Source organism: Umezawaea tangerina, assembly GCF_003002815.1.
In the GTDB taxonomy this organism is placed as follows: domain Bacteria; phylum Actinomycetota; class Actinomycetes; order Mycobacteriales; family Pseudonocardiaceae; genus Umezawaea; species Umezawaea tangerina.
In genome coordinates, this window is record NZ_PVTF01000015.1 from 228,396 (window position 1) to 273,046 (window position 44,651).

Genomic DNA, 44,651 nt, shown 5'->3' on the forward strand with positions numbered 1-44,651 from the left:
GGCGAGCTCCCGCGCACCCTGCACGTCGCCGAGCCGACCCCCGAGGTCGACTGGTCGGCGGGTGCCGTCGACCTGCTGACCGAGGCCCGGCCGTGGCCGGACCTGGACCGGCCGCGCCGGTCGGCCGTCTCGTCGTTCGGCATCAGCGGCACCAACGCGCACGTGCTGCTGGAACAGGCGCCCGCACCCGTGCCCGCCGCCGTTCCCGGTCCGCACACCGGTCCGGTGCCGGTCGTGCTGTCCGGCCGGGGCGCGGCCGCCCTGCGGGACCAGGCCGTGCGGCTGCGCGACCTCGTCGCCGCGACGACCCCGGACCTGGCCGACCTGGCGTGGTCGCTGGTCACGACCCGGTCGTCCTTCGAGGACCGGGCGGCCGTGGTCGCCGCCGACGTCGACGGCCTGTTCGCCGGGCTGGACGCGCTGGTCGCCGGGCGGCCCGCGGCGAACCTGGTGCGGGGCAGGGCGAAGGACCACTCCGGCGTCGTGTTCGTCTTCCCCGGCCAGGGTTCGCAGTGGGCGGGCATGGCCGTCGAGCTGGCCGCCGCGTCGCCGGTGTTCGCCGAGCGCCTCGCCGAGTGCGCGGCGGCCCTGTCGTCCTTCGTGGACTGGTCGCTGCCCGACGTGCTGCGCGGCGCGGAGGGCGCCCCGTCGCTAGACCGGGTCGACGTGGTGCAGCCCGCGCTGTTCGCGGTCATGGTGTCCCTGGCCGCGCTCTGGCGGGCCCACGGCGTCGAGCCCGCGGCCGTCGTCGGCCACTCGCAGGGCGAGATCGCGGCGGCCTGCGTCGCCGGGGCGCTGTCGCTGTCCGACGCCGCCCGCGTGGTCGCGCTGCGCAGCAGGATCATCGGTCGGCGGATGGCCGGTGCGGGCGGCATGGGCTCCGTACCGCTGCCCGTCGACGAGGTCCGCGAGCTGATCGGACCGTGGGCCGGACGGCTGGACGTCGCCGCGGTGAACGGGCCGCGCTCCACGGTCGTCTCGGGTGACGCCGACGCCGTGGCGGAGTTCCTGGCCGCCTGCGTCGACCAGGACGTCCGGGCGCGGCGCGTGCAGGTGGACTACGCCTCGCACTCCCCGCACGTGGACGGGATCCGCGACGAGCTCTTGGCCGCGCTGGCCGACATCACACCGCGACCCGCGCGGGTGCCGTTCCACTCCACGGTGACCGGCGAGCCGGTCGACGGCTCGGAGCTGGACGCGGCCTACTGGTTCCGCAACCTGCGCGAGCCCGTCCGGCTGGAGCCCGTGGTGACCGGGCTGGCCGAGCAGGGCTTCGGCGTCCTCGTCGAGTGCAGCCCGCACCCCGTGCTCGCGGTCGGCGTCCAGGAGACGGTCGACGCGGCCGGGTCCGGCGCGGGTGTGGTCGGCTCGCTGCGCCGCGACGACGGCGGGCCGGACCGGTTCCTGCTGTCGCTGGGCCAGGCCCACGCCCACGGCGCCCCGCTGGACCTGACCGGCCCGCTGGGCGTGCGGCGGCGGGTCGCGCTGCCCACCTACCGGTTCCAGCGCGAGCGCTACTGGCTGGAGTCCGCCGAGACGCCCGCCGACGCCACCGGACTCGGTCTCACCCGCGCCGGGCACCCGCTGCTCGGCGCGAGCATCGACCTGCCCGACGGCCGCGGCCACGTCGCGACCGCCCTGCTGTCCACCCGGACCCACCCCTGGCTGCTCGACCACGCGCTGGCGGGAGCCGTCCTGCTGCCCGGTGCCGCGCTGGTCGAGCTCGCGCGGCACGTCGGCGCCCAGGTCGGCTGCCCGGTGGTGGCCGAGCTCGCCCTGGAGGCACCCCTGGTGCTCGGCGACGAGGCCGTGCGGCTCCAGGTCACCGCGGGCGAGGACGACGGGTCCGGCCGGCGGCGGGTGGACGTGCACTCGCACGCCGACGGCGACTGGGTCCGGCACGCGACCGGTGTGCTGACCGGGTCGGGCGCCGAGGTCACGCCGTTCGCGTGGCCACCGGCCGGGGCGGAGCCGGTCGACGTGACCGGTCGCTACGACGAGCTGCGCGCACTGGGCTACGAGTACGGCCCGGCGTTCCAGGGCCTGCGGTCGCTGCTGCGGTCCGGTGACGACCTGTTCGCCGAGGTGTCGGTGCCGGTCGGGCCGGGTCACGACGTGCACCCGGCGCTGCTGGACGCGTGCCTGCACGCGCTGGTGCCCACCGACGCCGACACCGTGCGGGTGCCGTTCGAGTGGCGCGACCTCCAGGTGCACCAGGCCGGGGCGTCCCGGCTGCGGGTCCGGTTGTCGCCGGTGGCGGGTGACGCGGAGGCGGTGTCGCTCACCGCGGTCGACGAGTCCGGCGCGCCGGTCGTGTCGGTCGGGTCGATCGCCGTCCGGCCGATGCCCGCCGAGGTGCTGCTCACCCTGCGCGCCGACGACCGCGCGCTGTTCGCGGTGGACTGGGCACCCGTGCCCGCGCAGGCCACCGCGGCCGCGCCGAGGACCCGCCTGGTCGGCCCGGACCCGTTCGGCCTGGGGCCCGCCGACGCCGAGGACCCGGACTGGCTGGTGCTGCCGGTCCACGGCGGTGCCCAGGGCCCGGCCGCGGTGCGGGACCGGACCGCGGCGGTGCTCCGCGCCGTGCGGGAGCTGTTGGCGGGCCCGCCCGAGACCCGGCTCGCCATCGTCACCAGGGGCGCGGTCGCCGCGGTCGACGGCGACACCGTGCCCGACGTCGCCGCGGCGGCCGCGTGGGGCCTGGCGCGCTCCGCGCAGTCGGAGCACCCCGACCGCGTCCTGCTCGTCGACCTCGACGGCACCACCGGCTCGCTGGCGGCGGCACTCGCCTCCGACGAACCGCAGCTGGCCGTCCGCGCCGGACGGCTGCACGCGCCCCGGCTGGTCCGCCGCGCACCGGCCGCCACCGCGGTGGCGGGCCTGGACCCGGAGGCCGCGGTGCTGGTCACCGGCGCGTCCGGCGCGCTCGGGACCCTGGTCGCCCGCAGGCTGGTGACCGACCACGGAGCGCGGAACCTGGTGCTGGCGAACAGGAGCGGCGGTGGCGCGGAGCTCGCCGCCGAGCTGACCGCGTTGGGCGCACGGGTGCGCGTCGCCGCGTGCGACGTGGCCGACCGCGCCCAGGTGGCCGCGCTGGTGGAGTCCGCGGGGCCGCTCACGGCCGTCGTCCACCTGGCCGGGGCGCTGGACGACGCGACCATCGCGTCGCTGACCCCGGACCGGCTGGACACCGCGCTGGCCCCGAAGGCCGACGGAGCCTGGCACCTGCACGAGCTGACCGCCGGGCACGACCTGGCCGCGTTCGTGCTGTTCTCCTCGGCGGCCGGCGTGCTCGGCACGCCCGGTCAGGGCGGGTACGCGGCGGCCAACGCGTTCCTCGACGGGCTCGCCGCGCACCGCCGGGCGGCCGGCCTGCCCGGCACGTCGCTGGCGTGGGGCCTGTGGGCGCGCACGTCCGGCCTGACCGCCGGGCTCGGCGCGGTCGAGCTGTCCCGCCTGGCCAGGGGCGGCGCGCGGGCGATGACCGACGAGGAGGGCCTGGACCTGTTCGACCGGGCGTTGCGGGAGGACCCGGTGACCGCGGTCGCCGCGGCGCTCGACCTGCCCGCGCTGCGGTCGGCCGCCGCCGCCGGGGTCCTGGCCCCGCTGTTCCGGTCGCTGGTCCGGGTGCCCGCACGGGCCGTGGACCCGGCGTTCGCGGACCTGCCGGGGCGGCTGGCCGGGCTGCCCGCGGACGAGCGGGGCGAACTGGTGCTCGACCTCGTGCGCGGCACGGTCGCCGCGGTGCTCGGCCACCGGTCGGCCGACGCGGTCGAGCCCGACCAGGCGTTCAAGGACCTCGGGTTCGACTCGCTCACGGGCGTGGAGCTGCGCAACCGGCTCAACGCGGCCACCGGGCTGCGGCTGTCCGCGACGCTCGTCTTCGACCACCCGACGCCCGCCGCCATCGCGGTGAGGATCACCGAGGCGCTCACCCCCGCGGAGCCCGACCCGGCGGCGGCGATCCTCGCCGAGCTCGACCGGCTCGACGGCGCGCTGGCCGCGCTGTCCGAAGAGGACGGTGGGCGGGAGCTCATCGCCAAGCGGCTCGGCGGGATCCTCGCCGCGCTCGACACCGGGCCCGAGGACCCGGACGACTTCGTGGACCGCCTCGACGCGGCGTCCGCGAGCGACGTCCTCGCATTCATCGACCAGGAGTTCGGCCGGAGGCCCGCATGACGGACGAGGACAGGCTTGTCGACTACCTGAAGCGGGTCACCGCGGAGCTGCACCGCACCCGCAGGAAGCTGCACGACCTCGAGGACGCCGAACCCGAGCCGATCGCGGTCGTCGGGCTCGGCTGCCGCTTCCCCGGCGGCGTGCGGACACCGGAGGACCTGTGGCGGCTGGTCGCCGACGGCGGTGACGCGATCGGCGCGTTCCCCACCGACCGGGGCTGGGACCTCGCGGGCCTGTACGACCCGGACCCCGACCAGCCGGGCACCTGCTACGCCACCGAGGGCGGGTTCCTCTACGACGTCGACCGGTTCGACCCGGCGTTCTTCGGACTCGGCCCGCGCGAGGCGACCGCGATGGACCCGCAGCAGCGGCAGCTGCTGGAGGTCGCGTGGGAGACCTTCGAGCACGCGGGCGTCGACCCGCACTCGCTGCGCGGCAGCAGGACCGGGGTGTTCGCGGGCGTGATGTACGGCGACTACGCGACCCGGCTCGGCTCGGCACCGCCGGAGTACGAGGCGTTCCTCGGCAGCGGCAGCGCGACGAGCGTGGTGTCCGGCCGGGTCGCCTACACGTTCGGGCTGGAGGGCCCGGCGCTGACCGTCGACACCGCGTGCTCCTCGTCGCTGGTCACCCTGCACCTGGCGGCCCGGTCGCTGCGCGACGGCGAGTCCGACCTCGCGCTCGCGGGCGGCGTCACCGTGCTCGCCTCGCCCTCGGTGTTCACCGACTTCAGCAGGCAGCGCGGCCTCGCGCCGAACGGGCGGTGCAAGCCGTTCTCCGCCGCCGCCGACGGCACCGGGTTCGGCGAGGGCGTCGGACTCGTGCTGCTGCAACGGCTCTCCGACGCCCGGCGCGACGGACGCCGGGTGCTCGGGCTGCTGCGCGGCAGCGCGGTGAACCAGGACGGCGCGAGCAACGGCCTCACCGCCCCCAACGGGCCGTCGCAGGAACGGGTCATCCGCGCAGCCCTGGCCGACGCCCGGCTGTCCGCCTCGGACGTCCAGCTCGTCGAGGCGCACGGCACCGGAACGTCGCTCGGCGACCCGATCGAGGCGCAGGCGCTGCTGGCGACCTACGGCCAGGACCGGTCCGAGCCGCTGCGGCTGGGCTCGGTCAAGTCGAACATCGGCCACACGCAGGCCGCGGCGGGGATCGCGGGCGTGATCAAGGTAGTGCTGGCCATGGACCACGGCGTCATGCCGCCGACCCTGCACGCCGAGATCCCCTCGCCGCACGTCGACTGGACCGCGGGCCGGGTCGAGCTGCTCACCAAGGCCCGCCCGTGGGTGGCCGCGGGACCGCGCCGGGCAGCCGTGTCCTCGTTCGGCATCAGCGGCACCAACGCGCACGTGGTCCTGGAGGAGGCACCCGTCGCGGACTCCCCCGCGGTCGGCACGCGGGCCGTGGTGCCCTGGGTCGTGTCCGGCCGCACCGAGAACGCCGTGCGCGCCAACGCCGAGCGGTGGTGCAGGCACCTGGCGGACCGGCCGGACGTCGACCCCGCCGACGTCGCCGCGACGGCGGCCGCGCGCACCAGGTTCGAGCACCGGGCGGTCGTCGTCGCGGGCGACCGGGACGGCCTGCTGCGCGGTCTGCGCGCGGTGGCGGCCGGCGACGCCGCGCCGGACGTCGTCCGCGGCCGGGCCGGGCGGGGGCGGACCGCGTTCCTGTTCACCGGCCAGGGCAGCCAGCGGCTGGGCATGGGCCGCGAGCTGCACGAAGCGGAACCGGTGTTCGCCGCGGCGCTCGACGCCGTCATGGCCGAACTGGACCCGCGGCTGCCGCGGCCGCTGCTGGACGTCCTGTTCGCGGCGCCGCGGTCGCCGGACGCGGCGCTGCTGGACCAGACCCTCTACACGCAGGCGTCGCTGTTCGCGGTCGAGGTCGCGCTCTACCGGCTGGTCGAGCACCGGGGGCTGCGGCCGGACCACCTGATCGGCCACTCCGTCGGCGAGCTGGCCGCGGCCCACGTCGCGGGCGTCCTGTCGCTGCCCGACGCGTGCGCGCTCGTCGCGGGACGCGCCCGGCTCATGCAGTCGGTGCCCGCGGGCGGCGCGATGGTCGCGGTCGCGGCGGGCGCGGACGAGGTGCTCGCGTCGCTGCCCGCCTCCGGCCGGGTGTCGGTCGCCGCCGTCAACGGCCCGGCCGCCACCGTGATCTCCGGCGACGCCGACGGGACGGCCGAGGTCGCCGCGCACTGGCGCCGCCTCGGCGTGAAGACCAAGCGGCTGCGGGTCAGCCACGCGTTCCACTCGCACCACATGGACCCCGTGCTGGCCGAGTTCCGCGACATCGCCGCCGGGCTGTCCTACGGGGAGCCGTCGGTGCCGGTCATGTCCAACCTCACCGGGGGGCAGGCCACCGCCGAGCAGCTGCGGTCGCCGGACTACTGGGTGGACCACGTGCGGCAGGCCGTCCGGTTCGCCGACGGCGTGCGGCGGCTGGCCGACCTCGGCGTCGACCGGTTCGTGGAGATCGGCCCCGGCACCGTGCTGTCCGGCATGGTGCGCGACTGCCTCGGCGACGGGCCGCTGCTCGCGCCCGCGCTGCCCGGCGGGCGCGGCGAGGTCGCGTCGGTGACCCACGCGGTCGCCGCCGCGCACACCCGCGGCGCGGACGTCGACTGGTCCGCGCTGCTCGGCGGGCACGACCGGCGGACCGACCTGCCGCCGTACGCGTTCGCGCGCGGCCGGTTCTGGCTGCACGACACCGGGGAGCGCGCCGGACCCGCCGCCCGGCTGTGGTCCGCGGTCGACAGCGCCGACCCGACCGCGCTCGCCGCCGTGCTCGGCGCGGGCGACGACCTGCTCGAACCGCTGCGCGCGGTGCTGCCCGCGCTGACCGCGTGGCGGCAGGCCAACGCGGTCGCGCCGGTCGCGGCGGAGCAGCCGGTCGACGACGTGGCGGGCCCGGACCCGGCCGAGCTGCGCGCCCGGCTGCTCGGACTGGACGACGCCGAGGCCGAGGCGCTGCTGCTGGACCTGGTGCGGACGCGGACCGCGCTGGTGCTGGGCCTGGCCGCGGTCGACGCCGTGGACGTCGACACCGGGTTCCTCAACATCGGCATGACCTCGTTCACGGCGCTGGAGCTGCGCAACGGGGTGGTCGCGCTGACCGGCGTCGAGCTGTCCGCGGTGGTGCTCATGGACAACCCGACCCCGCGCGGCCTGGTGGCGCTGCTGCGGGCCGAGCTCGTCGGCCGAGCCGACGCCACGCCGGTGCTTTAGAGCCGGCCAAGGTTCGTTTTAGCCGCCCCGCCCACGATGTGACCGACATCCGCCCTGCGGACGCGCCACGCGCCCTCGGCGAACGACGAAGGAGCCAGAGATGGCCGAGCACGGCACGTTCGAACCCCCAGACACCGTCGAGGAGCTGGCCTCCCGCTGGAGCGTCTACCAGCCGTGGTTGCAGCACGACCCCGTGACGCCGTGGAACCGGATGCGCGACGCGTCGCCGCCGATCGTGCGGTCCGACGAGCTGGGCGGCTACTGGATCCTCACCCGCTACGAGGACATCGAGTGGGCCGCGAAGAACCCCGACGTGTTCTCCAGCGCGCAGATCGGCATCCCGCACCGGGACATCTTCGAGACCAAGCAGATCCCGATCCAGCTCGACGGCGACGAGCACCGGATGTGGCGCCAGACGCTCTCGGTGCTGTTCAACCCGGCCGTGGTCAACCACTTCGACCCGCTGATCCGGCAGGCGACCTCCGAGGCGATCGACAAGGTCGTCGAGAAGGGGCGCTGCGAGTTCATCGAGGAGATCGCGGTCACGCTGCCCGCCGAGACGTTCCTGATCACCTTCGGGATCGGGCGGGAGTACCTGCAGCCGCTGCTGGACCACAAGACGTGGCTGCGCAAGGAGGGCATCCCCAACGCGCGCACCGACGCCGACATCCACGCGGCCAACAAACCGCTCTGGAACTTCTTCCGCGACGCGGTCGACCGGCGCGAGGCCGAGGGGACCGAGGGCAGGCTGGACGTGTTCAGCAGGCTGCTCACCACGAAGTTCGACGACCGGCCGCTGACCAGGGACGAGATGGTCAACGCCGCGTTCGTGTCGATGCTCGCCGCGCTCGACACCACCACCGCCGCGCTCGGCCTGGCGTTCCTGCACCTCGCCGAGCACCCCGAGGTGCAGCGGCGGGTGGTGGCCTCGCCGGACAACGTGCCCGCGATCGTGGAGGAGCTGATCCGCCACGAGCCGGTGTCCTCGACGGGTCGGGTCGTGACCCGCGACGTCGAGCGGCACGGCGTGACGATGCGCGCGGGCGACCGCGTGCTGCTGTCGTGGGGCATGTCCGGGCGCGACCCCGACGTGTTCGACCGGCCCGACGAGGTCGACTTCGACCGCGGCTCGACCCGCCACCTCGGTTTCGGCATCGGCCCGCACCGCTGCCTCGGCATGCACGTCGCGCGCAAGGTCATGCGGACCGCCATCGAGGAGTGGCACGCGCGCGTCCCCGGCTACCGGCTCGTCGAGGGCAGCACGCCGGTGCACCACTACTCCCCCGCCCGCGGCATCGCCTCACTGGAACTGGAGTGGGAATCATGACCACCCGACCGGACACCGACACCCTGCGGATCAAGGTCGACGGGGGCGTGTGCATGGGCCACGCCATGTGCAACGCCCTCGCGCCCGAGGTGTACGAGGTCGACGACGCCGGGTTCAACCGGATGGGCGAGTTCGAGCTCGACCCGGCCGGGCGCGGCGCCGCCGAACGGGGCGCCTCCGCGTGCCCGGAGCGCGCGATCTCCTTCCCCCGCAGCGGTCCCACCGCGGGCTGACCACACCGCACCCACCAGGACGGCCTCTCCCATGACCGACGACCGATTCCCGTTCCCCGACGGCCCGCTGTCGACCCAGCCGCCCGAGTACGCCCGCCGCCGCGAGACGTGCCCGATGTCCGACGTGACCACGCCGACCGGCGACCCGGCCGTCCTGGTGCTGAAGTACCACGACGTCGAGGCGGTCATGCGGGACCGGAGGTTCAGCCGCGACCTGTCCGCACCGGGCACACCGCGGCTGTTCCCGAGCAACCTGCTGTCCGACGACCCCGACTTCCTGATGAACATGCACGGCGAGGACCACCGGCGGCTGCGCCGGATCGTCGCGTCGGCGTTCACCCCGCGCCGCGCCGAGCAGTGGCGGCCCGAGGTCAGGCGGATCGCCGACGACCTGCTCGACCGCGTCGAGGCCGAGGGTCCGCCCGCGGACCTGATGGCCGCGCTGTCCTACCAGCTGCCGGTGCGGGTGATCTGCCGCCAGCTGGGCGTGCCGGACGAGGAGGGCGACAAGTTCCAGGGCTGGGTGGCCGCGTTCCTGTCGGTGTCCGGCATGTCGATGGCCGAGCGCGAGGTGGCGGCGGGCGAGTTCACCGGCTACGTCGAGGAGCTGGTCCGCAGGCACCGGACGGCCCCCGGTGACGACCTGGTGGACCAGATCGTCAACGCCCGCGACGAGGAGGACCGGCTCACCGAGGCCGAGCTCGTCTCGTTGGTGCGCGGCCTGATCGTCGGCGGCAACGAGACGGTGGCGAACTCGCTGAGCCGGTGCGTGCTGACGCTGCTGAGCCACCGAGGGCTGTGGGACGACCTGGTGCGCGACCGCTCGGACCTGCCCGCCGCGGTCGAGGAGCTGCTGCGGGTCAACCCTCCCGGCCGGATCGGGCTGCTGCGGGTGGCCACCGAGGACGTCGAGCTGCCGTCCGGGACGGTCAGGGCGGGCCAGGCGGTCATCTCGCCGCTGATCGCCGCGGGCCACGACCCCGAGGTGTTCCCCGAGCCCGACCGGATCGTGCTCGGCCGGGAGCCGCAGACGCTCCAGTTCGGCGCGGGGCCCCACTTCTGCCTCGGGGTGCACTTGGCGCGGGTGGAGCTGCAGGAGGCGCTCAGCGCGCTGATGGACCGGTTCCCCGGTCTGGAGCTGACCGCGCCGCCCGAGGACCTGCCGTGGAACCGCGGCGGCTACGGCATCACGCTGAGCAGCCTCCCGGTCCGCTGGTGATCCACTCTTGCTAAACCGGAGATAGTCTCCGTATAGTTCGTGGGGTCGCACCCAGCACACCGGAGGAACCCGCGGATGAACGGCGAACGGCTCGACCTCGGCCGAGTCGGGGTGTGGACCAACCACCTCGACACCTTCCCGATCGCCGTCGCCCTGCAGGCCGCCGTCGAACTGGAGGACCTCGGCTGCCCCGCTCTGTGGCTGACCGAGACCACCGGCCGGGAAGCGCTCACCCAGGCCTCGATCGTGCTCGGCGCCACCCGGCGGATGACGGTCGCGACCGGTGTCGCGACCATCTACGGCCGCGACCCGGTCACCATGGCCCAGGCGCAGCGCACGCTCGCCGAGGCCCACCCCGGCCGGTTCCTGCTCGGCCTCGGCGTGAGCCACCCGTGGTTCGTCGAAGAGGTGCGCGGACAGGTGTTCGGCAAGCGCGTCCCGTCCATGCGGTCCTACCTGGACCGCATGGACACCGCGTCGTTCGGGCCGCCCGACGGCGGCAAGGAGGCGCCCAGGGTGATCGGCGCGGTCGGGCCCAGGATGCTCGCCCTCGCGGCCGAGCGGACCGACGGCGCGTTCCCCTTCTGCGTCCCGGTCGAGCACACCCGCCGCACCAGGGAGCTGATGGGACCGGACGCGTTCCTGGCCGTGGAGCAGGCCGTCGTGCTGACGTCCGACCGCGAACGGGCCCGTGCGCTCGCCCGGTCCTACATCGCCGCCAGCCTCCCCAACCGCGGACCTGTCCTGGCCGACCTCGGTTACCGGCTCGAGCTCGACGGCCCCGCGGGCGACCGCCTGGTGGAGGCGCTGGTGGTGTGGGGTGGGCTCGCCGAGATCGAGGCGCGCGCGCAGGAGCACCTGGCCGCGGGCGCCGACCACGTCTGCCTGTACGTGATCGGAGCGCCGTCGGACCGACCGCCGCTGCCCGAGTGGCGCGCGCTCGCCCCCTTGTTCGGCTGACCCGAAAGGCATCACCCCGTGACCGTCGAGGACAACAAGCGGATCGTGCTGGACCTGCTGGCCAACTGGCTGGACCCCGAGCACTTCGCCGCGGTGGCGCACGACGACCTGGTGTTCGTCGTCGAGGCGGACCCGCGGCACACGCCGTTCGCGGGCGCCAAGACCAAGGAGCACATGGTCGAGACGCGCAGGCGGGCGGCGGGCAGGTTCCCCGAGGGCGTCGCGATGACCGTGCTGGGCCTGGTCGCCGAGGGCGACCAGGTCGCGGTGCGGGTGCTCGCGGAGGCCAAGGTCGCCGAGGGCGAGTACCGCAACCGCGCGCACTTCGCGTTCGAGCTGCGCGACGGCCTGATCACGAAGGTCCACGAGTACACCGACACCGCCTACCTCGCGGCCGAGCTCGCCGCCACGACCAGGCACATCTCGTCCCGCTGACCCGCTGTCCACCCCTCCGGTCGCCGTACCCCAGGCGGCGACCACGGAACGCGGCCGCCGGCCCGCTCGGGACCCGAGCGGCCGCGTTCCCCTTGTCCGGTACCGAGCCCACGACGAAGGGCCGCCTCCTCGGAGGCGGCCCTTCGTCGTGGTCGGGGTCAGCCGACGGGGTCGCCGAACCACGTCAGCAGCGCCCAGCGCAGCCCGTCGAGATCCTCACCGCCCGCGTCGGCGAACGCGACGTGCCCGTCGGGCCGCACGAGGACGACCGCCGCGCCGATCCCGGCCGCCTCCTCGTCGCGCACGACGCCGACGCGGTCCTTCCACGCCGCCGCCGTGTCGGCGACCGCGGCGCCCGGCGTGTTGTCGACCAGCGCGGCCCGACCCTCGGTCAGCACCCGCACGACCGGCGGCAGGTTCGGGATCCGCTCGCCGAGCAGCGGGTGCGCCTGCTCGCCGGGGTGCGGCAGGTCGTAGCGGGTCAGCGTCGCCGCCTGGAGCACGTGCCGGTTGGCCTCCGGCAGCTCCAGGATCTCGCCGAACAGCAGGCGCAGCGGTTCGACGCGGTCGAGCGGGTGCATCAGCGCGAGCTGGGCCAGCGCGTGCGCGCGGACGCGTTCGCCCACCGCGCGGCGTTCGATCTCGTAGCTGTCGAGCAGTCCCGGCGCAGCGCGGCCCTGCACCTCCGCGGCGAGCTTCCAGCCCAGGTTCAGCGCGTCCTGGAGGCCGGTGTTGAGGCCCTGGGTGCCCGAGATGAACAGCACGTGCGCCGCGTCGCCCGCGAGCAGCACCCGCCCCGAGCGGTACCGGTCGGCGACCGCGGTCGGGTGGCCGAAGCGGGACAGCCAGCGCACCTCGCGCAGGGTCGGCCGCTTGCCGGTCAACCGCTCGATGCTGTCGCGCAGCTCGTCCGCGGTGACCGGCTCGTCGGCGGCGGGCCCCTTGGCGCCGAACTCGATGGTCATCAGCCGCAGGGTGCCCGGCTGGAGCGGCAGGGCACCGAAGATCCCTTGTGGACGGAGGCCCGCGTCGAACGTCTCGTGGTCGTCGTCGGCGATCACGACGTCGCCGAGCAGCCCCGAGTACCCGCTGCCGTCGTCCGGCAGCGCGATCCCGGCCAACGAGCGCACCCGGCTGTCCGGACCGTCCGCGCCGACCAGGTAGGAGCCGCGCAGCGCGTACTCCGCCCCGTCCGCCGCCACGGTCACCGACACGCCGTCGGCGTCCTGCTCGAGGCCGACCAGCTCGTGGCCGCGGCGCAGGTCCACGCCGAGCTCCGCCGCGCGGTCGCGCAGCACCCGCAGCAGCTTCCACTGCGGCATGGCGAACGTCCAGTCCTGCTCGCCGACGTCGGCGAGGTCGAGCCAGAAGAACGAGAACGGCGTGCGGGGCCAGGGGAAGATGCCCTGCGCGCGCACCCGTTCGGCCAGTCCCCTGGTCTCCAGTGCCTCCAACGTCCGGCCGTGCACGGCCATGCCCTGCGAGTGCTCCGGGTCCTCGGTCGTGCGTTCCAGCACGACCACGCCCACGCCCGCGAGCCTCAGCTCGCAGGCCAGTAGCAGCCCGGTGGGCCCACCGCCCGCGACGACGACTGGATCGCTCATCGGTTCCAACTCCTGCCTGATCGACTCTTCCTTGCGGCACAAGGCTTCTGACGGTGGGTTCGGCCGAGTCGCCGCATGGCGTGGCGGTCCGCCCGGCCACCGCCGGACGGACCGCCACGATCACCTGGTCCCCGCCTACGCGGCGGCGGGCTTCTTCGTCCGGATGACGAAGAGCGCGATGAGCAGCGCGAGGCCGCTGAAGATCGCGCTGACCTGGAGCGCGCGGGACACGCCCTCGGTGAACGTCTCGTGGTCGGACGGGTCCCCGCTGAACGCGGAGTTGAACACGGTCACCAGGATCGCCAGGCCGAGCGACGCGCCGACCTGCTGCATGGCCTGGAGCAGACCGGACGCCGCGCCCGCGTTCTTGGGCTCGACGCCCGCGAGGATGGTCATGTTGAGCGGCATGAAGGACAGGCCGACACCGGCGCCGAACAGGATCGTCGGGCCGAGGATCGAGACCAGGTAGCCGCTCGTCGGGGTGATCAGCGACATCCACGCGATCGCGGCGGTGACCAGCACCATGCCGGTGATCATCACGGGTCGCGCGCCGAACTTCGGCATCAGCTTCGGCGCCCGCTTGGCGGAGAAGAACAGCACCACCGCGAGCGGGATGAACGCGATGCCCGCCTTGAGGGGGTTGAGGCCCTGGACGTCCTGGAGGTACTGCAGCAGGAAGAAGAACATGCTCGCGGTCGTGGCGGGCAGCAGGAACATGTTCACGTAGGCGGCGGCGCGGTTGCGCACCGAGAACAGCGACAGCGGCATGATCGGCTGGCTGGCCCTGGCCTCGTTGACCAGGAACACCGCCAGCAGGACCACGGCGACCACGAACGACACGATCGTCGTGGTGGCGCCCCAGCCCGCGGTCGCGGCCTTGATGAAGCCGTAGACCAGCGCGACCATGCCGGCCGTCGAGGTCAGCGCGCCCAGCACGTCGAAGCGGCCGGGGTGGCGCGGCGGCTCGGCGACGAACATCGGTGCCAGCACGACGATCGCGATGCCGATCGGCACGTTGATGAACATCACCAGCCGCCACGACCCGGCGGCCGTGAGGACACCGGAGAGGATCAGGCCCGCGGTCATGCCCAGGCCAGCGACCGTGGAGAAGATGCCCAGCGCCTTGTTGCGGTCGTCGCCCTCGGCGAAGTTCGTCGCGATCAGGGCCAGCGTGCTGGGCGCCGCGAACGCCGCGCCGACGCCCTGCAGCGCACGGGCGGCGAGCAGCAGGCCGGGTGTGGTCGCGAAGCCGCCGAGCAGCGACGCAGCGGTGAACACCGCGACCCCGACGACGAACACCCGGCGCCTGCCGAGCACGTCGCCGGTGCGGCCGCCGAGCAGCAGCAGCCCGCCGAACGCGAGGGTGTAGGCGGTGAGCACCCACGACAGGTTGGCGGCGTCGAAGCCCAGGTCGGCCTGGATGTTGGGCAGCGCCACGTTGACGATGGTCGCGTCCAGCACGACCAGCAGTTGGCAGGCGATGATCACGGCGAGGGCGATGCCCGGCCGCTTGCGCGTTTCGGGCGGCGCACCCGCCCCGGTCGAGGTCTGCGAAGCCGGCATCGACATGCCTTCCCACTCCTTGTCCGACGTCCGGGATCACCCCAGGACGAGCGATGGCAAACGGAGACTATCTCCGATTCAGGATGATACGGAGAAAGCCTCCGCTTGACAAGGGAGCCTCCCACCTGCGGATATCAGCTCGGATCGGGTTCGCCGAACCAGGTTTTCAGGGCCAGCTTCAACCCTTCCACGTCCGCGCCCGAGCGGTCGGCGAAGACCACGTGGCCGTCCGGCCGGACGAGCACGGCGACGGCGTCCAGCTCCTCCACCGGGCCGGTCCGCACCACGTCCACCCGCTCGCCCCAGCCCGCCGCGCACTCCGACGGCGCGCCGTCGTCGGTCGCGTCGAACAGCACGGCATGTCCCGACGCCAGGTGCGCCACCCCGGCCGTCCCGTCGGCCGCGGTGAACGCGGGCAGCCGCCGACCCAGCAGCGGGTGGGCGTGCCCGTCGTCGTCGCGACCGGGGTAGGACACCGGGTAGCTGATGCCGATGCCGGTGACCATGTCCGTGACGTACTTGCTGACCGGTGGCAGCCGCAGCAGCTCGGCCACCATGTCGCGCAGCGGCCCCACCCGGTCCAGCGGGTGCATCAGCGCGTCTTGGGCGCGAGTGTTCATGCACACCCGCTCGCCGACCGGTCGGCGTTCGCTCTCGTAGGTGTCCAGCAGCCCTTCGGGCGCCCACCCCCGCAGCTCCGCGGCGAGCTTCCAGCCGAGGTTCACCGCGTCCTGGATGCCCGTGTTGAGGCCCTGCCCGCTCACCGGCAGGTGGACGTGCGCCGAGTCGCCCGCCAGGAGGATCCGCCCCGACCGGTACCGGTCGGCCAGCCTGGTGGCGTTGCCGAAGCGGGACAGCCAGCGCACCTCGGCGTGGTCGAGCAGGTCGAGGTGGGACCCCGACACGCGTTCCACGACCGCCTTGAACTCCTCCAGCGTCGGCTCCACCGCGCGGCTCGTCGGCTCCACGCCGAACTCGATCGCCGTGACCCGGAACAGGCCCGGCCGCAACGGGATCACCGCGTGCATGCCCTCCTGGCGCAGGGTCGGCGGCACCCGCGTCACCACCGACGGGTCGGTGATCACGTCCGCGGTCAGACCGTCCACCGTGGACGCCGTGCCGGGGAACCCGATGCCCGCCAGCTTGCGGACCAGGCTCGCGCCGCCGTCGCAGCCCACGAGGTACTGGCCGCGCACGGTGTACTCGCCTTCCGACGACCTCACCACCACCGTCACGCCGTCCGCGTCCTGCTCCGCCGCCACCACCTCGTGCCCGCGCCGGATGTCCGCGCCCATGCCCGCGGCGCGTTCCTCCAGCAGCCGTTCGACGTGGCGCTGCGGCACCAGGAGCGGGATCAGCGACGGGTCGATCAGGTGCTGCAGCTGCAACAGCCCGAAGTTGTAGGACTGGACCCGCGGGTAGTCCGCGAACCAGTCGAGCCCGCGCTGGCCGAACACCTCGACCGACCGCGCGTGCAACGTCAACGACCTCGAGTACTCGCTGGCTTCCGGCGCCCGTTCCAGGACGATCGACGGCACACCCGCCAGGCTCAGCTCACTGGCCAGCATCAGACCGGTCGGCCCTCCGCCCGCGATGACGACTTTCCGGCTCAAGACGGCCCTCCCGACACGTGCGCGCTAGGTGTGGACCGAATCCTGCGCGGACGCCCCAAAGGACGGCTAAAACCGGAGATGGCTCGGTCTGCGAGGTAGATTCGTCGGCGACGGGCAGGGCACGACAGGAGGCCGCTGGACATGACGACGGGCACCGCCAACGGCGACCCCACCGAACGCCCGCTGCGCGCCGACGCCCGGCGCAACCGCGCCAAGCTGCTCGGCGTCGCCGCCGAGGTCTTCGCCGCCCACGGCACCGACGCCTCGCTCGACGAGATCGCGAAACGCGCCGAAGTCGGCCCCGGCACCCTCTACCGCCACTTCCCCACCCGCCAGGACCTCCTGGTCGCCCTCCTCCGAGACCGCGTCGACGCCCTGGCCACCCGCGCCACCGACCTCCTCGACTCCCCCACCCCCGACACCGCCCTCAGCACCTGGCTGGAAGCGGTCGCCCAACACGCCACCACCTACCGCGGCCTCGCAGGCGTCCTCATGGCAACCGAACACGACTCCCAATCCGACGCCCTGGCCGCCTGCCACCGCGACATGCGCACCGCAGGCGCCGCCCTCGTGGAACGCGCCAAGAAAGCCAACGCCCTACGCCAGGACGTCGCACTCTCCGAAGTCTTCCAACTCGTCAACGCCGTCGCCTGGGCCAGCGAACAAAGCGGCAACACCCCAACCCACAGCAACCGCCTGCTCACCCTCGTCCTAGAAGGCCTACGCCCCCGCTAAACCAACAAGAACCAGCACCCCCACCCCCACCTACAGCGACCACCCACCCCTCCCCGATGGGCGCAGCCCGCCAGCGCGCATCCGGCGCGGAGCGCCTGGGGCCTCGTCGGCGCCAGCCGATGCCTTGTCCGACGCGCAGCGAGGATGCAGTGTCGAGCGCAGCTCGATGCTGGCGAAGCCAGACTTCCCCTCTGCCCCCGATCCACAGCGCCCTCCTGCCCGATCTTGCTTGTCAAGACAGCTTCACCGTCTTGACAAGCAAGATCGGGCATTGAGACAATCGCGCGCCGGGGGCTGGGCTTCGCGCGGTGGGAGGGCCGGAACCGGCTTCACTAGGGGCAGGAGGACAGGGACCGGACCTCACCAGAGGCAAGAGCGCCGGACCCCAACTTCCCCAAAGGCAAACCCACCCCCACCCCCTCAGTTCACCGCCGCCATGAACCGCGCCAACTCCGCCCGAGACCTCAAGTGCAACTTCCGATAGATCTTCGTCAGGTGCACGTCCACCGTCCGCGGACTCAAGCTCAACCTCTTCGCGATCTCCCGCGTAGTAGCCCCCTCCCCCGCGATCCGAGCCACTTCCTGCTCCCGGTTTGTCAACGTCCCCAAAGCCCCACAAGGCGACTCCCGCGGCCGAGGCACCTCCCTCACCCCCTCGTCCTCCTCCCCCCGAGCCACCCCGAACCCCCGAGACACCCCAAGACCCCGAGACACCCCGAACTGCGCCGCCAACGCCCTCCCCCGCCCCACCAACATCCCCGCCAACCGGAACGACCCCGCCTCCACCGCCGCCGTGGCCGCCAGCAGGATCGCCCGCACCTGCGACGGCACCAGCCCCGCGGGTGCGAACGTCTCCGCGGCCTTCAGGTAGCAGGCCACCGCCGCGTGCCCTTCCCCCGATGCCCGCAACAGGTGTCCCCAGGCCAGTTCGCCCGCTCCTCGTTGCACCGGCCCCGGAAACGCCTCGGCCGCCAGGGCGGCCCTTTCCACCCAGGGACGGACGTCCTCGCCGCGGCCGATCGCCACCGTGGCCAACGCCTCGAAGCACGGCGCCCGCAGGAACACCGGCAGCACGGGCAGTTCCGGCCCTCCTCCCGCCTCGACCACCAACCGGCGGAACCTCTCCCCGTCGCCTTCGGCGCCTGCCGCGAACCCCAACGCCACCGACGCCGCCCAGCTCCACCCGTGCCTCGGTGACAGCTCCGCCGCCGCCCGCTCGGCCAGCCACAGCGCGTGCTGGTCGGGCGCCGCGCACAGCGCCTCGGCGGCGAGCGCCAACCCCAGCACCTCACCGGCTTCCATCCGACGCGCGTGGTCGACGGCCTCGGCCGCCAGCACCCGCGCCTCGTCCGTCCGCCCGGTCTGCCGCCGCACCCCGCTCAACCCCACCAGCAACAGCGGGAGCGCGTGCACGCGCCCGGTGCGGCGGGCGAGGGCCATCCCGCGTCTGAGGTGCCGTTCGGCGGGGTGCATCCAGCACAGCAGCGCCTCGGCCCACCCCAGGATCGCCAGGTACTCCGGGTCGCCGTCGAGCGCGTCGTCGGCCAGCCCGTCCACCAGCCGGGCGCAGGCGACCACGGTCTCCGACGCGGCGTCGACCTCACCGCCGTAGATCTGCCCCATCGCCCGCACGGCCAGCGCACCGGCCTCACCGGCGGTGTCGTGCGACCGCCGGGCCGTGTCCAGCGCGAGCGCGACCAGCTCCGGGTTCGGCGCGAGGTTCTCCACCATGGCGGAGAACGCCTGCGCGACCACCAGTCGAACGGGCAGGTCGCCGCCGGACGCGGCGTCGACCGGCTGGCCGAGGAACGCGTCCCGCAGCGCGGCCGCCGCCACCAGCCGCAGCCGCTCCGGACCCGACCTCAGCACGGGGTCCTCGACCAGGGCGTCGAGCACCTCGCGGCTCTGCTGGTGCCTGCCCGCCGCGGCCAGCGCCCGTGCGCGCAGGTCGGTCACCGCGACCAGCTCCGCGGGCTGCCCGCCCGCGGCCACCAGTGCCCGCGCCGCGATGCCGAGCCAGCGCGCCACCGCCGCGGGGTTGGTGCGCACCAACCGCTCCGCGGTCTCGCGCACCGCCTGGACGGTCTCCTCGTCGGGCACGGCCAGCGCGAGCTCGACGTGCCGGTCGACCGCGAGGCCGTCCTCGCCCTGGTCGACGTGGTACTGGAACGCCTTCAGGTGGCCCTTGCGGCGCGCGCACGGCTCGATGCCCTCGTACCGGATGTCGGCGACCACCCGGTGCCGGAACTCGAAGGCGTAGCTGGGCGACCGGGCGACCGTGCGGATCAGGTTGCGCCGGTGCAGGTCGCCGACGGCGTGGCACACGACGTCGGCGGGCAGCCCGGTGGCGTAGGCGATCCCGTTGAGGCCGAAGCGGCCGAACACCGCCCCGACGTCCGCGACGACGGCCTCCGCCGGGCTCAGCAGCGCCATCTCGGCGGTGAGCGTCGCCGACACCTCGTCCGACGGGCCACCGTCGGCCAGCACCCGCAGGTAGAGCGGGTTGCCCTCGGCCTCCTCGGTCAGCCGCGCGACCGCCGGGTCGCCGACGGCCATGCCGAGCAGGCGCGCGGCGTCGACCGGGCCGATCGGGCCGAGGTCGATCCGTTCGACGACGCCGTCCACGCAGCCGTCCGCCAGCGCGGCGGCCAGCTTCGCCGGTGCCTGCCTGCCCCGGTGCGCCAGGACGAGCAGCAGCGGAGCCCGCACGGGCTTGCGGACCAGGAACTCGATCAGCTCGACCGACTCCGGGTCGGCCCAGTGCACGTCGTCGAGCAGCAGCACCAGCCCTTGGGAGGCGCGTTCCTCCAGCAGCGCGCGGACCTGTCTGCCCACAGCGCGGATCCCACCCGCGGCACCCGCCGACGTCCCGTCCCCGGACGTCGCGGTCAGCTGGCCGAGGTCCAGCAGGTCGGCGACGCTGCCGAGGGGAACACCCTGGTCACGTCCGTCGCACCGCCACGACACCACCCCCGCGCCCGACCGCCTCGCCTGCTCCGCGAACCACGACAGGAGCCGGGACTTGCCACTTCCTGGGTCCCCGACGAGGTGGACGACCCGCGGAGCCCCCTTCCCCACCACGTCCAGCACGGAGAGCAGCCTGGCCATTTCGGGTTGCCGTATTGCCACAAATTGTCCGCGCATCAACTTCCCCAGATTATGATGCCGACGTAACCGAGACGTGAATTCATGCGTCAGCGCGCGCGATCGCCACGCCGCGATCGGCGCGGACGAGCACGCCCTATACGCCGGTTTAACCGATAACACCCCAGAAAGCCGACTCTACCGCGACTAATGGGATGCCACCACCACGCGAGGCCCACGGCAGCACGCCCGAAGCGTTGTCCGCGATGCACACGCGCGCGGCGGGCGAGCGGTTGTCGGGAATGCTCGAAAACAGGGTGCGCGGCCGACCGGTCGGTGCTACCGAACCCGACATCCCGGGCTCATCGCCCGGAAAGGGCTGGCAGGGCGGGCTCTCCACGACCCCGGCACCCAGGTCGGACCTGCCGGCCCGCCCCCACCGGCGGAATGCCCGAAGTCTCGTGACATAGATCACAGACAACGCCGGACATGTCCGGTAGATCCGATTTGGTCGCGGAATACGCGGACCGGAGAAGCCTCCGACAACCACCTACGTAGTTTCTCTAATGGCTGCTGATGCGCGGTTCGGTCAGAGTCGGGGTCGTTCCACGCGTCCATGACCCGTGCCACCACAGCCGAACCTTCTGGGGGATCGTTTGCGCTACCGACTTCTAGGACGCATCACGATAGAGGAAAACGACCGGGAAACGGTGATCAGCGCGCCGAAGATCGAGCTGCTCCTGGCCACGCTGCTAATCCGGGCGGGCCACGTGGTCGGCTTCAACCAGCTCATCGCCGAGCTCTGGGGCGAGAACCCGCCGCGTCGCGCCGACGCCGCCCTGCACGTGTACGTCTCGCAGCTGCGGAAGCTGCTGCGCGGCGACCACGACCGCCCGAGCCCGCTGGTCACGCGTGCTCCGGGCTACCTGCTGCACGTCGACGAGGAACGCGACATCACCAGGTTCCAGCGCCGCCTCGCCACCGGCCGAGCCCTGCACCGGCACGGCCGCCACGCCGAGGCCGACGCCGAGCTGACCGCCGCGCTGGACCTCTGGCACGGTCCCGCGCTGGGCGACGTCCAGGGCAACGGTCCCGTCATCCGCGGCTTCGCGGCGTCCGCGGAGGAGGCGCGGCTCGAGTGCCTGGAGCTCCGGATCGACACGAGACTCGCGATGGGCGGGCACCGCATGGTCGTCGGCGACCTGTACGGGCTCATCTCCGAGTACCCGCTGCGCGAGACCTTCTACCGGCAGCTCATGCTCGCCCTCTACCAGACCGACCTCCAGGCGGACGCGCTCCGCGTCTTCCGCACGGCCCGGACCGTGCTGGACGAGGAGCTCGGCGTCTCGCCCTGCCGCAGCCTGCGCGACCTGCACCAGGCGATCCTGCGCGGCGACCGCAACCCACCCGTGCTCACCGCGCGGGCGTCCTGACCACCACCGCCCCCGACCACTGCCGTGCCCGGCACCACGCCCCGACCGCCACCGCCGGGCACGGCAGTACCCGGCCAGGTGTGAACCGGGTGCCACGGGTGTAACCGCACCCATGCCCACCACACCCGCCGAGCCAGAGGGCGAGCCCGACACCACGGGGCCCGCCGCACCCGACCGCGAGCTCTCCACCGACAAGTCCACCGACGAGCCCGCGGTCCTCACCCCGGCCACCGAGGACCCGGAGTAGCGCGACAGGGCCCGGACGCTCTTGGGGCGTCCGGGCCCTGTGCCATGTCCCGCCGCGCGGTCGGAACCCGCGGGCAGGTTCAGTCGAGGACCGCGGTGGCCTCGACCTCGACCATGAGGTCCGGTTCGGCCAGTGCCGCGACGCCGATCCCGGTGAGCGGCGCGGCGGGCGTGACACCCAGCTTCGCCGCGGCGCGGGACACGCCCTCCACGAACAGCGGCATCTTGTCCGGCGTCCAGTCGACGAGGTAGACGGTCAGCTTCGCCACGTCGGCGAAGGTGGCGCCGACCTCGGCCAGCGCGGTGCCGAGGTTGAGGTAGCACTGCTCGACCTGGGCCGCGAAGTCGCCTTCGCCGACCTTGCCGCCGTCGGCGTCGCGGGCGACCTGGCCCGCGATGAACACCAGCCGCGACCCGGTGGCGACCGACACCTGGCGGTAGAGGTCGACCTCGGGCAGTCCCGCGGGGTTCACCAGGGTGATGGTCATGCCGAGCTCCTTCGTGGTCTGGAACCCCGAACCGGGGGGATGTCCAAAACATAGCATTGCAATGCCATGTAGTCTGACCCCATGGCCAGGGCGAAGGATCCGGCGGTCCGCACGTTGCTCGTCGAACGGGCCGCGCACATGCTCCGCACCCGCGAGCCGGTCACCCTGCGCTCACTGGTGGCCGGGACGTCCGTGTCGACGATGGCCGTCTACACCCACTTCGGCGGCATGGACGGCCTGTGGCAGGCCCTGCGCCAGGAGGGCTTTACCCGGCTCGCCGCCGGGTTCGCCGGGGTGACCGCGACCGGGGACCCCGTGCGGGACCTCACCGCGCTGGTCGTCGCCTACCTGGCCAACGCCCTGGACCACCCCGACCTGTACCGGGTCATGTTCGACGCGGACTTCGACCTGGAGGACCTCAAGGCGGCGGACGCGACCCTGGAGCACCTGGTCCAGGCCGCCCTGCGCGGCCGGACCGCGGGCCGCTTCCGCGCCGACGTCGTCCCGCTCGACCTGGCGACGCAGAGCTGGTCCATCGGCCACGGGCTGGCGTCGTTGGTCGCCACCGGACCCCTGCCGCGCCAGGCGCTCGACCACGGCCTCCCCCTGCTCACCGGGCTGTTCGTGGGCGCAGGCGACCAGCCCGCACGGTGCCGAACCTCCGTGGAACAAGGCTGGAAGCTGCCACCGCCGAGGCGGCGCGACCAGTAGGACCACCGAACGCCTGCGCCCCAAGCGCTCCACAGTCGACCCGTCTCCCACGGACGTCCACAATGGACTGTCCACAAGGGATGCTCCATCGCCGTTGACCTTGAGGGATCGGTCGGACCCCACTAGGGTCGGGTGAACCTGTACCGAAGGGGGCACCCACAGTGACCTTCTGGGACTTCGTGGCCGACCGGTGGAATCGGCTGGTGGGTGAAGCGCTCCTGCACGTCAGCGCGGTGGTGCAGTGCACCGTCCTGGCCGCCGCGATCGGCGTCGGCATCGGGATCGCGGTGCACCGCAGCCCGCTGGGCTCGGCCGTCGCCACGGCGCTGACCAGCGCGATCCTCACCATCCCCTCGTTCGCCCTGCTCGGCCTGCTGATCCCGGTCCTCGGCCTCGGCGCCCCGCCGACCGTGGTGGCGCTGGTGCTCTACGGCCTGCTCCCGATCGTGCGCAACACGATCGTCGGGCTCAACGGCGTGGACACCTCGGTGCGCGACGCCGCCCGCGGCATCGGGATGAGCCGCGCGGGCGTGCTGACCAGGGTCGAGCTCCGGCTGGCGTGGCCCGCGATCCTCGCGGGCGTGCGGATCTCCACCCAGATGCTGATGGGGATCGCCGCGATCGCCGCCTACGCCAGGGGACCGGGGCTCGGCGTCGAGATCTTCGCCGGGCTCACCAGGGCGGGCAGTGCCAACGCCACCAACCAGGCCATCGCCGGAACCCTCGGCATCGTCATCCTCGCGCTGCTCCTCGACGGGATCTTCGCGCTGGTCGGCCGCTACACCGTCTCCAGGGGGATCCGTGGCGAGTGAGATCGAACTCATCGACGTGACCAAGCGGTACCCCGGTACCGGGCAGCCCGCGGTGGACTCGGTCAGCATGACCATCCCAGCGGGCGAGATCGTGGTGTTCGTCGGCCCGTCGGGCTGCGGCAAGACCACCACCATGAGGATGATCAACCGGCTGATCGAGCCCACGTCGGGCCGGATCACCATCGACGGCGAGGACACGCTGTCGCTGGACCCGGACCGGTTGCGCCGCGGGATCGGCTACGCGATCCAGCAGGCGGGCCTGTTCCCGCACCTCACCGTCGGGCAGAACGTCGGGATGGTGCCGGGGCTGCTCGGCTGGGACAAGACCAGGTCGTCCGACCGCGTGGACGAGATGCTCGACCTCGTGGGCCTGGACCCCGGCGACTTCCGCGACCGCTACCCGCGCCAGCTCTCCGGCGGTCAGCAGCAGCGCGTCGGCGTGGCCAGGGCGTTGGCGGCCGACCCGCCGGTGCTGCTCATGGACGAGCCGTTCGGCGCGGTCGACCCGATCACCCGCGGCAACCTCCAGGACGAGCTGATGCGGCTGCAGGCCGAGCTGCGCAAGACGATCGTGTTCGTCACGCACGACTTCGGCGAGGCGGTCAAGCTCGGCGACCGGATCGCCGTGCTGGGCCCGCAGTCGCGGATCCTCCAGTACGACACACCGGAGCAGATCCTCGCCAACCCCGCCGACGACACCGTCGCCGGGTTCATCGGGGCAGGCGCGTCGCTCAAGCAGCTGACCCTGCTGCGGGTGCGCGAGGTGGAGCTGAGCAAGGCGGTCACCGCCTCGGTCACCGACGACCCGGCCGACATCCGCGCCAAGCTCACCGAGGCGGGGCGCGGGTTCGCGCTGCTGCTCGACGACCGCGGCAGGCCGGTCAGCTGGGTGCACGCCCGCACGCCCGGCAGGCCGACCCCGGTCGGCGACTCGGTGACGCTGCAGTCGACGTTGCAGGACGCCCTGGAGGCGATCCTCACCGAGGGCGGCGCCGCCGTGGTCACCGGGTCGCGCGGCGAGTACGTCGGCCTGGTCGAGATCGACACCGTGATGAGCACCGTGCGCAGGCTGCGCGAGGAGGCGGGCGCGTGACGGCCGCGGTCGCGCGGCAGCAGCAGCGGTCCGACCGGCTGCGGCTGCTGGTGCAGCCGATCGCCGTGGTGGTGCTGGTCTGCGGTGTGCTGGTGTGGGCGTTCGCCCAGGACCTCGACTCCATCGAGAAGCAGAGCCTCACCGCCTCCTCGCTGCTGTCGGCGACGTGGGACCACCTGGTGATCAGCTTCGTGGTGACCGCGCTCGTGCTCGTCGTGGCGGTCCCCCTCGGGGTGGTGCTGACCCGCCCGTGGGCGCGGCGCGTAGCCCCGGTGTTCCTCGGCATCGCCACGATCGGCCAGGCCTCCCCCGCCATCGGCGTGCTCGTGCTGTTCTTCCTCGCCACCGGCCTGGAAGGACTGTGGGCGGCGGTCCTGCCGATCGCCTTCTACACACTGCTCCCGGTGCTGCGCAACACGATGGTGGGCCTGCAGGGCGTCGACCCGGCGCTGATCGACGCGGGACGCGGCATCGGCATGTCGACCGGGGCGGTGCTGCGCCGGATCGAGCTACCGCTGGCCGTCCCGCTGATCCTGGCCGGGCTGCGCACCGCGCTGGTGCTCGCGGTCGGCGTGGCCACGCTCGCGGTGTTCGTGAACGGCGGCGGCCTCGGCCTGCTGATCGACACCGGCTACAAGCTCGCCCGCTTCCCAGTGCTCATCACCGGTGCCGTGCTGGCCGTCGGCCTCGCGCTGCTGGTGGACTGGCTGGGCGCGGTCGCCGAGACCTACCTGGGACCGAAGGGGCTGCGATGAGCGGGACCGCGCGACGACTGGCCGTGCTGGCCGCCGTGACCGGGCTGCTCGCGTCCGGATGTGGCCTGGAGACCACGTTCGCGCTGCCGTTCGACGTGGCACCGGGCTCGATCACCCCCGAGCCGGAGCTGGACGGCGTCGGCGTCGCGGTGGGGTCCAAGGACTTCACCGAGAACCAGGTGCTCGGCTACATCGCCGAGGTCGCGCTCACCGCGGCCGGTGCGGAGATCCGGGACATGACGAACATCCAGGGCTCCAACAGCTCCCGGCAGGCCCTGCTCACCGGCGACATCGACCTGTCGTGGGACTACACCGGCACGGGCTGGATCAGCTACCTCGGCAACACCGACCCCGTCCCCGACGAGAAGGCCCAGTACGAGGCCGTCCGCGACGCCGACCTGGCCGCGAACAAGCTGCGGTGGCTGGACTACTCGGCCGTGAACAACACCTACGCGTTCGCCGTGACCAAGGAGTTCGCGCAGGCCAACAACCTCAAGACGACCTCGGACATGGCGGCGCTGGTGCGCGACTCCCCCGACAAGGGCGTCTTCTGCCTGGAGACGGAGTTCATCAGCCGCAACGACGGGTTCCCCGGCGTGGCCGCGGCCTACGGGTTCGACGCGAAAGCCGTGCAGGTCAAGACCTTCGGGTCCGGCACGATCTACACGGCGACGTCGACCGGGTCGTGCAACTTCGGCGAGGTGTTCACCACCGACGGGCGGATCCTCGCCCTGGACCTGGTGGTCCTGGAGGACGACAAGAAGTTCTTCCCGCAGTACAACGCCACGATCGTGATGCGGGACGAGTTCGCCGCGGCGCACCCGCGGATCGCGAAGATCATGGCGCCGGTGGTGGCGAAGCTGGACAACGAGACGATCCGGAAGCTGAACGCCGAGGTGGACGTGGACGGGCGGGATCCGGCGGTGGTGGCGCGGGACTGGATGGTGCGGGAGGGGTTCGTGGCGTTGCCGTCTTAGCTCTGCCGCGGTTCCCGGTTCGGTTCCTGGTTCTTGGTTTGTGGTTCTTGGTTTGTGGTTCTGGCCATCCGGATGGGGGGCATCGGCCGGTTGGCTGATGTTGGGTGGGGGCGGGGGCGGGAGGCTGCTGGGCATGTCCACGACTTCTGTTGGTTCCAGGTCGGTTCGTGCCGGGTCGGTTGTGGCTTCGCTTGCCAGGGCGGCGGGTGGGGCGCTGGTCGCCGGGTTGTTCGTCGGTGCGCTCACGAACGTGCTGCAAGGTGTGTTGCCCGATGAGTTGCAGGCGTTGTCGAACTCGGGGTCGGTGTGGGTCGCGGTGGCGTTCGCCGTGGGGGCGGTGGTGATCGTGCCGCGGGTGGCGGTGGTGGCCGGGGGTGCCGCGGAGGTGGGGGCGGTGGTCGGGTACTACGCCTACGCGGAGTTCGTGCGGGACGGGATGGGGGAACTCACCTACCCCCTGTTCTGGTTGGTGATGGGGATGGTGGCCGGGCCGGTGTTCGGGGTGGCCGGGGCGTGGTGGCGCAGCGGGGTGGGGTGGCGGAGGGTGGCCGGGCCCGCGATGTTGGGCGGGGTGTTCGGGATGGACGCGCTCTGGTACCAGTTCGTGTTGGGGTACCACGGGAACGCGATCGGGTACGGGGTGGTGGCGGTGCTGATCCCGGTGGTGTTGGGGGCGACGTTGAGGTTGCGGTTGGTGGGGGTTGGGGTGGCTGCGGTGTTGGCGGGGGTGGCGTTGGGTGGGTTGTGGGTGGTGTCGGAGGTGCCGGTGTGGTTGGGGTCTGGGCGGTGAGGGGTTGGACCCGGTGCCCTGTTGGGTCGTTTTGTGCTGGGCGGAGTTCCTTGGTGCCCACCTGTGGGAAGCCCGGCCCCCGGCGCGCGATTGTCTCAATGCCCGATCTTCGTTGTCAAGACGATAAAGCCATCTTGACAACGAAGATCGGGCAGGAGGGCGCTGTGGATCGGGGGCAGAGGGGAAGTCTGGCTTCGCCAACATCAGGCTGCGCCTGACTCAAGCATCGAGCTTCGCTCGACAAGGCATCCTCGGCTGCGCCGTTGGACCAAGCATCCGCGCTTCGCGGCGGACAGGGCATCCTTGCTGCGCGGCGGACAAGGCCCCAGGCGCTCCGCGCCGGATGCGTGCTGGCGGGCTTCGCCCGGCGGGGGGATCCTCGGCTGCGCCGTCGGACAGGGCATCCTCGCTGCGCGTCGGACAAGGCGGGCGGGCGCTCCGCGCCGGGTGCGAGGTGGCGGCTGCGCCGGTCTGGGCGGGGGTGCTGTTGTGTTGGCTGGTGACTGTATGACGCAGCCCGGCTTCGCTGGTGCGGAGCCGGGCTGCTTTGGGGTTTGGCTGTTCGTTAGTCGTTGCCTGCTTCCAGGGCGGCGTGGTCGAGGAGTTCGTCGTCTGCGACCTCGCCGCGGGAGGCGATGGCTTCGGCGCCGCCGTCTGGCATGGTGCCGATGAGTTCAGTGGAGGTGACCTGGGCTGCGCTGATGAGGGCGGACTGCCTGCTGCCGACCATGCCGAAGCCGGCGTACAGCTCGAGCTTGGCGCGGGAGTCGGCGATGTCGAGGTTGCGCATGGTGAGCTGGCCGATGCGGTCGACGGGGCCGAAGGCGGAGTCCTCGGTGCGTTCCATGGAGAGCTTGTCGGGGTGGTAGCTGAACGAGGGGCCGGTGGTGTCGAGGATGGAGTAGTCCTCGCCGCGGCGGAGGCGGAGGGTGACCTCGCCGGTGACGGCGGTGCCGACCCAGCGCTGGAGGGCCTCGCGCATCATGAGGGCCTGGGGGTCGAGCCAGCGGCCCTCGTACATGAGCCTGCCGAGCTTGCGGCCGTCGTTGTGGTAGGCGGCGAGGGTGTCCTCGTTGTGGATGGCGTTGACGAGGCGTTCGTAGGCGGCGTGCAGCAGGGCCATGCCGGGAGCCTCGTAGACGCCGCGGCTCTTGGCCTCGATGATGCGGTTCTCGATCTGGTCGGACATGCCGAGACCGTGGCGACCGCCGATGGCGTTGGCCTCCAGCACCAGGTCGACCGGGGAGCCGAACTCCTTGCCGTTGATGGCGACGGGGCGGCCCTGGTCGAAGCCGATCGAGACGTCCTCGGCGGCGATCTCGACAGCCGGGTCCCAGAAGCGGACGCCCATGATGGGGTCGACGAGCTCGATGCCGGTGTCGAGGTTCTCCAGCGCCTTGGCCTCGTGGGTGGCGCCCCAGATGTTGGCGTCGGTGGAGTACGCCTTCTCGGTGCTGGAGCGGTAGGGCAGGTCGCGGGTCTGCAACCACTCGGACATCTCGGTGCGGCCGCCGAGCTCACCGACGAAAGCGGCGTCCAGCCACGGCTTGTAGATCCGCAGGGACGGGTTGGCGAGCAGGCCGTAGCGGTAGAACCGCTCGATGTCGTTGCCCTTGTAGGTGGAGCCGTCGCCCCAGATCTGCACGTCGTCGTCCAACATGGCCCGCACCAGCATGGTGCCGGTCACCGCGCGGCCCAGCGGCGTGGTGTTGAAGTACGTGCGACCACCGGTCCTGATGTGGAACGCGCCGCAGGCCAGCGCCGCGAGCCCTTCCTCCACCAGAGCCGCGCGGCAGTCGACGAGCCGGGCGATCTCCGCGCCGTACAGCTCGGCGCGGTCCGGGACCGACGCGATGTCGGGCTCGTCGTACTGACCGATGTCGGCCGTGTACGTGCACGGCACCGCGCCCTTCTCACGCATCCACGCGACCGCCACCGAGGTGTCGAGGCCACCGGAGAAGGCAATGCCGACGCGCTCGCCGGCGGGGAGGGAAGTGAGGACTTTGGACACGACGTAGATTATGCACGACTCTGCATGATCATACAAACCCGAGTTCCGAACGGGTGATCCCGACCATCGATCAGGCCCGCGACCAGCACGAACGCCCGCCGGTCGCACTTCGGCGCGACCGGCGGGCAGCTCCGCTCAGACGGCGGGTTCCGGACAGGTGACCGAGCGGACCCAGTCGCGGTAGGCCGACACGTCGACGTAGCTGGACACCCGCACGCCGGTCTCGGTGTCCCGACCACCGCCGCTGGTCACGCCTGCCACGCGCCAGCCGTGCGGGGTCCTGGTCAGCGCGGGGCTGCCGGAGTCACCGGCCAGCGAGCCGCGGTCGGGGTCCTGGAAGCACAGGTACTGCTTCTCGCCGCGGTCGCACGCCGCCGACGGGTCGACCGGGAGCGTGACCTCCCGCAGGCGGACCGGCAGGTCGAGGCACTCGGCGGTGTCGCAGGTGTACCCCCACCCGAGCGCGCGCATCGGCGAGCCCGCGGCGGGCGACTCCGTCGCGAGGTCCGCGGGCCGGGCCGAGACCGGGTGGTCCAGCTCCATCAGCACCAGGTCGACGCCGCCGCACGTGTGGGCGACCGGGTCGCACCCGGTTCCGGGGTACGGGCGCCTGCCCACCACGGTGGCGACCTCTCCCCCACCGGTCCGGTCGAGACTCCCGACGCGCACCCGCAGGTCGGGGCCCGCCAGCGTGCAGTGGAACGCGGTCAGCACCCAGCGCGGGGCGACCAGGGTGCCACCGCAGGTGTGCCCGCCGTCGGGCAGCTGCACGGACGCGATCCACGACAACGGCGTCCCGACCTCGCCGCCGCCGATGATCGCCCCGGCCTGACCGGGCAGCAGGACCGAGCCCACCAGCGCGAGCACCGCGGCGAACACCCCGCGACGACGGGCGGGGCGTTCGTTGTTGTTGTCTGCCACCAGTTCTCCTCTGTTCACACCGGACGTGGTCGGGAGCGGACGCTAGTGATCGCGCCGTTCGGGCCGCGTTCGACGGGAGACCGGGCTTCATATGCGGTTCGAACAGGCCGCTTGCTACGTTCGCCGACCATGCGGGTGCTGGTGGTGGAGGACGAGGAGTACCTGGCGCGGGTGATCCAGATAGGACTGCGGCGGCACGAGATGGCGGCGGACGTCGTGCACGACGGCGCCACCGCGCTGGAAAGCCTGGCGGTCAACGACTACGACGTGGTGGTGCTCGACCGCGACCTGCCGGGGGTGCACGGCGACGAGGTGTGCCGGAGGCTCGTCGCGCTCAGGCCGGACTGCCGCGTCGTGATGCTCACCGCGGCGGGACGGTTGGCGGACAAGGTCGAAGGGCTCGGCATGGGTGCCGACGACTACCTCGCCAAGCCGTTCGACTTCCCCGAGCTGGTCGCCAGGCTGCGCGCCGTGCACCGCCGCAACCGCCAGGCCCACGCCCCGGTGCTGGTCTTCGCCGACATCGCGTTCGACACCCACCGCCGCCGGGTCACCCGAGCGGGGCGGGAGATCCCGTTGGCACCGAAGGAGATGGCGGTCCTGGAGCTCCTGATGCGCGCCGAGGGCGGTGTCCTGTCCAGCGAGCAGCTGCTGGAGAAGGCCTGGGACGACAACGCCGACCCGTTCACCAACGCCGTCCGCCTCGTCATCCACACCCTGCGCAGGAAGCTGGGCGAGCCGCGGGTCGTGCACACCGCGATCAGCGCCGGGTACTGCCTGCGGGCCCCGTGACCGGGTTCGGGATCCGCACCCGCCTGCTCCTGGGTTTCGTGGTCGCGCTCGTCGTCGCGGGTGGACTGGTGGTCGCCGTCGTCTACGTCGGCATCCGCTTCGTGCCGACCTACGAGCTCGTACCGGCGCACCCGATCGGCGACGAAATCCCGTCGGCGGGCGCCTCCCCGGAGGGGCGGGCGACCACGATGACCACGATCGCCCTGCGCAGCAAGCAGGACGTCTGGAGCATGGTGCTCGCCACCTCCGCCGTCGGGATGCTGCTGGTGGTGGTCGTCGGGCTGGTGGCCGGACGGCTCGTGGTGCGGCGCCTGCTCGCCCCGCTGGGGGCGATCAGCCGGGTCGCGGCGGCGACGGCGACCGGCGACCTGGAGCAGCGCGTCAACGCGGGCGGACCGCCCGACGAGCTGAGGGACCTCGCCGACACGTTCGACTCGATGCTCGACGAGCTCCAGGAGCTGTTCGCCGCGCACCGGCGGTTCGCCGCCAACGCCTCCCACGAGCTGCTCACCCCGTTGGCCACCACCAGGAGCATCCTCCAGGTGGCGATGAGCGGCGGGTCGGCCGAGGAGCTGGCCGAGCTGGCCCCGATGCTGCTGGCGACGAACGAGCGCAACATCACCATCGTGACCGCGCTGCTCCAGCTCGCGGGCGCCGAGCACGAACGGCCCGACGCCGAGCTGGTGGACCTCGGCGACCTCGTCCGCCTGGTCGCGGCCGACCACACCGCCACCGCGCAGGAGCGCGACGTGCGCCTGCACGTCGACCGGGACCAGGAGTGCACGGTCACCGGCAGCACCCCGCTGCTGCGCCAGCTGGTCCACAACCTGCTCGACAACGCGCTCACCTACAACGTGCCCGGCGGGCAGGTCGACCTCTCCGTCCGCCACGACCGGGACTCCGTGGTCCTGGAGGTCCGCAACACCGGGCCGCTGGTCACACCGGGCACCACCGACCGGCTGTTCGAGCCGTTCTACCGGGCCGAGCGGTCGCGGATCCGCAGCGGCAGCTCCGGCCACGGGCTGGGGCTCGCCATCGTCCGTTCGATCGTCCACGCCCACCAGGGCGGCGCGACGGCCGTCGGCAACGCGGGCGGTGGGCTGACCGTGCGGGTCGAGCTCCCCCGGTCCGTCCACGACGGGCTCACAGCGCGAACAGCAGGGCGGCGCTGAGCAGGACGACGACGGCCGTGGCGAAGTGGATGCCGAAGGCCACCGCCTTGGTGCCTCCGTTGCGCAGGACGATCACGGTGTCCCCCAGCGGCGCGAGGGCGACGACGAGCATGAACCAGGCGGCGGCGTGGGCGCCCACGAACGCGATCAGGGCCAGGCCGAGGACCCCGTAGGTGAGGTCGCGCACCCCCTTCACGGACAGGTAGGCGGCGTCGCCGTCCGGCTTGGCCGGGACGCCGTAGGCCGCGGCCGCCGCCCGCGGCACGAGGAGGAACCGGACGCCGATGAAGATGATGAACGCGTTGAGGACGACGGCGAGCCCGTAGGCGGTCCAGGTGAGCATGGTCTTCTCCGATATCTAGCGACGCTAGGAACAAGAACGACGCTAGCAGAGCGACGCCCCGTTCGCTAGCAGTGCTAGCATCACGGTCATGACGATCCAGGCGCGCCGGGAGCGCGAACGTGCCGAACGGGAGCAGCTGATCGTCGCCGCCGCGCGGCAGCTGGCCGAGTCGGAGGGCTGGGACGCGGTGACCACGCGGCGGCTGGCGCGGGAGATCGAGTACAGCCAGCCGGTGCTCTACAGCCACTTCAAGGGCAAGGACGCCATCATGGCGGCGGTCGCGGTCGAGGGCTTCACCGACCTGGCCGCCCGGTTGCACGAGGCCCGCACGTCGGCGCCCGACGCTCACCGGGCCCTCGCGGACGTGGCGGCCGCGTACGCGGAGTTCGCCGAGCGGCACCCCGCCATCTACGACGCCATGTTCACCCTCGCCGTCGACCTCCCGTTCGCCAGCCCCGACACGCCCGCGGCGCTCCAGGACGGGTTCGGCGAGCTGCGCGAGGTCATGCGGCCGCTGGTGGACGCGGGCGACCTGGAGACGCTCACCGAGACGTTCTGGAGCGGACTGCACGGGCTCATCACGCTCATGCGCGGCGGCAGGCTCCGCCCTCAGGACCACGAGCGGCGGCTGGCGCTGCTGATCGACCGCTATTCGCCGTGACCCGGTCCGCCCACGGCGGGCCGGGCCGCGCGGGTGCCCCCGGACGGCCGGTCCACCACTGCTGTCGTCACGACCCGGCGGTCGCGACCCTCGGGCGCTCCTGCCGCACCGGTGCCACCGCGCGCAGGGGCGCCGGGCGCGCGGGCCGCTTCTTCTTGGCGAGGAGGTCGTTGGGGAGGGAGAGCCTGATGACCTTGCGCCACGCGGAGGCGACCTGCTTGGGCAGCGAGCCGGTGGTGTAGGTCAGGCCGTAGCGCTCGAACAGGTTCCGCACGTGCGGCGCGATCTCCTGGTACCGGTTGCTCGGCAGGTCCGGGAACAGGTGGTGCTCGACCTGGAACGACAGGTTGCCGGTCATGATGTGCAGCAGCGGGCCGCCGCTGATGTTGGCGGAGCCCAGCATCTGGCGCAGGTACCACTCGCCGCGGGTCTCGCCCTCGATCGAGGTGCGCTCGAAGGTCTCGACGCCCTCCGGGAAGTGCCCGCACATGATCACCGAGTGCGTCCACAGGTTGCGGATCAGGTTCGCGGTGAGGTTCGCGGCCAGCGTGGTCGGCGCGGACGGGCCGGACAGCAGCGGGTGCACCACGTAGTCCTTGGCGGCCTGGCGGCGGACCTTGCGCAGGGTCGCGGCGAGGCGGGCCTTGAAGGCGGGGTCGCGCCTGCGCTTCTCGCTGCTGAGGTTCTTGCCCAGCTCCAGGTCGTAGGCGGCGATGCCGTACTGGAAGAAGATGGCGTTGACCAGGTTCCACAGCGGCTGCCCGAGGTGGGCGGGGTGCCACTTCTGCCCCTCGTCCACGCGCATGATCCCGTAGCCGAGGTCGTTGTCCTTGCCCAGGACGTTGGTGTAGGTGTGGTGCAGCTCGTTGTGCGAGTGCTTCCACTGCTCGGCGGGCGAGGCGTGGTCCCACTCCCAGGTCGTGGAGTGGATCTTCGGGTCGCGCATCCAGTCCCACTGGCCGTGCATGACGTTGTGGCCGATCTCCATGTTCTCCAGGATCTTGGCGATCGACAGCGCCGCGGTGCCCACGAACCAGGCGGGCGGGAACTTGGAGGCGAGCAGCACGGCGCGGCCGCCCATCTCGAGCACCCGCTGGGTCTTGATCACCTTGCGGATGTAGGCGGCGTCGTCCGCGCCGCGGCTCGCGATCACCTTCTCCCGCAGCGCGTCCAGCTCCCGGCCGAGGTTCTCGACGTCCTCGGGGGTCAGGTGGGCGATCGGGTTGCGGTCCTGCTTCTGGATCGTGGTCATGGCGTCCTCGAATGTTCGGGTGGGGTCAGATGCCGAGGTGGCAGGGACCCGCGGCGGCGGAGATGCACGTCTGGACGGGGATGTCGTCGCCCTCCGCGGCGGTGGTCACCACGCCGTTGCGGAGGTCCCGCACCGATCCCCCGCGCAGCGGGACGACGCAGCCGAAGCAGATGCCCATGCGGCAGCCCGACGGCATCAGCACGCCGCCTGCCTCGCCCGCGTCGAGCAGCGCGGTGGCGCCGTCGGCCTCGACGGTGACGCCGGAGTCGCCGAACGAGACCGTCCCGCCCTCGCCGACGGCGACCACGGCGGGCCGGAAGCGCTCGGTGTGCAGCAGGTCCCCGTGACCGGCCGCGTCGTAGGTGGACTGGAGTGCGTCGAGCAGCTCGTTCGGCCCGCACGCCCAGGTGTGCCTGGATGCCAGGTCCGGCACCAGCTCGGCCAGCCGCTCGGGAGTCAGCCGCCCGTCGACCTCGGTGTGCCGCTCGACCAGCCGCAGCCCGCCGCGGGCGGCGAGGCCGCGCAGCTCGGGGCCGAAGATGACGGCGTCCGGGCGCGGGGCGGAGTGGACCAGCACGACGTCGGCGAGCGAGCCCGCGGCGTCGCGGAGCATCCCCATGACGGGGGTGATCCCGCTGCCCGCGGTGACGAAGAGGGCCTTGGCGGGCCGGACGAGGGGCAGGGTGAAGTCGCCCGCCGCCTGGTCGAGGTGCACGACGGTGCCCGCCCGGACCCGGTGGACGAGGTGGCCCGACACCACGCCGCCCGGCTGGGCCTTGACCGTGATGGTGATGACGCCGTCGGGGCGCGGCGGTGAGGTCAGCGAGTAGGAGCGCCACTGCCGGACGCCGTCGACGTCCACGCCCAGGCGCACGTACTGGCCCGCGGTGTGGCCCTTCCAGCCGCGTCCCGGCCGGATGGCGATGGTCGCGGCGTCACGGGTCTCGGGCCGCACGGCCACGACGCGCCCGCGCGGGTTCGCCCCGCCGCGCAGCGGGTCGATGACCTCCCAGAAGTCGCCGGGCACCAGCGGCGTGGTCGCCAGCTCGACGAACCGGCGCGCGCGGTCGCGCAGCAGCGCGAACTGAGCCGGGGTCCGTGTTGTCGCCATGACTCCAGCGTGTCAACATCAGGAGGTAAATTCCTGTGCCTTCGACGTGAATCGAGACCAGTTCTTTGTCCTCAGCGAACAATTCGGCCGACCTGGGAGGTTTTCGCCTGCCCAGGTCGGTGGCGGCGGCGATGCGGTCCGGGCTGGCGCCGGTCGCCGAGCACACGGTCGCCGCCGTCGTCCACGAGGTGCCCGCCTACGCCGAGGTGTTCACCGGCGGGACCGGCCGGACGATCGAGCGCGCAGTCGAGCTGGCGCTGGCGGGCTTCCTGGAGCTGACCGCGGGCACGGGCGGCGCGGACGCGGGCACTCCCCTGGGCCCCGCTCTGGACGGGGCCTACGCGCTCGGCCGCGGCGAGGCGCGCAGCGGCAGGTCGATGGACGCGCTGCTGGCCGCCTACCGGGTCGGGGCGCGGATCGCGTGGCGGGAGCTGAGCGGCATCGCGGCGGCCGGCCACCTCCCGTCCGGGGAGATGGCGCGGTTCGCCGAGTTCCTGTTCGCCTACATCGACCAGCTGTCGGCGCTCAGCGTCGCCGGTCACGCCGACGAGCTCGCCACCACCGGCCGGGTCCGCGAGCACTACCTCGAACGCCTGGCGCACAGCCTGCTGACCGGCGCGAACCCCGACGACCTCGCGGCCGCGGCGGAACGGGCGAGCTGGGAGCCGCCCCGGTCGCTGACCGCGGTGATCGTCCCCGAGGCCAGGGCGCGAGGCGTGCTGGTCCGGCTCGACCCGCGCACCCTGCAGGCCGTCGAGGACGTCCCCGAGGGCCGGATGACGGTCCTGCTGGTCCCCGACGCCGAGGGCCGCTCCCGCCCGTCGCTGGTCGGCGCGCTCCTCGGCGCGGACGCGGTCGTCGGGCCCGCCCGCCCGTGGACCGGCGCGCGGTCGTCCTACCTGCGGACCCAGCGGGCCGTGCGGCTGGGCCTGCGGCCGACCGGCCGCGCTCCCCTGGACACCGAGCAGCGGCTGGCCGACCTGGTGCTGCGCTCCGACGTCGAGGCGCTCGACGACCTGCGCGCCCAGGTCCTGGCACCGCTGGACGCCCTGCGCCCCGGACCGAGGGCCAAGCTGGTGGAGACGCTGCGGTCGTGGCTGCTGCACCACGGGCGGCGCGAGGAGATCGCCGCGGACCTGTTCGTGCACCCCCAGACCGTGCGCTACCGGATGAGCCAGCTCAGGGAGGTGTACGGGTCGCGCCTGGAGGACCCGACGACCGTGCTGGAGCTGACGATCGCGCTGGGATCGGCCGACCCCGGCTGACCGCGCCCTGGCCATACGCCTCGGCGCCGAGCGCGCGCAAGACGCGTTCCGGAAGTGCACTCGGTCGTGTCCGACAACGACTCGAATGCCGTTATACCGCGAGCGGGAACGGCACGAATTCCGATAAAGAACTGCACGTCGACGCACGGGGCTCACTCGCGCAGCCGATCGACCGCCACCGCGAATTGCGTTCTAATTCTGGGGTAAATCCCCGGAGAAAAGGAACGACCATGATTCGAAGAATTGTCGCGGTGGCCGCCGCACTGGCGCTGGCCGTCGTCGTCGCCCCCTCGGCCACGGCGCAGCCGACGCCCACCATCCCCCCGGCCAGCTGCGCGGGCATCCACGCCCTGCTGCCCATCGCGGGCGACGGCAACTACACGCTCAACACCGGCACCCACATCGTCCCGGTGTACTGCCACGACATGGCGGGCACGCCGCGCGAGTACATCACCCTCGGCGCCGCCAACTTCTCCCAGTACACCGCGGGCGGCGCCGCGCCGGGGACGAACGTGCGCACCACGTTCACCCGCGTCCGGCTGAACCCGGCCACCCTGAAGGTCGACATCAACGACCTCACCTTCGCCACCTCGACCGGATCGCTCAGCCAGGGCGCCACGGTGGTCACCTCCATGCCCTACGGGGTGGCCTTCTCCTGCGACGCCTCGCCGAGCGGCGTCGGCCGCATCGACCTCACGGGCACGGCGTTCACGCTGGCCGACACCTTCCAGGTCGGCGGGTTCAACGCGTCGGGCAACGCCACCGTCAGCCCCGACAACCGCTCCGCGGACCTGACCGGCGGCGGCTACTGCGGGTGGATCAGCCCGGCGCCCTACATCTACAACCCGAGCAACCCCAGCGGCCCCGACTTCCACCTCGAGCTCGGGTGCGGCCCCTACAACCTGATCGACGTCCTGCTGGGCCGGGCCTGCGTGGTCCTTCCCTGACTCCGCCGGACCGACACGAGCCGCCGCCCCCGCGACGGCTCGTTCCGCTGCCGCGAATCAACGCGGAAAACGGGACCCCGACAATTGTCGACTCCCATTAACCAGGATCTTGGCCGACATTCTCCGACGACGGGCCGAATTCACCGTCCGGGGCCGCCAGCAATGGCGCGGACATCAGGTCGACGTAATACCCGAGCAGCTCGTGGTCGGCGGCCGAGATCGCCGGGGTGCCGATCTTGCCGCGCAGGAACCCGATGCCGGTGATGAGCGCGGCGAGCAGCTCGGCCCGCAGCTCGGCGTCGGGCCCCTCCAGGCGCGGGGCCAGCCGGTCGCCGAAGCTGTTCCGGATGCGCTCCCGGATGTGGGCGCGGACGGTGTGGTCGTTCGCCGCGGTGACCAGGGCGGAGAGGCTGCCCGTCCCCGGCTGGGTCTCCGGGCGCAGCAGCGCGCGGTGCAGCAGGGTGTGCGGCAGGTCCGCCAGCGGAGTCGTGTCGATCTCGCTCTCCGAGCCCTCCGCCCCCTCCTTCACGACCTCGGCGAACAGCTTCTCCTTCGACCCGAAGTACCGGTACACGAGCGCCTGGTTCACCCCGGCGGCCGCTGCCACGTCACGGGTGCTGGTTCCCTCGACACCGTGCTTGGCCATCAGCTCACGGGCCGCCGACAGCAGGGCGGCACGGGTGGCCGCCGCGTCCCGGCGACGCGGGGCGGTGGGCGCGGGCGGGGTGTCCAACACGGGCCTCCCGGCGTCTTCGTCGACCGACGACCGGAGTCTAGAGCAGGGACTTCCCCTTGTGGGAGCGATCACCGGAGCAGATGTAGTCGATCGTTGACCTAGCCGGGCGGCGCTCACCACCGGCCAAGTCGCCAGTTGATCGCACACGGAGGTCGTGGTGTCCGGAACGCTCACGTCGCAACCCGGTCGGCCTCGGCACGTGGCCTGCGCTGTCCAGGACCTCCCGGCGGGTATGACGAAGGCCACCGACCAAGTTGGTCGGTAAACCGACCAACTTGGTCCATACCGCCGTATGGTGGAACGCATGACCCGCCCGTTCCGGCAGCAGATCGACGAGAGCATCCTCGACCACGCCGCCGCGCTCTTCGCCCGCCAAGGCGTCGCGAAGACCTCCGTCCAGGAGGTCGCCGACGCCGTCGGCCTCTCGAAGACCGGTCTCCTGCACCACTTCCCCAGCAAGGACGCGCTGCGCGAGGCCGTGGTCGCCCAGGCGGGCGGGCTCGGCCAGCTGGCCCTCGACCAGGTCGGGGACCTGCCCCTCGGGCGTGACCGCGACCGGCGCGCGATCGAGGTGCTGGTCGACGTGGCGGTGGCGCACCCCGGCCTCGTCGCCCTGCTGCTGGCACCGGTCACGCACGGCGGTGCCGGCGTCGTCGACCCGACCGACGACGGCATCGGAGGAGCCGCCTTCAAGGCGTTCGGCGTCGACCCCGAGGCCGACGCCCCCGAGCGGATCGTCCGGGTGGCGGGCGCGCTGTGCGCGCTGGCCCTCCTGAGCATCGCCGCGCACCGCGCGGACCAGACCACCGCGTGGCGACCTCTCGTCGTCGCCACCTGCTACGACGCGCTCGGCCACAGCCGTCCCGGCGCCCCCCTTCCCGACTCCGCCCACCTGGAGGGCTGATCCCCCATGGCTCGTTTCCTGTCCCGAATCGGGGCCTTCTCGCACCGGCACCGGCTGAGCGTGATCGCCGTCTGGCTGGTCGTCCTGATCGGCGGCGGCGCCGGAGCCGTCACGCTGGCGGGCGAGACGTCCAGCAGCTTCTCCATCCCCGGTCAGGAGTCGACCACCGCGCTCCAGCGGATCAGCGAGAAGTTCGGCTCCAGCGGCGCCTCCGCCAAGGTCGTCGTGCACGCGCCCGCCGGTCAGCAGCTGACCACGCCCCAGAACGCCAAGGCGCTCGGCGACCTGGTCACCCAGCTCGGCGGGCTGTCCGGTGTGGTGAAGGCCGGCAACCCGCTGGACCCGGCGGCGCCGTCGGTCAACGCCGCCCAGGACACCGCCTACAGCACGGTGACCTACTCGGCCAAGGTCGGCGACGTGACCGCCGAGCAGCAGAAGGCGCTGCTCGACGCCGTGGACGCCGCCCGGAGCACCGGTCTCACGATCGAGGCCACCGGCGAGGCGACGCAGGCGCCGTTCCACATCGGGGGCATCGCCGAGGGGCTGGGTGTCGTGGTCGCCCTGATGATCCTGGTGATCACCTACGGCTCGCTGATCGCGGCCGGGATGAACCTGCTGACCGCGCTCGTCGGCGTCGGCATCGGCGTCCTGGGCGTCACCATCGCCACCGGCTTCGCCGACCTGTCGTCGACCACGCCGATCCTCGCGGGCATGCTCGGCCTGGCCGTCGGCATCGACTACACCCTGTTCATCGTCACCCGGTACCGGCACGAGCTGCGGCGCGGCGCCGACGTGGGCACGGCCGTCGCGACGGCCGTGGGCACCGCGGGCTCGGCGGTGGTCACCGCCGGGCTGACCGTGGTCATCGCGCTGACCGGCCTGGTCGTGGTGGGCATCCCGTTCCTGACCCAGATGGGTGTGGCCGCGGCCGCCACCATCGTCGTCGCCGTCCTGGTCGCGATCACCCTGGTCCCGGCCGTGCTCGGCTACCTCGGCGACAAGGTGCTGCCCCGCAGGCAGCGCGGCGCCGCCCCTGTCGCGCATGACGCGGTCGACACCGGCAAGCGCGGGTTCCTGGCGGGCTGGAGCACGGCGGTCACCCGCAGGCGGGTCCTGGCCCTGGGTCTCGCGGTCGTCGCGCTCGGCGTGATCGCCATCCCGTTCGCCTCGATGCGCACGACCCTGGTGCAGCGGCCCGCCTCGGACAGCACCCAGGCGCGCGCCGACCAGATGCTCACCGACGGCTTCGGCGCCGGGTTCAACGGCCCGATCGTCATGCTGTTCGACGGCACCGGCGCGGTCGAGGCCGCCACGAAGGCGGGCCCGGCCATCTCGGCCCTGGACGACGTCGCCGTCGTCACGCCGCCGACGCCCAACTCCGACGGCACCGCGGCCCTGGTCACGGTCATCCCCAAGTCCGGTCCCACCAGCGAGGCCACCGAACGGCTCGTGGCCGACCTGCGCGCCCTGCCCGCCGACCCCGGCGGTCCGAAGGCCGCGGTCACCGGTGCCACGGCGGTCAGCGTGGACGTCGCCAAGAGCCTCGACGACGCGCTGCCGATCTACCTCGCGCTGGTCGTCGGCCTGGCGCTCGTGCTGCTGGTGCTGGTGTTCCGGTCGCTGCTGGTGCCGCTGGTCGGCGTGCTGGGCTTCCTGCTCACCATCGGCGCCTCCCTCGGCGCCACGGTCGCGGTGTTCCAGTGGGGCTGGCTTGGCGACCTGGTCGCCCTCGACAGCACCGGCCCGCTGATCAGCCTCACCCCGATCCTGGTGATCGGCATCCTGTTCGGCCTCGCGATGGACTACCAGATCTTCCTGGTGTCGCGGATGCACGAGGCGCACAGCCACGGCGCCGCGCCCCTGGAGGCGATCCGCACCGGCTTCCGCCAGGCGGCACCCGTCGTCGTCGCGGCCGCGCTGATCATGTTCTCGGTCTTCGCGGGCTTCGTGCCCGCCGGCGACGCGACGCTGAAGTCGATCGCGTTCGCCCTGGCCGCGGGCATCCTGTTCGACGCCTTCGTCGTCCGCATGGTCCTGGTGCCCGCGGCGCTCGCCCTGCTCGGCGACCGCGCCTGGTGGCTCCCCGGTTGGCTGACCTGGCTGCCCGAGCTCGACGTCGAGGGCTCCGCCCTCACCAAGACCGCCGAGACCGCCGCGGTCGAGGAACGGCAGGAGGTCGCCGCCGCCGAGCGGTGACGACCACCCGACGTCAACGGCCCGTCCCCGGTTGCCGGGGACGGGCCGTTGACGTCGGAGCACATCCGATAGCGCCGCGCACCAACGACTCTCACTTCGTCCCGAGTGGAGGGTGGACGCGATCCGCGCTGCTAGCGTGATCGACATGTGGTTCCCACGGCGATTCGTCAACGGCTTCAACGGACGCGTGGTCGCACTGCGGTCCTCACCGCGGTTCGGGAGGGCGGTCAGCAGGTACCTCACCGTCGTCACCTACACCGGGCGCCGGTCGGGGCGGGTGTTCAGCACTCCGGTGGGCTACCGCCGGGTCGGCGACGTCGTCACGATCGGCGTGCAGTTCCCCGACGCCAAGAAGTGGTGGCGCAACTTCCTCGGCGAGGGCGGGCCCATCTCGTTGGAGCTCGACGGCGTGGAGCGCGGCGGGCACGCGGTCGCCCGCCGGGACGAGCGCGGCCGCGTCAGCCTCACCGTGCGGCTCGACAGCTGACCCGTCCGAAAACCCGCGCCTCCAGCGGGTCCGGGGTCGTGGGCTAGGCCGCCGGCCGCGGCGCGTGGACGCCGACACCGTCCAAATAGGTCTCCAGGGTTCCCAGGTCGGCGGTGTCGAGCACCGCGGCGACGTACCCGTCCGGTCGGACCAGGACCCACTGGTCAGTCGAGAGTCCGTAGGCGCGCCGGAAGTGGCCGTCGGTGTCGACGACGTCACCGCGGAGCCCGGTGGTGTGGACGTGCAGGCCCACCCGTGCCGCCGGTGCCGCGGCCGCGTCGACGTCGTGCCCCAACAACGTCCAGTGCGGGCCCCGGAAGAGGGTGAAGAGGCGGACGGGCAGGCCGCCCGCACCGGTCAGCGGGGCGTCGGGGGCGCGGTCGCCGGGCAGGACCCCCTTGTCGTGCACCGCGCCGGTGAGGTTGAGCGGCGACTCCGGGTAGCCGAGGTCGAGCTGGTTGACCTCGCGGCCGCGGTGCATGTCCCGGTCCTTGGTCGCCTCCAGCAGCCGCACGGACAGACCCAGGACTCCTTCGGCGACGGGCCTGCGTTCGTGCTCGTAACTGTCCAGCAGGGAGTCCGGGGCGCCGTCGAGGACGGCGGCGAGCTTCCAGCCGAGGTTGTAGGCGTCCTGGACGCTGGTGTTCAGCCCCTGGCCGCCGGTCGGCGGGTGGCAGTGCGCCGCGTCGCCCGCGAGCAGCACCCGGCCCACCCGGTAGGTGTCGGCCAGCCGGGCGTTCATCTCGAACGCCGACGCCCAGCGGACCTCGCGGATCGTGAGGTCGGCGCGGCCGGTGCGCTCGCGGAGCAGGGCGGTGAGCCCTTCGGCGGACAGGTCGACCTTGACGTCGAACGGGACCGGGCCCTGGAACTGGAACATGTCGGTGCCGCGCAGGGGGCACAGGGACGTCTGTCCCCAACGGTGCCAGGCGTCGGCGGTGACGCCGTCGACCAGGACGTCGGCCACGACCGCGCGGACGCCGAGGGTCTTGCCGGGGAAGCCGATGCCCAGCCGCTTGCGCACGAAGCTGGAGCCGCCGTCGGTGCCGACCAGGTAGCGGGTCCGCACGGTGCGTTCCCCGTCCGGGGTCGCGACGCGCGCGGTCACGCCGTCGGCGTCCTGGTCGAACCCGACGAGCTCGTGGCCCTGCCGGACGACGTGGCCGAGCTCGGCCAGCCGGTCGCGCAGCCGTCGTTCGGTGAGGAACTGCGGGACCAGGAGCGCGAGCTGGTAGGGCTCCTCGGGCGTCGGGTCGGACGGCACGACGACCGGTCGGTCGACCGGACCGCCCTCGTCGTAGGTGCGCTGCACGGGGTACTCGCCGCCGGAGGCGACGAGGCGGTCGATCACCCCCAGGTCCTCGAACACCTCCTGGCTGCGGGGCTGGATGCCCTTGCCGCGCGAGCCCGCGAACGGGTGCGGCGCCTTGTCGATCAGCAGGAACCCGACGCCCCGGCGGGCCAGGTCGACGGCGAGGGTCAGTCCCGCCGCGCCGGATCCGGTGATGACCACGTCGGGGTCGGTGGTGCGCGCCATGGCTCGGCTCTCCTTCGGGGATGAGGTGCACATCGTGTGCATGATGCACACGTTATGACCGAACGCGAGCGGTCGTCAAGGTCGCCCGAAGCGGTCAGATCGACTACACAGCAGACATTTCGACCGTCGAGCAGCACGAACACCACTCACCAGCGTCCAAAAATTCGGTGTATTCTGCACAGGTATGTGGTCCGAACGGGCGTCGGAGCACCCGCGTTAACATGGGCGCTCCCGTCCCGGACAGCGCGAAAGGCAGGTGCGGCGGTCATGACGACGAGACGACGACTGGTGGCCCAGCGGCACCTGCACCAGTCGGTCGTGGACCTGGTGGCGCTCATGAACCAGCCGCAGCGCGACGACGTCCTGCTCGCCGAGGCGGGCGTGGCGCTCGACCGCGCCCTGTTCCCGCTGCTGGTGGGCATCCAGCGGTTCCAGCCGATCGGGGTCGTCGAACTGGCCGAGAAGGCGGGGCGCGACCACACGACGGTCAGCAGGCAGGTCGCCAAGCTGGCCGAGCTGGGCCTGGTCGAGCGCAGGCCGAGCGCGGCGGACCGGCGGATCAAGGAAGCGCTGATCACCGAGGAGGGCCGCCGGGTCACCGACGCGCTCGACGCCGCCCGGCACCGGCTCACCACACCGGCGTTCGCCCACTGGACCGACCACGACCTGTTCGAGCTCGACCGCCTGGTGCGCCGGTTCGTGGACGACCTGCTCGCCATGCGCCCGCCCGAGACCGACTAGTGTCCTGAGTCTTTAGTTCGTGTGCAGGCGTAGGGTTCGGTGGCATGCCGAACCCGAAACTGCCCGAGTTGGTGCTCTCCGACGATGAGGC

General features: G+C 72.7%; 37 protein-coding genes (1 of these 37 only partly in view). 25 read left to right on the top strand and 12 right to left on the bottom strand.

Going from position 1 to position 44,651, the window contains the following annotated elements:
• The 7 genes from CLV43_RS49795 to CLV43_RS39455 form a co-directional block, all read left to right on the top strand.
• A protein-coding gene (locus CLV43_RS49795) for a type I polyketide synthase (RefSeq protein ID WP_170156214.1) crosses the window boundary here: on the top strand, positions 1–4,179 show its end. It extends 7,080 nt beyond the left edge of the window; only the last 4,179 of its 11,259 coding nucleotides appear in the window; its start codon lies off the left edge, out of view; it ends in the stop codon at positions 4,177–4,179.
• On the top strand, positions 4,176–7,406 hold the full coding sequence (locus CLV43_RS48190; protein WP_170156215.1) for a type I polyketide synthase: 3,231 nt from the start codon (positions 4,176–4,178) through the stop codon (positions 7,404–7,406). Before CLV43_RS49795 ends, CLV43_RS48190 begins: the two co-directional genes overlap by 4 nt.
• Before the next feature lie 100 nt (positions 7,407–7,506).
• Positions 7,507–8,733: a cytochrome P450 gene (locus CLV43_RS39435; RefSeq protein ID WP_106194445.1), complete on the top strand. Its 1,227-nt coding sequence runs from the start codon at positions 7,507–7,509 to the stop codon at positions 8,731–8,733.
• The gene (locus CLV43_RS39440) at positions 8,730–8,966 is read left to right on the top strand and encodes a ferredoxin (RefSeq protein ID WP_245887316.1); all 237 of its coding nucleotides are present in this window, start codon (positions 8,730–8,732) and stop codon (positions 8,964–8,966) included. Before CLV43_RS39435 ends, CLV43_RS39440 begins: the two co-directional genes overlap by 4 nt.
• Positions 8,967–8,997: 31 nt before the next feature.
• On the top strand, positions 8,998–10,185 hold the full coding sequence (locus tag CLV43_RS39445; protein WP_106194448.1) for a cytochrome P450: 1,188 nt from the start codon (positions 8,998–9,000) through the stop codon (positions 10,183–10,185).
• Positions 10,186–10,260: 75 nt separating this feature from the next.
• Positions 10,261–11,145 (top strand): TIGR03620 family F420-dependent LLM class oxidoreductase, encoded by an 885-nt coding sequence (locus tag CLV43_RS39450; RefSeq protein ID WP_106194451.1) that lies wholly within the window; start codon positions 10,261–10,263, stop codon positions 11,143–11,145.
• 18 nt (positions 11,146–11,163) lie between these two features.
• Entirely contained in the window at positions 11,164–11,580 is a 417-nt protein-coding gene (locus CLV43_RS39455; RefSeq protein ID WP_106194453.1) for a nuclear transport factor 2 family protein, read from the top strand.
• A gap of 158 nt (positions 11,581–11,738) precedes the next feature.
• On the opposite strand, the gene CLV43_RS39460 is transcribed toward CLV43_RS39455, so the two are convergent.
• From CLV43_RS39460 to CLV43_RS39470, 3 genes are all read right to left on the bottom strand, one after another.
• The gene (locus CLV43_RS39460; protein ID WP_106194456.1) at positions 11,739–13,184 is read right to left on the bottom strand and encodes an FAD-dependent monooxygenase; all 1,446 of its coding nucleotides are present in this window, start codon (positions 13,182–13,184) and stop codon (positions 11,739–11,741) included.
• Positions 13,185–13,319: 135 nt separating this feature from the next.
• Positions 13,320–14,753 carry an MFS transporter gene (locus CLV43_RS39465; RefSeq protein WP_106194460.1) on the bottom strand — a complete coding sequence of 478 codons (1,434 nt, stop codon included), beginning with the start codon at positions 14,751–14,753 and terminating at the stop codon, positions 13,320–13,322.
• Positions 14,754–14,881: 128 nt separating this feature from the next.
• A complete protein-coding gene (locus CLV43_RS39470) occupies positions 14,882–16,360 on the bottom strand; it encodes an FAD-dependent monooxygenase (RefSeq protein WP_245887318.1) in 1,479 nt (492 codons plus the stop codon).
• A gap of 141 nt (positions 16,361–16,501) precedes the next feature.
• On the opposite strand from CLV43_RS39470, the gene CLV43_RS50240 reads away from it, so the two are divergent.
• Entirely contained in the window at positions 16,502–17,095 is a 594-nt protein-coding gene (locus CLV43_RS50240) for a TetR/AcrR family transcriptional regulator (RefSeq protein ID WP_106194466.1), read from the top strand.
• Between the two features lie 420 nt (positions 17,096–17,515).
• Here CLV43_RS50240 and CLV43_RS39480 read toward each other — a convergent pair whose 3' ends face one another.
• Positions 17,516–20,239 (bottom strand): AAA family ATPase, encoded by a 2,724-nt coding sequence (locus CLV43_RS39480; RefSeq protein ID WP_106194469.1) that lies wholly within the window; start codon positions 20,237–20,239, stop codon positions 17,516–17,518.
• Between the two features lie 650 nt (positions 20,240–20,889).
• Between CLV43_RS39480 and CLV43_RS39485 the strand changes: the two genes are divergently transcribed.
• Both CLV43_RS39485 and CLV43_RS50245 read left to right on the top strand, forming a co-directional pair.
• Positions 20,890–21,612: an AfsR/SARP family transcriptional regulator gene (locus CLV43_RS39485; protein ID WP_245887320.1), complete on the top strand. Its 723-nt coding sequence runs from the start codon at positions 20,890–20,892 to the stop codon at positions 21,610–21,612.
• 112 nt (positions 21,613–21,724) lie between these two features.
• Complete coding sequence (locus CLV43_RS50245; RefSeq protein ID WP_281262199.1) at positions 21,725–21,859, top strand: hypothetical protein; 135 nt, start codon at positions 21,725–21,727, stop codon at positions 21,857–21,859.
• Positions 21,860–21,938: 79 nt separating this feature from the next.
• Here the strand turns inward: CLV43_RS50245 and CLV43_RS39490 are convergent, their stop codons facing one another.
• The gene (locus CLV43_RS39490; protein WP_106194474.1) at positions 21,939–22,346 is read right to left on the bottom strand and encodes a RidA family protein; all 408 of its coding nucleotides are present in this window, start codon (positions 22,344–22,346) and stop codon (positions 21,939–21,941) included.
• Between the two features lie 81 nt (positions 22,347–22,427).
• Here CLV43_RS39490 and CLV43_RS39495 point away from each other — a divergent pair, with 81 nt between their 5' ends.
• The 6 genes from CLV43_RS39495 (at position 22,428) to CLV43_RS39520 (ending at position 27,484) form a co-directional block, all read left to right on the top strand.
• Entirely contained in the window at positions 22,428–23,057 is a 630-nt protein-coding gene (locus CLV43_RS39495; protein ID WP_106194476.1) for a TetR/AcrR family transcriptional regulator, read from the top strand.
• A gap of 161 nt (positions 23,058–23,218) precedes the next feature.
• On the top strand, positions 23,219–23,869 hold the full coding sequence (locus tag CLV43_RS39500) for an ABC transporter permease (RefSeq protein ID WP_106194479.1): 651 nt from the start codon (positions 23,219–23,221) through the stop codon (positions 23,867–23,869).
• Positions 23,859–24,962 carry an ABC transporter ATP-binding protein gene (locus CLV43_RS39505; protein WP_106194482.1) on the top strand — a complete coding sequence of 368 codons (1,104 nt, stop codon included), beginning with the start codon at positions 23,859–23,861 and terminating at the stop codon, positions 24,960–24,962. The genes CLV43_RS39500 and CLV43_RS39505 overlap by 11 nt, the downstream gene beginning before the upstream one ends.
• Positions 24,959–25,717 carry an ABC transporter permease gene (locus tag CLV43_RS39510; protein ID WP_106194485.1) on the top strand — a complete coding sequence of 253 codons (759 nt, stop codon included), beginning with the start codon at positions 24,959–24,961 and terminating at the stop codon, positions 25,715–25,717. The genes CLV43_RS39505 and CLV43_RS39510 overlap by 4 nt, the downstream gene beginning before the upstream one ends.
• The gene (locus tag CLV43_RS39515; RefSeq protein ID WP_106194488.1) at positions 25,714–26,694 is read left to right on the top strand and encodes a glycine betaine ABC transporter substrate-binding protein; all 981 of its coding nucleotides are present in this window, start codon (positions 25,714–25,716) and stop codon (positions 26,692–26,694) included. The genes CLV43_RS39510 and CLV43_RS39515 overlap by 4 nt, the downstream gene beginning before the upstream one ends.
• A gap of 133 nt (positions 26,695–26,827) precedes the next feature.
• Positions 26,828–27,484 carry a DUF6518 family protein gene (locus CLV43_RS39520; RefSeq protein ID WP_281262200.1) on the top strand — a complete coding sequence of 219 codons (657 nt, stop codon included), beginning with the start codon at positions 26,828–26,830 and terminating at the stop codon, positions 27,482–27,484.
• Between the two features lie 565 nt (positions 27,485–28,049).
• Here CLV43_RS39520 and argG read toward each other — a convergent pair.
• On the bottom strand, positions 28,050–29,495 hold the full coding sequence (gene argG, locus CLV43_RS39525; RefSeq protein ID WP_106194494.1) for an argininosuccinate synthase: 1,446 nt from the start codon (positions 29,493–29,495) through the stop codon (positions 28,050–28,052).
• Positions 29,496–29,630: 135 nt separating this feature from the next.
• Positions 29,631–30,416, bottom strand: coding sequence for a S1 family peptidase (locus CLV43_RS39530; protein WP_170156217.1), 786 nt, complete (start codon positions 30,414–30,416; stop codon positions 29,631–29,633).
• Positions 30,417–30,545: 129 nt separating this feature from the next.
• On the opposite strand from CLV43_RS39530, the gene CLV43_RS39535 reads away from it, so the two are divergent.
• A complete protein-coding gene (locus CLV43_RS39535; protein ID WP_106194500.1) occupies positions 30,546–31,208 on the top strand; it encodes a response regulator transcription factor in 663 nt (220 codons plus the stop codon).
• Positions 31,205–32,380 (top strand): HAMP domain-containing sensor histidine kinase, encoded by a 1,176-nt coding sequence (locus CLV43_RS39540; protein WP_211304773.1) that lies wholly within the window; start codon positions 31,205–31,207, stop codon positions 32,378–32,380. Before CLV43_RS39535 ends, CLV43_RS39540 begins: the two co-directional genes overlap by 4 nt.
• Here CLV43_RS39540 and CLV43_RS39545 read toward each other — a convergent pair.
• The gene (locus tag CLV43_RS39545) at positions 32,352–32,723 is read right to left on the bottom strand and encodes a DUF4267 domain-containing protein (protein WP_106194503.1); all 372 of its coding nucleotides are present in this window, start codon (positions 32,721–32,723) and stop codon (positions 32,352–32,354) included. The two genes, CLV43_RS39540 and CLV43_RS39545, sit on opposite strands and share 29 nt — an antisense overlap.
• Before the next feature lie 88 nt (positions 32,724–32,811).
• On the opposite strand from CLV43_RS39545, the gene CLV43_RS39550 reads away from it, so the two are divergent.
• Positions 32,812–33,384, top strand: a complete 573-nt coding sequence (locus CLV43_RS39550; protein ID WP_106194506.1) for a TetR/AcrR family transcriptional regulator — start codon at positions 32,812–32,814, stop codon at positions 33,382–33,384.
• A gap of 67 nt (positions 33,385–33,451) precedes the next feature.
• Here CLV43_RS39550 and CLV43_RS39555 read toward each other — a convergent pair whose 3' ends face one another.
• Positions 33,452–34,636 carry a fatty acid desaturase family protein gene (locus tag CLV43_RS39555; RefSeq protein WP_106194509.1) on the bottom strand — a complete coding sequence of 395 codons (1,185 nt, stop codon included), beginning with the start codon at positions 34,634–34,636 and terminating at the stop codon, positions 33,452–33,454.
• A 25-nt stretch (positions 34,637–34,661) separates the two neighbouring features.
• Positions 34,662–35,747: a ferredoxin reductase gene (locus CLV43_RS39560; RefSeq protein WP_106194512.1), complete on the bottom strand. Its 1,086-nt coding sequence runs from the start codon at positions 35,745–35,747 to the stop codon at positions 34,662–34,664.
• Positions 35,748–35,812: 65 nt separating this feature from the next.
• On the opposite strand from CLV43_RS39560, the gene CLV43_RS39565 reads away from it, so the two are divergent.
• Together CLV43_RS39565 and CLV43_RS39570 are read left to right on the top strand one after the other, a co-directional pair.
• Positions 35,813–37,012 carry a PucR family transcriptional regulator gene (locus CLV43_RS39565; RefSeq protein WP_483887667.1) on the top strand — a complete coding sequence of 400 codons (1,200 nt, stop codon included), beginning with the start codon at positions 35,813–35,815 and terminating at the stop codon, positions 37,010–37,012.
• A gap of 230 nt (positions 37,013–37,242) precedes the next feature.
• Complete coding sequence (locus CLV43_RS39570; RefSeq protein WP_106194515.1) at positions 37,243–37,959, top strand: GON domain-containing protein; 717 nt, start codon at positions 37,243–37,245, stop codon at positions 37,957–37,959.
• A gap of 97 nt (positions 37,960–38,056) precedes the next feature.
• Here the strand turns inward: CLV43_RS39570 and CLV43_RS47405 are convergent, their stop codons facing one another.
• Complete coding sequence (locus CLV43_RS47405; protein ID WP_170156218.1) at positions 38,057–38,695, bottom strand: TetR/AcrR family transcriptional regulator; 639 nt, start codon at positions 38,693–38,695, stop codon at positions 38,057–38,059.
• Positions 38,696–38,999: 304 nt separating this feature from the next.
• On the opposite strand from CLV43_RS47405, the gene CLV43_RS39580 reads away from it, so the two are divergent.
• The 3 genes from CLV43_RS39580 (at position 39,000) to CLV43_RS39590 (ending at position 42,282) form a co-directional block, all read left to right on the top strand.
• A complete protein-coding gene (locus tag CLV43_RS39580) occupies positions 39,000–39,599 on the top strand; it encodes a TetR/AcrR family transcriptional regulator (protein WP_106194518.1) in 600 nt (199 codons plus the stop codon).
• Between the two features lie 6 nt (positions 39,600–39,605).
• On the top strand, positions 39,606–41,795 hold the full coding sequence (locus CLV43_RS39585; protein WP_106194521.1) for an MMPL family transporter: 2,190 nt from the start codon (positions 39,606–39,608) through the stop codon (positions 41,793–41,795).
• A 145-nt stretch (positions 41,796–41,940) separates the two neighbouring features.
• A complete protein-coding gene (locus tag CLV43_RS39590) occupies positions 41,941–42,282 on the top strand; it encodes a hypothetical protein (RefSeq protein WP_106194583.1) in 342 nt (113 codons plus the stop codon).
• Between the two features lie 43 nt (positions 42,283–42,325).
• Here the strand turns inward: CLV43_RS39590 and CLV43_RS39595 are convergent, their stop codons facing one another.
• Positions 42,326–43,819 carry an FAD-dependent oxidoreductase gene (locus CLV43_RS39595; RefSeq protein ID WP_106194524.1) on the bottom strand — a complete coding sequence of 498 codons (1,494 nt, stop codon included), beginning with the start codon at positions 43,817–43,819 and terminating at the stop codon, positions 42,326–42,328.
• Positions 43,820–44,086: 267 nt separating this feature from the next.
• On the opposite strand from CLV43_RS39595, the gene CLV43_RS39600 reads away from it, so the two are divergent.
• On the top strand, positions 44,087–44,560 hold the full coding sequence (locus CLV43_RS39600; RefSeq protein ID WP_106194527.1) for a MarR family winged helix-turn-helix transcriptional regulator: 474 nt from the start codon (positions 44,087–44,089) through the stop codon (positions 44,558–44,560).
• Positions 44,561–44,651: the final 91 nt, after the last annotated feature.

Excerpts from the sequence above, each read along its gene's own strand:
- CLV43_RS48190 (WP_170156215.1), top strand. The coding sequence starts at position 4,176 with ATGACGGACGAGGACAGGCTTGTCGACTACCTGAAGCGGGTCACCGCG.
- CLV43_RS39435 (WP_106194445.1), top strand. The coding sequence starts at position 7,507 with ATGGCCGAGCACGGCACGTTCGAACCCCCAGACACCGTCGAGGAGCTG.
- CLV43_RS39440 (WP_245887316.1), top strand. The coding sequence starts at position 8,730 with ATGACCACCCGACCGGACACCGACACCCTGCGGATCAAGGTCGACGGG.
- CLV43_RS39445 (WP_106194448.1), top strand. The coding sequence starts at position 8,998 with ATGACCGACGACCGATTCCCGTTCCCCGACGGCCCGCTGTCGACCCAG.
- CLV43_RS39450 (WP_106194451.1), top strand. The coding sequence starts at position 10,261 with ATGAACGGCGAACGGCTCGACCTCGGCCGAGTCGGGGTGTGGACCAAC.
- CLV43_RS39460 (WP_106194456.1), bottom strand. The coding sequence starts at position 13,184 with ATGAGCGATCCAGTCGTCGTCGCGGGCGGTGGGCCCACCGGGCTGCTA.
- CLV43_RS39465 (WP_106194460.1), bottom strand. The coding sequence starts at position 14,753 with ATGTCGATGCCGGCTTCGCAGACCTCGACCGGGGCGGGTGCGCCGCCC.
- CLV43_RS50240 (WP_106194466.1), top strand. The coding sequence starts at position 16,502 with ATGACGACGGGCACCGCCAACGGCGACCCCACCGAACGCCCGCTGCGC.
- CLV43_RS39480 (WP_106194469.1), bottom strand. The coding sequence starts at position 20,239 with ATGCGCGGACAATTTGTGGCAATACGGCAACCCGAAATGGCCAGGCTG.
- CLV43_RS50245 (WP_281262199.1), top strand. The coding sequence starts at position 21,725 with ATGCCCACCACACCCGCCGAGCCAGAGGGCGAGCCCGACACCACGGGG.
- CLV43_RS39490 (WP_106194474.1), bottom strand. The coding sequence starts at position 22,346 with ATGACCATCACCCTGGTGAACCCCGCGGGACTGCCCGAGGTCGACCTC.
- CLV43_RS39495 (WP_106194476.1), top strand. The coding sequence starts at position 22,428 with ATGGCCAGGGCGAAGGATCCGGCGGTCCGCACGTTGCTCGTCGAACGG.
- CLV43_RS39515 (WP_106194488.1), top strand. The coding sequence starts at position 25,714 with ATGAGCGGGACCGCGCGACGACTGGCCGTGCTGGCCGCCGTGACCGGG.
- CLV43_RS39520 (WP_281262200.1), top strand. The coding sequence starts at position 26,828 with ATGTCCACGACTTCTGTTGGTTCCAGGTCGGTTCGTGCCGGGTCGGTT.
- CLV43_RS39535 (WP_106194500.1), top strand. The coding sequence starts at position 30,546 with ATGCGGGTGCTGGTGGTGGAGGACGAGGAGTACCTGGCGCGGGTGATC.
- CLV43_RS39545 (WP_106194503.1), bottom strand. The coding sequence starts at position 32,723 with ATGCTCACCTGGACCGCCTACGGGCTCGCCGTCGTCCTCAACGCGTTC.
- CLV43_RS39550 (WP_106194506.1), top strand. The coding sequence starts at position 32,812 with ATGACGATCCAGGCGCGCCGGGAGCGCGAACGTGCCGAACGGGAGCAG.
- CLV43_RS39555 (WP_106194509.1), bottom strand. The coding sequence starts at position 34,636 with ATGACCACGATCCAGAAGCAGGACCGCAACCCGATCGCCCACCTGACC.
- CLV43_RS39560 (WP_106194512.1), bottom strand. The coding sequence starts at position 35,747 with ATGGCGACAACACGGACCCCGGCTCAGTTCGCGCTGCTGCGCGACCGC.
- CLV43_RS39570 (WP_106194515.1), top strand. The coding sequence starts at position 37,243 with ATGATTCGAAGAATTGTCGCGGTGGCCGCCGCACTGGCGCTGGCCGTC.
- CLV43_RS39580 (WP_106194518.1), top strand. The coding sequence starts at position 39,000 with ATGACCCGCCCGTTCCGGCAGCAGATCGACGAGAGCATCCTCGACCAC.
- CLV43_RS39585 (WP_106194521.1), top strand. The coding sequence starts at position 39,606 with ATGGCTCGTTTCCTGTCCCGAATCGGGGCCTTCTCGCACCGGCACCGG.
- CLV43_RS39590 (WP_106194583.1), top strand. The coding sequence starts at position 41,941 with ATGTGGTTCCCACGGCGATTCGTCAACGGCTTCAACGGACGCGTGGTC.
- CLV43_RS39595 (WP_106194524.1), bottom strand. The coding sequence starts at position 43,819 with ATGGCGCGCACCACCGACCCCGACGTGGTCATCACCGGATCCGGCGCG.
- CLV43_RS39600 (WP_106194527.1), top strand. The coding sequence starts at position 44,087 with ATGACGACGAGACGACGACTGGTGGCCCAGCGGCACCTGCACCAGTCG.